This is a genomic window from Gordonia shandongensis DSM 45094 (genome assembly GCF_000423025.1).
GTDB lineage: Bacteria > Actinomycetota > Actinomycetes > Mycobacteriales > Mycobacteriaceae > Gordonia > Gordonia shandongensis.
This window is the reverse complement of sequence record NZ_AUHE01000010.1, coordinates 1-57,005: the sequence shown is the minus strand read 5'-3', so window position 1 is coordinate 57,005 and position 57,005 is coordinate 1. Positions and strand designations below refer to the sequence as shown.

The window sequence follows — 57,005 nt, the reverse complement described above, 5'->3', positions numbered from 1 at the left end:
GAGAATCGACCGGACACGTGATCGTCATCGACGGGAGACTCAGTGGGGCCGACAGGAGACGCAGACGGTTCGACGGACGCGGGACGGTCGGGTCGCGTGGTCGACGCCTACACCGCGCGTGCCCGCGACTACATCGACGCCGTCGGCTCGGTCGAGCACATCGCTGACGACGATCGGGATTTCGTCCTCGCGTGGGCCGGCTCGGTCGGCGGCCGGATCCTCGACGTCGGGAGCGGCCCCGGACAGTGGACCGATCTGCTCCGGAGGGAGGGGCACGACGTCGAGGGTGTCGAGCCGACCGGCGCCTTCCTCGACGACGCTCGGCGCCGCTACCCGCGGACGTCGTACCGATCCGGATACGCGGAGGACCTCGGCGTCCGCGACGGCTCCGTCGGCGGCATCCTCGCCTGGTTCTCCCTGATTCACACGCCGCCGGCAGACCTGCACGCCCCGCTGGCGGAGTTCGGGCGCTGCATCGTCTCCGGCGGGACCCTGGCGATGGGATTCTTCGCCGGACCGGCGGGCACACCGTTCCCTCACGCGATCACCACCGCCTACTACTGCAGTGTCGACCGACTGTCCGAACAACTCGCCGAGGCCGGTTTCTCCGTGACCGAATCGCGTGTCCGCACAGTGGACGGCCAACGTCCCCAGGGGCGGATCATCGCCCGCAGATGAGGGTGCCCCGTCCTCGGCGCCTCGTGTGGACGGCGCCCGTCAGCGCCAGCCGAGGGCGGGTGCGACGTGGGTGAGGATGTTCTCCAGGACGTGCGCGTTGTAGTCGACGCCGAGCTGGTTGGGCACGGTGAGCAACAGCGTGTCGGCCGCGGCGATCGCCTCGTCCTCGCGGAGCTGCTCGATCAACTCATCGGGTTCGGCGGCGTACGACCGGCCGAAACGCGCGGCGCCGCCCTCCAGGATGCCGACCTGGTCGCGACTGTCACCACCGCGGCCGCCGAAGTACACCCGATCCTCGTCGGTGGTCAGCGCGAAGATGCTGCGGCTCACCGAGACCCGCGGCCGACGCTCCCAACCCTGAGCCGCCCACTCGTCGCGGAACATCTGAATCTGCTCGGCCTGCAACTGATGGAAGGGCACGCCGGTGTCCTCGGTGAGCAGGGTCGAACTCATGAGGTTCATGCCCTGCCGCGCGGTCCACTCGGCTGTCGCCCGCGACCCGGCGCCCCACCAGATCCGCTCCCGGAGCCCCGGCGAATGCGGCTCCACACGCAGCAGCCCCGGCGGATTCGGGAACATCGGCTGCGGGTTCGGCTGTGCGAACCCCTCGCCCTCGATCACCTTCAGGAACACCTCGGTATGCGTCCGCGCCATGTCCGCGTCGGTCTTCCCGTCCTCCGGTTGGTAGCCGAAGTAGCGGAAGCCGTCGATCACCTGCTCGGGAGACCCCCGAGAGATCCCGAGCTGGAGCCGCCCCTCGGCGATCAGATCCGCGGCGCCGGCGTCCTCGGCCATGTAGAGGGGGTTCTCGTAGCGCATGTCGATCACACCGGTGCCGATCTCGATGCGCGAGGTCTTCGCCCCGGCGGCGGCGAGCAACGGGAACGGCGACGCGAGCTGCCGGGCGAAATGATGCACGCGGAAGTAGGCGCTGTCGGCGCCGAGCTCCTCCGCCGCGACCGTCAGGTCGATGGATTGGAGCAGGGCGTCCGACGCCGACCGCACCCGAGAGCCGGGGGCGTCGGACCAATGACCGAACGATAGAAAACCGATGTTCTTCACACCCGGGTCAGCACCGGCGACGGCGGCGATATTCCCCGACCCCTCGGGTCAGAAGGTCCCCTCGACGATCTGCTCGTCGGTGCCGAGCGGTCGGCTCACCGACCATCGTTCGACGAACCGGCAGACCGCCATCCGCCACTGACCGTCCTCGACGACATATTCGTCGTCATACTCCCCGACCGTCACCGTGTCGGTCCGCGCGACCGTGTTGATCTGCCGGAACTGCAGCGACCACCGGCCTCGGGCCCGACCGGGCCCGAGCACCGTGATCTCCGGATTGGCTCCGTGATGCATGTCGAGGACCGCGTAACGGCCGTCGACCCGGGCGAGCGCCACGCGCTCGAAGATCGCGGCCATCGGCTCCACATCGTCGAACGCCCCCAGTCGTCCGTAGTCGACGACCGCACCCCGCGTCACGAAGCACGAGCGGAATCCCGCCGGATCCTTTCCGTCGCACGCACGCCAGTATCGGTGCTTCAACGCCTTCACCGCTTCGATCGCTTCGAGCACGGCGAACCCGTCGGCCGGTTCTCCAGTCATGTCGGCATCGTCGCACCCGGATCGGCCGCGTGGCCCCGGACGGGGATAATCGGACTCATGACCGCTGATTCCGCCCCCGAGTACACCACTGCCATGCAGGTCGAGGACTTTCGCCGCAATCTCGCCGCGGTGCAGACGAAGATCGATGCGGCGGCCCGGCGAGCAGACCGTGATCCCGGCGAGGTCCGTCTGCTGCCCGTCAGCAAGACCGTTCCCGAGGACCGGATCGTCAACGCGATCGCCGCCGGCTGCCACCAGCTCGGCGAGAACAAGGTCCAGGAGGCCAAACGCAAACACGGAAACCTCGCGCACCTCGACGTCTCGTGGTCGGTGATCGGGCACCTGCAGACCAATAAGGCCAAGGATGTGGCCGCCTTCGCCGACGAGTTCCAGGCCGTCGACAGTCTGCGTGTCGCCGAGGCACTCGACCGGCGCCTGCAGATGGCCGGACGCGGCCTCGACGTGTACGTCCAGGTCAACACGTCGCAGGAGGAGAGCAAGTACGGCCTCGACCCGGACGAGGTCCCCGACGTGCTGCGGGCGATGCCGAACTACTCGTCGCTGCGGGTCCGCGGATTGATGACCCTCGCGGTCTTCTCCGACGACACCGAGCGGGTCCGCGAGTGTTTCGCACTCCTGCGCGGCCTGCGCGACCGGATCCGCGACGCCGACCCGGCGCTGATCGGCGACGGCGGCCTGTCGATGGGGATGTCCGGCGACTACGAACTGGCGATCGAAGAGGGGTCGACCTGCGTTCGCGTCGGCCAGGCCATCTTCGGTGCCCGAGCGACACCGGACAGCATGTACTGGCCGAGCTGACCTGGCCGGAGCGTCAGCGCTTCGTTCAGCCGCCCAGGCCGGCCCACGACTTCTTGTCGTACATCCTGATCGACGGCACCGTGCGCGTGCAGTCCGGCGTCAGCGTCCACGATGAACCCTGCCTGGTGTCGGACGACGCGATCTCGATCTGACCGGACAGACAGGGCCGCGACGCCGTCGACGTGCGCACCGAGTCGCTGATCGATCCGGCCGTCAGCGCGACGAACCACGTTGCCCGGTCGGTGCCGAGCGGGCTCATCCGCGCGAGGTCGGCGGCGGCCTTCACCGGATCAGAACCGACCAGTCCGGTGGTCGTCGGATCGAGATCGAACGCCAGCACCGTCGCGGTTCGCGCATCGGCGACCGGTGCGGCGACCCACGCCGCACCGCCCAGTACGGCGCCCGCGGCCACGACCGCCCCACACCGTCGAACCGCTGCTCGTCGCATGCCCGTCATCGGCATCCCCCTCGTTGATCGAGGCGGCCCCCTGCCGCCTGCTCGGGAGAGATTATGCCCGATCGGTCCGCCGCACCGCGCGCCGCGGTGTCACCGGGAGTGTTGGCGCGCGGCCTCGAACGGGAGGTGCCCGGCCACGCGGGCGTCGATCGCGTCGCGCGTGAAGTGCTTGGCCCGCTGCGCCGCATCGGTCACACTCGCTCCCTTGGCGAGTTCGGCGGTCACGGCGGCGGCAAGAGTGCAGCCGGCACCGGAGACGCGCTTGCCGCCGATCTTGGGGGCCCGCAGGACCGTGACGTCATCGCCGTCGAACAGGACGTCGACGGCGTCGTCGCCGGGCAACTCGACCCCACCCTTGGCCAGTACGTATCTCGGGCCGAGGTCGCCGATACGGCGGGCGGCGTCGATGAGGTCGTCGACCGTCTCGATCGACTCCCGTCCCGACAAGACGGTCGCCTCGAAGAGGTTCGGCGTCACGACGGTGGCGTGTGGAAGGATCTGCGATCGCAGTGCTCGGTCGGTGTCGAGCGCCGCGCCCGGCTCCTGCCCCTTGCAGATCAGCACCGGGTCGAGGACCACGTGCCGCCACGTCTGCCCCGACAGTGCGTCGGCGACGACGTCGATGGTCGCCGGTGTGCCGAGCATGCCGATCTTCACCACGTCGAGGTCGTACGCCGACGTCGCGGCCTGGATCTGATCGGCGATCACGTCCGGCGCGATCGGCACGAACCGATGCGCCCAGCCGTTGTCGGGATCGAACGAGACGATGCAGGTGACGGCCCCCAATCCGAAGGCACTCAGCTCTTGGAAGGTCTTGAGGTCGGTCTGGATTCCGGCGCCGCCCGTCGCCTCGGAGCCTGCGATCACATATGCGAAGTCCACCACGACTACGAAAGTACCGTCCGATCACCTCCCCTCCCCAATCCCGCCCCTCCCCGATCCCATCGTCTCCCGGCTGCCCTGAACCTCCGAATGTCCCCGACTCCTGACTGCCCCGACGCCCGGATCTCTTGACATCGGCCCGGCTGGTCGGGCTTAACTGAGGTGTGGCTGCCGGCGGAGTGACACAGCGGGCCGACGACGTCCCCCGTCGGGTCACCGCCGGTTTCGCGGCGGGCAGCCTCGGCACGGGCGGCTTCGGTGTCCTCCCCGGTCTGGTCATGGCCTACTACCTGACCGACACCCTGGCGGTCAGCGCACTGCTCGCCTCGGCGGTCGTCGTGATCCCCAAGCTCGTCGACGTCGTCGTGAATCCGCTCATCGGCGGCCGCAACGACGCCGCGTTCGCGCGGACCGGCTCGCGCACCCGGCTGATGTGGCTCGGCACCGTCGCCATCGTCCCGCTGTTCATCGCCACCTTCTGCGCGCCGACCGGCGCCCCGCCGCTCGTCGGCGCAGCGTGGGTCCTGCTGTTCTTCACCGCCGCCGCCGTCGCCTATGCGTGCTTCCAAGTCCCGTACATCGCGCTGCCGACCGACCTGACCGGCGACTACCACGCCCGCACGCGCCTGATCTCGGCGCGGATCGCGGTCCTGGCCTCGGCCATCCTGATCTTGGGCGCCGGGGCCACGGCGGTCCGCGATGCTCTCGGCGGCGGCGCGACCGGCTATGCGGTCATGGCGGCCGTCGCGGTGACCGTGATCGCCGCCGGCATGGCCGCGGCGACGGCCATCGCGGGAACCGCCGCCCGGCGCTCGCCGCAGGCGGTCGGCACGCCGCATCGCGACGACCACCGTGCGGCGTTCGTCGCCCTGCGCACACACCGCCACTACCGGATCCTGCTGTCGGTGTTCGTCATTCAGGCGCTGGCGAGCGCCGTGATGCTGGCCGGCGCCCAATACCTTGCCGCCTATGTCCTCGACGATCCCGGGGCGTTGACCGGTTTGTTCGCCGCCCTGGTGGGCCCGGCTCTACTGGTGATGCCACTGTGGGTTCGCGTGGGGCGGCGCATCGGCAAGAGACGCGGTCTGTACGCCGCGTCCGCGGTGTTCCTCGCCGCCGACATCGTGTTGACGGCCGCAGTCGTCGCCCCCGGCGCGTGGGTGTTCGCGGTGGTCGCGATGACGGGTATCGGGTACGCCGGTATGCAGACCTTTCCGCTCGCGATGCTGCCCGATGTGATCGACGAGCACACGCGTCGTACAGGTCACGACCGCGGCGGGGCGCTGTCGGGTCTGTGGACGGCCGGCGAAACTCTCGGCATGGCCGTCGGCCCCGGGGTCTATCTCCTCGTTCTCGCGGGCTCCGGCTTCGTCTCGTCATCGGCCGACGATGTGGTCGATCAGCCGAGTTCCGCGCTCATCGGCATCACCGCGGGCTTCTCGCTGCTGCCCGCCGTGCTGGTGGCGGCGAGCATGCTGCTGCTGCTGACCCGTTACGACCGGAAGGATTCGCCATGAACCGCCGCGCCACCGACGTCCTCGACGAGCTGCGACGGCGACGTGCCACCGATGCGCCGACGCACGGCGGCCGCATCCTGTCGTACGTGTACGATAGCGGGCGCGATGAGATCGACCGCCTGGCGGCCGCTGCCGCCGACGCGGTCCGACCGGTCAACGGCCTCGACCCGACGGTCTTCGGCTCCGTCGCCGCCATGGAGCGCGACCTGATCGCGTTCACCCGCTCCGCGTTCGGCGACGCGAACCGCCCGGCCGGCGGGTCCGCCGCTGTCGGCACCGTCACCTCCGGCGGCACCGAGAGCTGCCTGCTCGCCGTCCTCTCCGCCCGACGAACGGCCGGACTGCCGGTCGGTCGCGGGAACATCGTGATGCCGGCGACGGCCCATGCCGCGTTCACCAAGGCCGGGGAACTTCTCGGCCTGCAGGTGCGGCGGGTCCCGGTCGATCCGACGTCCACCCGCGTCGATCCGGCGCGGCTCGCCGACCACATCGACGCCGAGACGGTCCTGGTCGTCGCGTCGGCCCCGAACTATCCGACCGGGGCGATCGACCCGATCGTCTCGATCGGCGCGCTGGCCGCACAGCGGGGTGTGCCCCTCCACGTCGACGCCTGCCTCGGCGGCTTCGCGCTGGCCTGGTGGCCGGATGAGTTGCCGCACTGGGATCTGCGCGTTCCCGGTGTGGCCAGTCTGTCGGCCGACTTCCACAAGTACGGATATGCGCCGAAGGGGGCGTCGGTGGTGCTGTTCACCGACCGCGACCGGCATCGGGCCGCCTACTTCGCGACCGCGGACTGGCCGGGGTACCCGGTGGTGAATCCGACGCTCCTCGGGTCCCGTTCGGCCACCGGAACGGCCGCCGCATGGGCCATCACCGAGTATCTCGGTGCCGACGGCTTCACCGAATTGGTGCGTCCCGTCGCCACCGCCCGGGACGCCTTGGTGGAGGCGGTCGCGGACATCGACGGCCTCCGCGTGGTGGGCCGGCCGGAGGGCCCCGTGTTCGCCGTCGCCGCCGATACCGCATCGTCGACCCCGATCGACCCGCACCGGTGGTCGAGGGAGGTGCGCACGCGCGGCTTCACCCTCCAGGAGCAGCCGCGCTACGTCCAGGACGACGAGACCGAACTGCCTGCGAGCACCCACCTGACCGTCACGCCGGCCACCGGGAAGGTCGTCGACGAGCTCCGCGCGGCGATGACCGAGGCCGCCGACGCCGCGCGCGGGCAGCCTCCCGTTCAGGCTCCGGAAGCGCTCGGCGACCTGGGTGCGGCGTTCGCCTCCGGCACCGTGACGGTCGACGATGCGCTCTCGCTCGACTCCGCCGCCACCGAGGCGGTCCTGGTCGGCGCGGGCATCGACCCGCGCACCGACCCGTCGACGGCTTCCGATGCCATCGACATCGGTGCCGTGATCGCTGCGATCGACCTGCTCCCGAAGCCGGTGACGGCGGCGATGCTCATCGAGTTCCTCGCGGCGTACACCACCCCCTGACCGGCTCCGGACGCGGATCGATCACAACCCGTCACGTCGGTGATCACGCACGTCACAGGGAACGCGAGATGATCTCCTTCATGATCTCGTTGGTGCCGCCGTAGATCATCTGGACGCGGTTGTCGGCCCACATGCGCGCGATCGGGTACTCGTTCATGTAGCCGTAGCCGCCGAACAGCTGCAGGCAGGTGTCGGCGACGCCCATCGCGCGGTCGGTGGTCCACCACTTGGCCATCGCGACGGTCGGGATGTCGAGCTCGCCGCGCAGGTGCTTCTCCATGCAGTCGTCGAGGAAGACGCGCGCCACGTGAGCCTCGGTCGCGACCTCGGCGAGCTTGAACTTCGTGTTCTGGAAACCGAAGACGGGGCGGCCGAACGCGGTGCGCTCCTTGGTGTATTCGAGGGTCTTCTCCAGTGCGACCTCCATGCCGGCGACCGACGCGACGGCGATGATCAGCCGCTCCTGCGGCAGCTGCATCATCAGCTGGACGAAGCCCTGCCCTTCTTCGGTGCCGAGCAGGTTGGACTGCGGCACGCGCACGCCGTCGAAGTTCAGCTCGGCCGTGTCCTGACCCCGCATGCCGACCTTGTCGAGGATCCGGCCGCGGCTGAATCCCTCACGTTCGGTCTCGACGAGGATCAGCGAGATCCCCTTGGCGCCCTCGGAGGTGTCGGTCTTGGCGACGACGACCACCAGGTCGGCCTGGCCGCCGTTGGTGATGAAGGTCTTCGACCCGTCGATCACGTAGTCGTCGCCGTCCTTGGTCGCCTTGGTCTTCACGTTCTGCAGGTCCGACCCGGTGCCGGGCTCGGTCATGGCGATGGCGCCGACCACCTCGCCGGACGCCATCTTCGGCAGCCATTCCTTCTTCTGCTCCTCGGAGCCGTACGCGAGGATGTAGTGCGCGACGATGCCGTTGTGCAGGCTCTGACCCCACGACGAGTCGACGATGCGCGCCTGCTCCTCGATCAGCACGGCCTCGTGGGCGAAGGTGCCTCCGCCGCCGCCGTACTCCTCGGGAATCGACATGCAGAGCAGGCCGAGGTCGCCGGCCTTGTTCCACAGCTCACGGTCGACGTGATGCTGGTCGATGAACCGCTCGGTGTTCGGAGCGATCTCCTTCTCACAGAAGGCGCGCGTCATCTCGCGCAGCGCAGTGAGTTCCTCGGTCTCCCACGAAGGACGTGCCATGGATCGGTTACCTATCTCGTGTGTCTGGTCGACCGAACTCGCGCCGGTCGAAATTCCACCGCAGATACTAACATCGACCAATGGCACAGTGCCCGACGGCAAAAACGGTGGCGGACCGCAGGATGCTGCCGTCCACCACCGTCACCGGGCGATCAGAGATCGGACGGTCAGGCGTTGCCCTTCTTCCAGGTCGACCACGGGATGTTCCAGTCGCCGAGCCCGTCGGTGCCGGGGAGTTCCGGCCCGCTGGTGTTCTTGACCGTCACCGGGTCGCCGCGCAGCGTGTTGGTCTTGATCCACAGGGCGTCGTCCGGGCTGAGGTTGAGGCAACCGTGGCTCGTGTTCGTGTTGCCTTGCGCCCACATCGACCACGGTGCCGAGTGCAGGTAGATGCCGCTGTACGACATCTGCGTCGCATAGTCGACCGGTGTGCGGTATCCGTCGGCCGAGTTCGTCGGAACGCCGTAGGTGGACGAGTCCATGATGATGTGGTCGAGCCGGTCACCGATGATGTAGATGCCGTTGTCGGTCGGGGTGTCACCCTTGCCCATCGACGTCGGCATGCTCCGGATGACCCTTCCGTCACGCTTCACGGTCACCGTCTTGGTGTTGTCGTCGGCGACGAGTTCCATCTCGCGGCCGACCTTGAAGCTGGACTCCTGGTTCTCCTGGCCGAACAGTCCCTTGCCCAGATCGATGCCGAAGGTGTTGACCTTGACGTTCACCTTGGTGCCGGACTTCCAGAACTTCTCGGGACGCCAGCGAACCTCCTGGTCGCTGATCCAGTAGAACGCACCCTCGACCTTCGGGGTGGTCGTGATCTTGATCGCGTTCTGCGCAGCCTTGCGGTTCGGGATCGATTCGTCGAAACGGACGCCGACCGTCTGCGCCACGCCGACGGTCTCACCGTCGGGCGGACTGATGTAGGCCTGAGTGAGGTTGCTGGGCGCGCGGGTGACGAAGTTGGTCTTGCTGACCGTCTCGCCGCCGACGCCGATCGCACGGGCGGTGACCGTGTACTTGCGGTCGTACCCGAACGACTCCGTACTGGTCCACGTGGTGTGGTCGTCGCTGAAGGTCCCCTCGACCGGCTTCTTGCTGCGGGTCGGGATGGTCACCTCGGCGAGGCTTCCCTCGGTGGCCTTGACGACGATCGGACGTCCCGGAAGGACGCCGACCTCCCCCTTCGTCAGGGGCTTCGCATCACCCTCGACGCCCGAGGTGAACGAGATCGCGGGCTTGATCATGTCGCCGAACTCGCCGTTGGCGTGGACTTCGTTGTCGTAACTGCTGCACGACGCGACCAGTGCCACGGTCGACATCAGGACGAGTCCCACCGCCGCTCTGGATCCGAGTCGAGTCTCGCGGATTCGCCGAAAACGCATTGTGCTCCTGAACTGCTCATTTCGGGCCCCGGAAACGGACCCTGCTCCGGTTGACCATTGTACGAGGAAATGCTGACATCTCCCACCCGCACACGGAGTGGAAGATCACACGTCATTCATTCGATGGATCTGTAACACTTTCGCGAAGCCCCTGGTGGGTCGCCGAAACGCGGTGTCGAGCGACGCCCCGCCTGTAGCGTGGCCGCCGAAGGAGGTCCGCCCCCATGACCGACGCCGACCCGATCCGCGAGATCGAGGAGCTCAAGTACCGCTACCTGCGGGCCGTCGACACCCGTGACTGGACGGCGCTCGCCGACACCCTCACCGAGGACGTCGTCACCGACTACGGCACCTCGCTCGGCGGGCGGACGCTGTCGTTCACCGGCCGCGACGCCGTCATCGACTATCTGTCGACCGCGATGAGCGGAACGTTGATCATCGAACACCGCGTCGATCATCCGATCCTCCGCATCGACGGCGACTCCGCGACCGGCAGCTGGTATCTGCAGGATCGGGTCCTGGTCCCCGACCACGACGTGATGATCGTCGGCGCCGCCTTCTTCCGCGACGAGTACCGCCGCACCGACGGCGGCTGGCGGATCAGTGCTACCGGCTACGACCGCACCTTCGAGGCGATCGGCTCGCTCTCCGCCGGCGGCTGGCAGATCACGCCCGGTCCCGCCGTGCGCGACTGACCGCGCACAGGAGCGGAACACGCCTGCTTGCTTCGCCGATTCCCGTCCATGCCAGGCGGGTCGACGGCCGGCGGACCCGTCTGAACTCGTTTCACTTCAGAGCAATGGGATGAGGCCTGGCCACCGAGCCGGCACACCACCCGCGCACACTCCTGCAATCACGTCGTCCAGGGAGGCTCCGGGACGGTGGCGCTCACAAAAGCGCATACGAGCCTGCATCAAACCGCAGTCGGAGTGAGTGAGAATCGACATCGCGTCGCCCAAGCCCACGACAGTGTCGCTGTGGCGATGATGAGTACGGCAGACACAAACAGGTTAACGGGACGTAAGAATTTACGAAGATCACCGACTCGCCCCCGTCAAAAATTCCACAAGCGCGAGACTGAGCCGAGATCAGCGCATAATACCCTTGATTCAGCACGTACCCCCAGCGGCCCGACATCCGTCGACACCACCGCAATGAGGAGGTACCACTAGATGAAAGTCGGCGCAGTGAAAAAGAAGACGGACAGGAGACGCGCCATCATCGTGGCGTCGAGAATCGCTGCAGTGGTCTTGATCGCGGGATTGACATCCGCCTTAATTATTGCGAAAAAATTCACCCCAGGTGGGGTCGATATATGCAACGCCTATATCGACGAAGTTCCGGCCGTCGACTTTGATACCGATCTACGAGCACACACCGCTTCATCACAAGACATCGTCATCGCACGGATCGTAAAGGAGACCGACACAAAAAGGGATCTCTTTCCAGAGACGACGTATGCCGCGAACGTAGAAATCAACTTCCGAGGCGACCTTTCGGGGAGATTTGACGTAATTCAGAACGGAGTCGAGGGATGCAATCCACAAAACGAAAGCCTGTTCTCCGCCGGCGATGCGTACCTCATGTTTCTTTCAAGGGTTGACCGTGAAGTCACGACTGGGTACGTCCTCTGGGCCGGTACAGCAATCTCATCAGAACAGCTGGCGCAGATCAGGCGAGACCCCGAGTCGAGTTCCATCGCCGATGTAGTCGAACAGATTCGTCAGACCCCCTATTCCCCGGTAGGCGGAGGGTAAGTGAAATACTATAACCACAGACCGAAAGGACCCAAGAAACACCAGCGAGAATTTTTTGCGCCATTGGGTTGATTCCGATTTTTATGATATTGGAATGGGGAAGAAGACCACCGTCCTCCTACTTACCCATTCTCGCGCTTACACTACTTCTCGGCCGCGCTTGCAGAAACTTAACACACCTCAAACCTGGAGGGTTCGGCGCCTTCTACCGATCGAACTGTAACTGGTGGAACCTTTGGTAACAGCGTCCTCGTTCCTCTCCCGAACACCCCCGCTGGTGTTTCACTGACTCAGGCCTCGGCCCCACTGAATCCAATGCTGATCGCCTGGAATGAGAATCCGGTAGAACCCGATGCAATCACGTGAGGAGCATTCGAGTCGACTTAAAAGTCCTGCTGCCAGTCGGCAGAAACTTCGTTGCTGTCCAGTTGATCTGGCTCAACGATGAAGGAACGTCCGGCAGTCGGGCAGACATGGACCGATTCCTGGTGTTAAGCCTACGTCTTCCGGGATAGCGAAGGTCGTTCGACCACAGTGGACACCGCGACGCACCTGCGACGGGGCACTCATGGACGCAACACTCGATCCAGCATATGTCCCCAGCAAACCGACAGGCCTCGACACCACCACAGTGAGAAGGAGACACTAGATGAAAGTCGGCGCATTGAAAAAGAAGACGGACAGGAGACGCGCCATCATCGTGGCGTCGAGAATCGCTGCAGTGATCTTGATTGCGGCATCGACATCTGCCGTAATTATTGCGAAAAAATACATCTCAGGTGGGGTCGATATATGCAACGCCTATATAGACGAAGTTCCGGCTGTCGACTTTGATACCGATCTACGGGCACGCACCGCTTCATCGCAAGAAATCCTCATTGGCCAAATCACAAAGGAGGTCGACACGAAAAAACGCCCTTACCCGAGGACAACGTACGCGGCCGATGTCGAGGTCAACCTTCGAGGCAATCTCTCGGGAAGATTCGACGTACTTCAGGACGGGATGGAGGGCTGCACTCCCCTGGATGAGGAACTGTTCACCATAGGTGCCACATATCTGATGTTTCTCGCGAGAGTTGTAGATGGTGCTGACACTTGGTACGTCCAATGGGCCGGTACAGCAATCTCCTCAGAACAGCTGGCACAGATTAGACGAGACCCCGAGTCGAGTTCCATCGCCGATGTAGTCGAGCAGATTCGCCAGACCCCCTATTCCCCGGTAGGCGGAGGATGAATTGAGTCGGTAGACGCCCCGGCCTCATCCTGAGGGCGGGAGTCGCACGCCTGCGGCGATCACGTACTCGCCGGTCTCGGCGACCGTGAACGAGTCATCGTCGACGACGGTCGTGTCATCATCAGCCGGCGACCAGCGGGTCAGGTGGCCGCGCCAGCGAGGTCATCGCCTTCCAGAAGACGCAATTCGATGGGCTGGCGGCGATTCTCCGACGATGATCCGTATCACCGGCAAGGTCCCAGACCGGCACGGCATGTTCGTGCCGCACACGAAGTCCCAGGGCTCGATGCGGGGGCTCCCTATGCCGGACTTCGTGGCCCCGCTGTGAAACGGCAGACGGCGCGCGACCTCCCCACCGATGACCTCGGGCCGCCGTCTCCGTCACGCACCGGTGGCCCGCGGAACGAGAAAAGTCCCCTCCGGACTTCTCCGGAGAGGACTTGACCTGGTGTTTCGGTGCGCCATCAGGGACTCGAACCCCGAACCCACTGATTAAGAGTCAGTTGCTCTACCACTTGAGCTAATGGCGCTGGACTTGCTGCATCGCCGCGGCGGCTCGAACCGCTGCGACCTTGCGGGAGAAACAGTAACACCATGCCCGGCCCGATGAAAAATCGGCAGGTCAGTCCCGTTTTCGCACCGCAGCGCAGCAAAGAACGTCGGTCAGCTGACGATCTTGCGGACCACCAGGATCGCGAGCACCCCACCGACGCCCATGAGGGAGTATTTGACGGCCGGTCGGTTCACCAGTGCGAGGGCGTGGACCTTGGCGTCCCCCGCGAGGCGCTGCGGATTGGCGCGCTCGGCGAGCTGGTCGAGAGTTCCCGCCAGCTCCTCGCGAGCCTTGGCGATCTCCTGCTCGATGCGGTCGGTGTCGTCGGCCACTGTGCTTCTCCGTTCTGAGGCGATTCAGATCTCACGCATTACAACGGTTCGAGCCTACAGAGTCGAGCCCCGAGATGAATCCGATAGCCTGGCGGTATGTCTGCGCAAGGACGACTCACGGTCGGTGACAAAGCCCCTGACTTCACCCTCCCCGACGCGACCGGTGCACCGGTCGCGCTCCGGGACTACGCGGGACGCCAGGTCATCGTGTACTTCTACCCCGCGGCGATGACGCCGGGCTGCACCAAGCAGGCATGCGACTTCCGCGACAACCTCGCCGAACTGAACGGCCAGGGCATCGACGTCATCGGCATCTCGCCGGACAAGCCCGAGAAACTGGCGAAGTTCGTCGAGCGCGACGAGCTGACGTTCCCGCTGCTGTCGGACCCCGACAAGGAGGTGCTCACCGCGTGGGGCGCGTTCGGTGAGAAGAAGCTGTACGGGAAGGTCGTCACCGGGGTGATCCGGTCGACGTTCCTCGTCGAGGCCGACGGCACCATCGGCGCCGCGCAGTACAACGTCCGGGCCACCGGTCACGTCGCCAAGCTTCGCCGGGACCTGTCGATCTGACCGCAGATCGTCCCCCGATGTCCGAACACGGATCCTCCGAGCCGCTCGTCCCCCGCAAGCGGCCGACACAGGAACGCAGCCGACGCACGTTCGACGCCATCCTCACCGCAGCCCGCGACGTGCTGATCGACGTGGGTTTCGAATCGTTGACGTGCGAGCAGATCGCGGCGCGCGCCGATCTGCCCATCGGCACGATCTACCAGTACTTCGCGAACAAGTACGTGGTCGTGTGCGAACTCGACCGGCGCGACATCAGCGCCGTCCGCGACGAGTTGAACGCCTTCGCGTCAGTGGTGCCCTCATTGAAATGGCCCGAGCTGCTCGAACGGTTCCTCGACCACCTCGCAGAGCTGTGGCGCACCGACCCCTCGCGGCGGGCGGTGTGGCTGGCCGTGCAGTCGACGCCCGCCACCCGGGCCACCGCCGCGATCAACGAACGCATCCTCGCCGAGCAGGTCGCCCGGATCCTCGCACCGCTGACACCCGAGCAGCGTGAGCGCCGCGCGATGATGGCCGAAGTCCTCGTCCACACCGCCTACTCGGTGCTCAGCTTCTCGGTGCGCGACGGCCACGACCACGATCAGATCGTCCACGAGCTCAAACGGATGTTCGCCGGCTACCTGATGCTCGAAGAGGTCGCCGGCCAGAGCTGACCGACTCCGCCCGCGGCGAGGACGCTAGTCCTCGATCACGGCGACCGCGCCCGCAGTGTCGCCGTCATGCGTCAACGACACGTGGATGCGGCACCCGGCGAGCGCGTCGGCGATCTCGCCGTGCAGCCGGATCCGCGGCCGCCCGTGCGCATCGGAGAGCACCTCCACATCGTTCACCGCCGACTCCGGCAGCAGCGGCGGCAAACCGAAGCGGCTCGAAGACCACGCCTTGATCACGGCCTCCCTGGCCGCCCACCGTGCGGCGAGGTGCCGGGCGTCGTCGCCGGTCCGCTCCGCCGAGTCACGCCGCTCGCCCACCGTGAAGCGGGCGGGCAGCGTGGTCCCCGGCCTGCCGAGTTGGTCGGCGAACTCCGAGATTGTCACCAGGTCGATCCCGATGCCGACGATGCTCACCGGTACTCACCGCTCGCCGCGAGGCGCACGTCCGGATCGAGCAGCAAGCCGGCCTCCGCCGTGTGCTCATCGCCGTCGCCCAGTCGGCGCCCGGCCGGACGAGCGTAGGCGGCCTCACCGCCGTGCATGGCCTCCAGCAGACGCTGTCGACCGGCGCGGAGACGCTCCGCACTGCGGGCCCGGTAGTCGTCACGCTCGTCGCTCGGCAGCGAGGCCACGAAGGCCTCCGGGTGGACCACCGCGATGAGTCCGGACACGTGACCGAAGCCGAGCGACGTGAGCAGCCCCGCCTTGAGCGGGAACCGCTCCCCCATCCGCAGCGGCGTCCGCGGCCACACGAGATGCGGGTACTCCCGCATCGCCTCGTCGACGCAGTCGAGGCTCCGGTTCGGCGGGATGACACCGTCGCGGAGGACCTGGCACAGGCCGATGAGTTGGAAGGCGGCCGCCCCGCCCTTCGCGTGGCCGGTGAGGGTCTTCTGCGACACCACGAACAGCGGCGCACCGGTGGTGCGGCCGATCGCCTCGGCGAGCCGCTCATGCAGTTCGGACTCGTTGGGGTCGTTGGCCCGCGTCGAGGTGTCGTGCTTCGACACCACAGCCACGTCATCGGCGCTCACGCCGAGCGAGGCCAGCGAGGTCGCCAGCGGTGAGAGCTTCTCGCCGCGCGCCGCGCCGAGCGCGCCCAGCCCGGGCGCCGGGATCGACGTGTGGACGCCGTCGCCGAAGCTCTGCGCCCACGCCACCACGCCGAGGACCGGGAGGCCCATCTGTGCGGCGACGTCGCCGCGGGCCAGCAGCACGGTGCCGCCGCCCGCCGATTCGACGAAGCCTCCGCGACGCCGGTCGTTGGCGCGCGAGAAGCGGCGCTCGTCGATGCCCTTGGCGGCCATGGCCGCCGAGTCGGCGGTCGCCGACATGTCACCGAAGCCGACGATCCCCTCGATGCCGAGGTCGTCGAATCCGCCGGCGACCGCGAACAGCGCCTTGCCCAACCGGATCTTGTCGGCGCCCTCCTCGACGGAGACGGCCGCCGTGGCGCACGCCGCCACCGGGTGGATCATCGCGCCGTAGCTGCCGATGTACGACTGCACCACGTGGGCCGCGACGACGTTCGGGAGCGCCTCCTGCAGGATGTCGTTGGCCTTCGACTCGCCGAGGAGCGTGTCGACGTACAGCGACCGCATGGAGGTCATGCCTCCCATGCCGGTGCCCTGCGTGTTCGCGACGAGACCCGGGTGCACCCACCGCATCAGTTCCGCCGGAGAGAATCCCGCGGTGATGAACGCGTCGACGGTGGCGACGAGATTCCACAGTGCGACCCGGTCCACCGACTCGGCCATGTCGGGCGACACACCCCAGCGGACCGGATCGAATCCGGTGGGGATCTGTCCGCCGACGGTGCGCGACAGGCGCATCCGTCGAGGAACGCGGATCTCGGTCCCAGCGGCGCGCGTGACAGTCCAGTCGCCGGTGTCGGCGTTCGGGGTGATCCGGGTGCGCTCGGGGTCCGCGGACGCGAACTCCCGCGCCACGGCCTTGCTCGGGACGGTGAAAGTCAGATCCCGGTCGAGGAAGACCGACTCCAGCAACGGAGAGGTGTTGTCCTCCATCGCCCCGTCGTCGACGTAGCGGCGGATCCCGCACCGAGCGACGACCTCGTCGTGGTAGCGCTCGGCGATGTCGGCCTCGTCGACCGGGTCGCCGGTCTCCACGTCGTACCACCCGGCCTTGGGAGTCTCCTCCCAGGTCACCAGGCCCGTCGTCCACGCCAGTTCCAGAACGCCCGCGGCCGACAGTCGCTCGTCGACCTCCATCTCGAACCGGGTGCGGGCCGACCCGTACGGGCCCACCTCGCCGGCACCGACGATGACCACGAGCTCGTCCGGACGGGCATCGACCTGCGGCCAGTCGTGCCGCAGCGGCGTCTCGGCACGCGCCGGAGCCGGCAGCGCCGAGACGCTGACGGCCCGATCGGAGTCGGTCTCCCCGTCTGCAGTGCCACCGTCTGCAGTGCCACCGTCTGCGATGCCCCCGTCTGCAGTGCCCCCGTCTGCAGTGCCCCCGTCTCCGGCGACCGTGTCGTCAGCGGTCTCCGACGCCGCCGCGTCAGCAGCCAGTGCGCGCAGATCGATCGCTTCGGGATCGAGTCCCGCGGTCAGATCGGCACGCAGCGGCTCCTCGGCCGCCCGAGCCCGCGCCGACGCCGAACAGAGATCGACCAGCGCGTCCGCCATCTCGGCGGTGCTCCACGTGGTGACCCCCGCGGCCTCCACCGCGTCGACCAGGCCGTCGTTGTGGCCCATGAGTCCGGTTCCCCGCACCCAGCCGATGAGGGCGTGGGCGAGGGTCGTGCGTCGATTCCACGACTCCTCGGCACCCCAGCGTTTGACGAGGGCGTCGAGCGCCGCCTTCGCCTCGCCGTACGCGCCGTCGCCGCCGAACATGCCGCGGTTCGGCGACCCCGGAAGAACCACGTGCAGACGGCCGGCGATGTCGTGGTCGGCCCCGATGCCGCCCAGCCCCGCGATCAGGCGCTCCACCGACCAGAGGAGGACCTTCATCTCCAGTTCCGCGCGCGCTCCGGCGTCCACGAGGTCGCCGGCCACGCGCGGGGCGGCGAACGGGAAGAGCACCGTCGGCGCCATGACCGGTTTCACCACTGCGGTGCTGGCACCCAGATTCTCGGTCTGCTCACTGCCCAGCCAGTCGGTCAACGCGTCGACGTCTCGATACGAGGCGAGGTTCGCCGGCACCACCCACAGCGCCGCGTCGAAACGGGCATGGGTGCGGTACAGCTCACGGTAGAACGCGACACGGTCGTCGGTGAGCCGGGACGTCGTCGCGACGACGGTGGCACCACCCGCGAGCAGCCGGGCGACGACGGCGGCCGCGATCGAGTCCTTCGATGCACCGGTCACGACCGCGATGTCGTCGGCGAACTCGCCGGTGTCGGGCTTCTGCGCCGATTCGGCGATCGCGGCGAACAGCGCGGAGTGCTCCTGGTGGCCCAGGGCCAACGCCTTGCCCTGCCACCACGTGGCGTGCTCCGCCACCTGGTCGCCGGCGCCGGTCATCGACGCGACGATCTCGAGATGCCGATCGTGCACCTGACTCGCCGGCCGAAGCCACAGGCGAGCCAGATCCTCGCGGGCACTGGCCCACCGATCGTCGAACAGCACGGCCCGATCGGCGTCGAATGCCGGTGCCACGGTCCGTTGCCAGTCGCTGCCGAGTTCCTCGGAGACCAGGTCCGCCAGCGCGGCGTTCGGGTCGTCGAGCACCGCCGCGGCGTCGACCGACTCGGTCAGCCCCAACTCGTCGAGCACCGTGTACGCGGCCCGCGCCAACACGCCGTCGCGGCCGGTGATCCGGTCGGCGAACTCACCGAGCGCCGCGGCGTCGACCGTCGCGCCCGCGGACGTCGCCGCGGCCGGCAGCTCCACGCTGATCCCGCGCGCACGGCCGACACTTCGCACCGCGCGGTCGATCGCCGCATCGAGGTCCGCAGCCGAGGCGATCGCGCCCTCCAGCAGATCTCCGAGGTCGCCGCCGCGGACGCTGACTCCGTCCCGCGAACCGAGGGCGAGGGCGACCAGCGTGTGGGTGGCCCAGCCGTCGCCGAGGTCCCACGCACCGGTGACGCGCTCGGTGACGGTCGAGGCGCGTTTACCGACCGGTCCCGCGATCTTGCGGATCTGGTCGCCGACCGCATCGGAGAGCACGGCGCCCAACGGCCGGTAGCCGCGCGCCAGCGTGCCGACCGTCGCGGCGAGCTCGGCCATATCGGCTTCGGCGGCACCGTCGATGGCGCCGAGACCGAGTTCGGTGCCGACGTCGAGCAACAGCTGGTTCCGTCGCGACGAGACGCCGTCGCACAACGACTCGATGGTGTCGGCCGGACCGATCTGTTCGGGCGTCATCTTGGTCCACAGTGCGATCACGGCGCGGACCGCGTCGGCGGGACCGAACGCGATGTCGTCGGGGCGGGGTCCGGCAGCGGCCGCGGGCGCAGCCGCGGGAGCGGGAGCCGCCGCAGGTGCGTCGGCGGCGGTCGTCGACGCATCGGCGGTCGGTTCTCCCTCCACCGCCTCGTCTTCGGGCTCCGGTGCCGTGTCCTGCGCCAACAGGACCGCGGCGTCGGCCTCGACGTTGCACACCTGCGCGACCGCCTCGGCGTACTCCGGCAGCTTGAGGGTGTTGCGGGCCAGACCGCTGAGAGTCGGCGCGTTCTTGACGCCCACCTCGACGAACCGCTCCACTCCGGCGCCGCCCCGTTCGGTCGGCGTGAACAGCAGATCCTGGGTCTCGATCCAGCGGACCGGACTGGCGAACTGCCACGCGAGCAGCTCGATGAGGATCACCCGCGTGAGCGCCGACGGGCGCGCGGTCCACGACTCCCAGTCGGCGAGGACGGCGTCCAGCGGCTCGGACGGGACGAGATCGGCGATCTCGGCGACGAACGCGCGATCGAGCGAGAACATGCGCGGCACCAGGTTCGGCACGTAGCGGTCGACGAGGATCTCCGGATCGATGTCGGCGGGCAGCAACTCGTCGAGGCGGTCCCGGAACTCCGGAACACCCGAACGGAGCACGGACGAATGGAACGGGACGTCGATGCCCGGCACCAGGATGAAGGCGCGTTTGCCCCCGAACTCGGCGACCCGGCGTTCGATCTCCGTCTCGAGGGCCGCCAGTCCCTCCACCGTGCCCGCGATCGCGTACTGCGACCCCAGCAGGTTGAGGTTCACCACTTCGAGATATTCGTCGGCGTCCGCGCCCACCGAGGCCACGAAGGCCTCCACATCGGCGTCGGCGAGGCCGAACTGGCTCGGCCGGATCGCGGCCATCCGATAGCGGGAGCGGCCCCTCTCGTCACGCGGCACGAGGTGGTGCATGGCGCTGCCGCGCTGGAACACGACGTCCAGGACGGCCTCGAGCGGGAGCACGCCTGCGCACGCGGCCAGGGCGTTGTACTCGCCCACCGAGTGCCCGCACGTGATCGCGCCCTCGACGAATGCACCCGCCTCCCGCAGCTCCGCGATCTGCGCGACGCCGAGCGTCGCCATCGCCACCTGCGTGAACTGAGTGAGGAAGAGGACGCCGTCCGGGTGGTGATACGTCTCGCCGCGAGCGACGAGAGTGGTCGGATTGTCACGGACCACGGCGAGGATCGAGAAGCCCAGCGCGTCGCGGGTATGGCGGTCGGCGCGGTCCCAGACCTCGCGTGCGGCCGCCGACCGCGACCGCGCGTCCAGACCCATGCCGCGGTACTGGATCCCCTGACCCGGGAATGCGTACACGGTCCGCGGAGCGTCGAGCAGTGCGGACGCCGCCATCACCAGCTCACCGTCGACGCTGGCGGTCAGTTCCACGGTCTCGCGGCCGGCGTCGAGTCCGACGCGATCGACCCGGATGTCGACGGCGTCGCCGAGTCGGACCATGCCCAGGTAGCGCGCGGTCCACCCGAGGATCGCTCGCGGGGCGGGCACCGGCTCGTCGCGGTCGGCCGCGACGACGACCTGCTGTGCGGCCGCCGAGAGCCACATCCCGTGGACGATCGGCTCGCCGAGACCGGCCAGGCGTGCCGCGATGGCATCTGTGTGGATCGGATTGCGATCGCCGGAGACGCCGGCGAATCCGTTCATGCGCTGCGGGGCGGTGAGCGTCACCGACCGCAGATGACGCCGGGTGCCGGCGCGCTCGTCGCGCGGAGCCCCACCCGCCCGCACCGGGTCGGCGAGAGGCGCTGCGCCGGTGCGGCCGCGGATCGCGAACCGCTCCCGCAGCTCGGCCACGTCGGCGATGCCGACGCGCACCTCGACGACGCGGCCCACGGCCGTGTCCTGCACGTCGATGACCCGCGCGGTCACCGTGAGGTCGGTGTCGTCGACGGGGATCTCGCCGAGCACCTCCACGGCGTGGTCGAGATGGACGAGGTCGAGCAACCCCTCGACGACGGGCATACCGTCGGCGGTCCGTGCGGCGCCGAGCACGCTGAACACACTCGGCCAGCACGCCGCCACCAGGGTGTCGGGGACGGCGAAGCCGTTGGGCGACGTCGGCGTCGTCGGAGCCAGCGAACCGGGCAGTCCGGATGCGGTGACCCCGGAGTGGTCGGCGATCGAGTCGGCGTTCCACCGGACGGTCGCGGTGACCTCACCGGACGCGGCGTCCAGCAGGGATCCGCCCGCCGCGACAGCCAGCAGATCCGTCATCGCGCCGGCCGCGTGGTCGACGGACACGCGCGGACTGCCGCCGTCGACGACGCCCGCGTCGACGGTGAACGGGATCCGCAGGATGCTCCCCGCGACCGGCACCGCCAGATCCATCCGCACCCCGTCGACCGGTCCCTCGACGGCGTCGTCGGGAATCTGTGCGAGGAACGCGCCGGTCACCGCATGTTCGGCGTAGACACCGTCGAAGATCTGCCAACGGTCACGGTCGCCGAGCAGCGCGATCGGATTGCGGGCCTGCCGCCCGGCCCAGTGCACGTCGTCCGCCTCGATGAGCACCGCCAGGGCGTCGGCACGGTCCGCGAGCCCCGCGCTGCGGCGCGACCGCACCGGCCAGACGTGTTCGCCGGTCTCGGCGAGATCGGCGCCGACCCGCGCCTCGAAACGGTCGAGCAGCGCGCCGACGGGCTCGTCGGCCTCGGTGATGCCGGCGACGGACACGGTGCCCGGGATGATGCACACCTCGTCGGCGGAGTAGCGCGCATCGTGCGCCTGCCACAGCGAGTCGCTGCGGTACCAGCGGCGGACGTCCTTGTCGATGACGGGGACGAAGTTCACCGGCTTGCCCGGCGTGCGGCACAGCTCCAGGAAGAAGGCGACGTCGGCGGGATGCAGGACGTCCACGTCGACGGCGGGGTGCGTCCGCGCCAGCGCGGCGATCGCCGCATGCGGTTCGGCGATCCGGTCGCCGAATGCGGAGGGGAACCGCCCCGAGTCGAGGTCGGACATCCGGGCCTCGGTGCGCCGGAGCATGTCGACGAAGCGCCGCTCCCAGGTGATGTCGGCCCAGGGGTGGTCGCCGTCGACGCCGACGGCGAGGTCCGCGTACCGCGTCAGCCAGTCGCGGTAGGTCATGGTCGCGACGTCGCCGAAGTATGGTTTGGCCGTCGACGCGAGTGCCGCGATGATCTCGTCGCGGCGGTCGGCGACGGCTGCGGCGTCGCCGGCGACCTCGTCGAGCAGCCGTCCGCACCGCGACGCCGAGTTGTCGATCTCATGGATGTCGGCGCCGAGCTGACTGCGCCCCGACGCCATGCCCGCCTCCGAGCGGCCCGCACCGATCCACGTCTCACACCCCTGAGTCTCGACGAGGAGTCGCTTCACCTCGGGCGCCGTGGTCGCCTCACGCGTCGCCATCGCGGCCGTCCCCACGAGGACGCCGTCGAGCGGCATCGCCGGGTATCCGTGCGCGGTCGACCAGCGTCCCGTCAGGTAGTCGGCGGCCCGCTCGGGCGTCCCGATCCCGCCGCCGACGCACAGGACCACGTTGGGGCGGTCGCGGAGCTCCGCGTACGTGGCCAGCAGCAGATCGTCGAGGTCCTCCCATGAGTGGTGGCCGCCCGCGCGGCCCCCCTCCACCTGGACGATCAGCGGAACGTGCGGAACCTGGAGGGCGATGCGCACGACCTGTCGGATCTGGTCCACGGTGCCCGGTTTGAATGCCACGTGATGCAGGCCGGCCTCGACGAACTCGTCGACGAGTGCGACGGCCTCCTCGAGTTCGGGGATGCCCGCGGTGACGATGACCCCGTCGAAGGGGGCCCCGTTCGCCCGCGCCCGCTGCACCAGCTTCTTGCCGCCGAGCTGCAGCTTCCACAGGTAGGGGTCGAGGAACAGGGAGTTGAACTGCACCTGCCGACCGTCGTCGAGCAGATCGGTCAACCGCTCGACGGTCGCCTCGAAGATCTCCTCGGTGACCTGACCGCCGCCGGCGAGCTCGGCCCAGTGCCCGGCATTCGCAGCCGCCGCAACGATGGCGGGGTCGACGGTCGTCGGCGTCATGCCCGCCAGCAGGATCGGCGACCGTCCGGTGAGCCTGGTGAACGCGGTGTCGACCACCGTGCGGCCGTCGGGCAGACGGACCAGGCGCGGCGCGAACACCGACCACCGGCGCGACACTTCTGGCGCGCTGCCGGGAACGAAGAGATTGCGCTGTCCGCCGCGGGTGGCGGCCGCGACGACGCCGACCCCCTGACCGCGCAGCGTCGGAGCCGAGAGCCGTGACGCGAGATCGGACGGCCCGAAGTCGATGAGCCACCGCGCACCGGAGTCGACGACGTCGCCGACGAGTTCGACCCAGTCGACGGGGTCGACGAGGACGGCGGCGGCGATGCGGCGGGCGAACTCGGTGTCGAGCCCGCAGAGCTGTGCCCACTGCTCCACGAGGTCGACGGCGGGAGCCAGATCGGGGTGGTGGAACGGCACGGTGACGGCGAGGTCCTCGTACACCGGTGCGAACGGTGTGCCGCCGGTGATCTTCCGAGTACGTGCGTCGGCCTCGTCCGCGGCGCGCAGATCGCAGTGCGCCGCGAAGCCGGCCAGTTCCCGGGGCGACCCGGCGATCACCGCGGACCGTCGCGAGTTGACGATCGCGACGGTCGGCAGACCGACGGTGTCGGCGGGACGGCCGGAGACGTAGTCGTCGAGAGCCTCGCGGATCCGCTCCACTCGCGCCCCGGAGAACGCGGTCATCGGTGCCGCACCGCCTGCGGCGAGGATGCCGCGGCGGCGGCTCACCACGGTCGCGGCCGCGCCGATCAGCTGGGCGACCGCGAGGAGGTCGGCGTCGGGCACTTCGGGGAGCTGGCCGTCGGCCGTGACCGCCTCACCGGCCAGCAGTCCCTGCGAGTGGCCGATGACGGCGCTGGGCGGCAGCACCGCCGTGTCGAGCCCCTGCTTGCCGAGGTTCGCCACGGCCGCGATCTGGGTCAGCAGGATGCCCGGCAGCGAGAGGACGGCGTCGGTGAGCTCGCCCTCGGACGGCACCGGACGGTCGTCGGCGTGTGCGCGGACCCAGGTGAGGGGGTCGAATCGGTCGGCGCCCGCGGCGGCGAGCTGCTCCGTCACCGGTTCGAGGGTCTCCTGCGCGGTGGCGACGATTCCGGCGATCGTCTGCCCGAGGTCGGCGTCGGCGACGAGTTCGGTGAGCGTCGGCAGCCACGCCCCGCCCTGTCCGCCGAAGCAGATCGCGTAGCTCTCACCGGCGATCAGTCGGTCGAGAAGGCTGCCGGGATCGGTGCGGTCGGTGTGGGCTCCGGGGCGGTACTGGTCGAGGGTCACAGGCTCTCCTGTCGAGTGGGGTGCGGGACACGCTGGTCGGACGCTCTGGTCGTCGGAATGTCGCCATGGTGGCACACAAACATGAGGTTTCCCTCATGTTTGCTCCCGACCGGCGGGTATACCCGCTGGTAGACCCGCGGGTAACCGAATAGACCTGCACGGGAGGAAATCTTCGTGACAGTCGTCACATCGACACTCCGTGTTTCGCCACCTCATCCACGTGACCGACAAGACGCCGCCACCACCGACCCGTGCCTGTACTGTCCGTTTCCATACCGATGCGACGGTCCACCCGGACCCCGCCGACGCCGCCCGGCGCCGACGGCCACCGCGGTCGCTTCCACAGACACAGGAGGCACATCGCCGATGAAACGTTCGAAGAGATTCGCGGCCCTCGCCGCAGCACTCGCGGTCGCCGGGTCCGTCGCGCTCACCGGCTGCTCCGACAGCGACGCCGACGGCGACGCCCCCGCCTCGTCCGACCCCGGCGCAGCGTCGACCCTCAACGCGGCCGCCGACGCCACCGCCGCCCTCACCGGCGCCCACCTGCAGATCACGGTCGACGGCAAACTCCAGAGCCTCAACGCGTCCTCGGTCGAGGCCGACGTCCAGACCAAACCCGAGATCGTCGGCGAAGGCACCGCGACGCTCACCATGGGCCAGAAGTCGACGAAGGCGCCGTTCGTGTACGTGGACGGCCGCATGTACGCCGACATCGACGACCAGGGCTACATCGACTACGGCGACGGACGATCCATCTACGACGTCTCCAAGGTCCTCGACGACGAGAAGGGCGTGCCCGCGGTGCTGCGGAGCATCGACGGCGCCGCCGAGGACGGCACCGAGGCCGTCGACGGCACCGAGGCCACCAAGATCACCGGAACGGTCGCCGCAGCCGACCTGTCGGGGCTGACCGGCCTCTCCGAGAAGGCCAAGGGCATCGACGAGGAGATCCCGGTGACCGTCTGGGTCGCCAAGGACGGCAGCAACCACGTCCTGCGCGTCGAGGCCGCCCCGGCAAAGGACGCGTCGCTCACCGTCACGCTCTCCGATTTCGACAAGAAGGTCGAGGTCTCCAAGCCGAAGGACGTCAAGAGACCGAGCAAGAAGCCCACGTCGACCGATCCCAGCCAGCCCACCCGCGAACCGGCAGCCTGACGCAGCCGACCCCCACGAAGAGAGAACGTCATGAGAATTCGTCAACGTCTGGCCGCCGTCACGATGGTGGTCGCCGGAGTCGGCGCCGGACTGACCGTGTCCGCCACCGTCGACCCGGCACCGGCCGCCGCCGTGAACTACTACGGAGCCCTGTCCCTGTCACCGTCCACGGGCGCCACCGGGCGCGCCTGGGACTACCCCGACGCGGTCAGCGCCAACCGTGCCGCCAACGGCGCCTGCGGCTACACCGACTGCCGGGTGGTCACCCGGATGACCAACGGCTGCGGCGCCATCGCGAAGGGCACCAGCTACTGGGGTTACGGAGCGGCCGCCGACCTCTACACCGCCCAGGCGAACGCCATCTACTACTCCGAGGGCGGCTACGTCTACGACTGGCTGTGCACGTCGGGTCACTCCTGATCCGTCCCACACCGTCCGGCGGCCCGCGTCCGAGATCGGACGCGGGCCGCCGCATCCGCTCTCCCGATAGGCTCGACGCCATGAGCGAGTGCATCTTCTGCGCCATCGTCGCGGGGACGTCCCCCGCCCACGTGGTGTACGCCGACGACGATGTCGTCGCCTTCCTCGACCGCTCGCCGGTCACTCGGGGTCACACCCTCGTCGTCCCGCGACGTCACTCGTCGCGGCTGGCCGACCTCGACCCCGAGGTCGGCGGTCGCATGTTCGCGGCCGGAGCGCGGATCGCCGGCGCCATGTCGAGTCCCGGGTTCGGCGCGGACGGCGTCAACCTCGCGATGAACGACGGTCGCGCCGCGTTCCAAACCGTCTTCCACTCCCACCTGCATGTGGTTCCCCGACGCACCGGCGACCGGGTGAGCTTCGTCAAGGGCCTGCTGAGCCGCCGGTCCGGCGACCTCGATTCGGTCGCCGCGGAGTTGCGCGCAGCAGTGGAGGCACACCGGTGAGCGCCGACTCCGACACGATCGCCCGCGCGTCCGCCCTGATCGCCGACGCCCGTGACATCTGCGTGTTCTCCGGTGCCGGCATGTCGGCGGAGAGCGGGATCCCGACGTTCCGCGACGCGCTGACCGGACTGTGGGCCGAGCACAGTCCCGAGGATCTGGCGACGCCCGAGGGCTGGGCACGCGATCCCGACCTGGTCTGGGGGTGGTACCGCGACAGGGCCGACCGCCTGCGCACGGTGACGCCCAACGCCGGGCACCGGGCCCTCGCCGATCTCCACCGCAACCGGGCGGCCGTCGGCGGCGGCGTTCACATCGTCACCCAGAACGTCGACGATCTGCATGAACGCGCGGGCTCGACGATCGTCAGCCACCTGCACGGCGATCTGACGACACCGCGGTGTTCGGGATGCGGACGTCGGGGATCCCCGACCGACATGCTCACCGAGCCCAGGCCGTCCTGTCCGCTGTGCGGCGCGAGCCTGCGACCCGACGTGGTGTGGTTCGGCGAGATGCTGCCCGGCGATCAGTGGGCCGATGCCGAGCGCGCCGTCGACGCCTGCGACCTCATGATCGTCGTCGGCACGAGCGGCGTGGTGCACCCGGCGGCGATGCTCCCCGAGCGCGCCGCGCACGCCGGCACGCCGATCGTCGAGGTGAATCCCGACCCGTCCGCGGTCACCGCGATCGCCGACGTCCATGTCCCGGGCACGGCGGCCGCGGCGCTCCCCCGCATCACCTGACGGCCTCCTCGGGTGCGGGCTCGGTTCGCGCCCGCACCGCCATCAGCGCGTAGCCGACGACGAGCCACGCGACGAGCACGCCGAAGGCGACGCCGGCACCGGCGCCGACCAGACCCGACGGCGCGAAGAACGCTGCGCTGCGCAGCGCGGTTCCGGTGGCCCCCAGCGGGAGCGACTGACCGACCGTCGCCCAGAACGAGGGGAGGAACTCCGGGGGTGCGGCCGTGCCGGCGAGCGGCATACCGACGATCATCAGCACGAGCGCCACGACGCCGAGGCCGGGCATCCCCATCACCGAGACCACGCCGGCCACCACCGCACCGATCGCCCAGATGCCCACCGCCATCGCCAGCCACATCGGCCAGAATCCGCCGTCGAGGACCCCCATCACCATCACCAGACCGATCGCGGTGGCCCCGACCGCCGCCGCCCCGATCGGCAGCACCGCCGCCATCACCCGACGACGTCGACCGATCAGGACGGCCACGATCCCGAGACCCATTCCAGCCATGAACACGGGGATCACCAGTGAGTTGAATCCCGTGCTGCGCGGATCGTCGGGGGCGGGCGGCGCCACATCGGCGACCGGGCGCGGTTCGGCGGGCGCCGTCCCGATCGACTCACCGATCTGGGTCAGCATCGTCGCGACGATCGGGCTCGCGCCCGTCGCGATCACCGTCCGCGGTGACGGCCCGAACACGAACCCCCCGTACACCTCGCGGTCGCGCACGGCCTCCTCGAGGTGGTCGGCGGTGCGGAAACCGCGGACGTCGAAGGCGCCCGGCTGCCGCTCGCCGAGTTCGGCGGCGACGCGGTCGACGGCCTGCTGGGGTCCGGCGACCCCGATCGGCAGGTCGTGCGGCGCGCCACGCGACGCCGGACCGATGAACATCAGCAGGATCAGTGGGATCACCACGGCCAGACCGGCGACGGCACCGGCGAGCTTCTTCGTCGTCGACGACATGGGACTCCATTCTCAGCGCAGCTGCGGATTCAGTATTTCAACAATCGTTGAGCGCCAAGATATGCGCCACTTCCACAGATGTCAACGGTCGTTGAATTAGCTACGATCGACCCGTGAAGCAACAGCCAGAACCGCGACGGGGCCGACGCGGCGGGGACAGCACGGCCCGCGCCGACATCCTCGCCGCCGGACGCGCACTGTTCGGAGAACACGGCTTCAGTCGCACCACGATCCGCGCGGTGGCCGCCGAGGCCGGCGTCGACGTCGCCCTGATCCCCTACTACTTCGGCAGCAAACGCGGGCTGTTCACCGCGGTGATGGAGGTGCCGACCGACCCCGTCGCGCACGTCGCCGATGCCGCCCGCGGACCCCGAGACCGGCTCGGCGAACGCCTCGTCTCAGCATTCCTGGGCCTCTGGGAGACCGACTCCTCGGGTCCGGCCCTGCGAGCGATGCTGCGGTCGACCGCAGGCGACGAGGGGACCGCGACCGCCTTCGGCGACTTCACCTCTCACGAGATGCTCCCGCACATCGGCCGCATCACGGGCCTGTCCGCACCCACCGTGCGCGTGCTGACCAGCTGCCTCTTCGGCCTGGCCACCATGCGCTACGTGGTCCGGGCACCGGCCTTCGTCGACCTCGACGTCGAGCAGCTCGTCGCCGACTACGGGAGCCGCGTACAGGCGATCATCGACGCGGACGATCGAGCCTCGACTCCGTGAGGACTCGGCCGCGACGGTCAGCGCTGGTCGCGACCGCGACGGTCAGCGATGGTCGCGGCCGCGTCCCGCGACCCGCGCGGGCCGCTTGCCGAACTTGTCACCACGCTTGCCGTAACCGCCCTTACCGGGCCCGCCTCGAGCACCACCGCGCCCCCGCGGCGGCCCCATGTCCGGACGCAGGTCGATGGGGTTGCGGCCGATCTTGGTGTGCTTGAGCAGTGCCAGCGTCTCGGAGTCGAGGTCGTTGGGGAGCTCCACGAGACTGAAGTCGTCCCGGATGCTGATGTTGCCGAAATCGCCGCGCGTCAGACCACCCTCGTTCGCGATGGCTCCGACGATCGCTCCCGGCGACACCTTGTGCCGACGCCCCACCGCGATGCGGTACGTCGCGAAATGCCCGCCGCCGCGCGGCGCCCTGTCGTGCCGTTCAGCGCGGTCGCCGCGCTGCCCCTTCGGCGGATCGGGCGCCATCAGGAAGCCGCCGTCACGAGTCTCCAACGCCAGCGCCGCCGCGATGTCGGCCATCGTCACATCGTGCTCGCGGGCGTAGTTCTCCACCAGCCCGCGGAACAGATCCAGGTTGTCCGACGCGAGGTTCTCGGTGATCGAGTCCGCGAACTTCGCCACGCGCTGCGCGTTCACATCGTCGACGCTCGGAAGGTCGATCTCCTCGAGCTGCTGCCGTGTCGCCCGCTCGATCGAGCGGAGCAGGTGACGCTCACGGGGTGAGACGAACAGCAACGCCGTCCCGGACCGTCCGGCACGGCCGGTACGACCGATCCGGTGCACGTACGACTCCGTGTCGTGCGGAATGTCGTAGTTCACCACGTGCGAGATGCGATCGACGTCCAGACCGCGGGCCGCGACGTCGGTGGCGACGAGGATGTCGAGCGACCCGTCCTTGAGCTGGTTGATCGTCCGCTCACGCTGCGCCTGCACCATGTCGCCGTTGATCGCCATCGAGCTCAGTCCGCGGGCCCGCAGCTTCTCGGCCAACTCCTCGGTCGCCGATTTGGTGCGGACGAAGATGATCATCGCGTCGAACTGCTCCACCTCGAGCACCCGGGTGAGCGCGTCGAGCTTCCGCTGATGCGACACCTGCAGGTACTTCTGGGTGATGTTCTGGGCGGTGGCGGTCTTCGCCTTGACCGTCACCTCCTGGGGATTGTCCAGGTACTTGCGAGCCAGTCGTCCGATCGCCGCGGGCATGGTCGCCGAGAACAGGGCGACCTGCTTGCGGTCGGGGGTGTCGGCGAGAATCCGCTCGACGTCCTCCGCGAAGCCCATCGTCAGCATCTCGTCGGCCTCATCGAGCACCAGGTACTCGAGCTCAGACAGGTCGAGCGTGCCCTTGTCGAGGTGGTCGATCACGCGACCGGGGGTCCCGACGATCACCTGCGCGCCGCGACGCAGGCCCGACAGCTGGATGCCGTAGCTCTGGCCGCCGTAGATCGGGAGGATCTTCACCTCGGGCATGTGCGCCGAGTAGCTGCTGAACGCCTCCGAGACCTGGAGGGCGAGCTCGCGGGTCGGCGCCAGCACGAGCGCCTGAGGCTTGCGAGCCGAGGCGTCGAGCCGCGTGAGGATCGGGATGGCGAAGGCCGCCGTCTTGCCGGTTCCCGTCTGTGCGAGGCCGACCACGTCGCGGCCGTCCATCAACGGCGGGATGGTCGCCGCCTGAATCGGTGAGGGCGACTCGTAGCCGAGCCCGTCGATCGCCTTCAGTACGCGGTCATCTATTCCGAACCCGCCGAACGAGTCGGTGGAAGTGCTGTTGTCTGTATCGCTCATCGGCGGACATTCGTAGTCATCGGGTAGGTATTCTACCCCCCGAAGGCCCTGTGACGTGCCTCACCGAGCTGTGAGGTAGTGTTCGAATCGCGGGATTCGGGTAGACGAATCCCGGAATCCGTATCACAAGGGGACGTCACGAATGCAGGAGTTCACGACTCCATCCACCGTCACGGTGGATGAGCACGCCACGACCATCAGCGCCATCCAGCGGTACCGCAAGGAGCGCCCGACACTTCCACTGTTCAAGAAGCGAGCCGACTCCGGACAGTGGATCACGGTGACCGCCAGCGCATTCGCCACCGAGATCGACGACGTGGCCAAGGGGCTCATCGCTTCCGGGGTCAACCCCGGCGACCGCGTCGCCCTGCTCTCCTCCACCCGCTACGAGTGGACCGTCCTCGACTACGCCATCTGGCGTGCGGGAGCGACCACCGTCGCGATCTACGAGACCTCGTCGCCCGATCAGGTGGAGTGGATTCTCACAGACTCGGCGACCTCGCTCATCATCGTCGAGACCGCGGCCAACCGCGCCGCCCACCGGGACGTCATCGCCAAGGCCTCGGCCATCCGCGAGACCCTCGTCATCGATGACGGCGCCGTCAACGATCTGCGCAAGCGGGGCGCCGACGTCCCCGACTCGGCACTCGACGAACGCGAGGCCGGCGCCCGCTCGTCCGACGCCGCCACCTTGATCTACACGTCAGGCACCACCGGCCGCCCCAAAGGCGTGGTGCTCACGCACGAGAACTTCCTCGCGGAGACCGCCGCGACCGCCGAGGCCGTCGGCAACGGCCTCGAGGAGGGCAAGTCGACGCTCCTGTTCCTCCCGCTCGCGCACGTCTTCGCCCGCGTCGTCGCCGTCGGTTGCGTGGAGAACGGCGTCATCCTCGGCCACACCAACGACATCCCGAACCTCATCGCCGACCTGGACGTGTTCAAACCGAGCTACGTGCTGTCGGTGCCCCGCGTGTTCGAGAAGGTGTACAACACCGCCGAGCAGAAGGCGATCGACGGTGGCAAGGGGAAGATCTTCGCCAAGGCCGTCGACACCGCCATCGAGTACAGCCGCGCCGTCGAGAGCGGCGGCGCCGGGATCGCACTCAAGGCCAAGCACGCGGTCTTCGACCTGCTCGTCTACAAGAAGCTGCGCGCCGCGCTCGGCGGCCGATGCGAGGGAGCGATCTCCGGCGGCGCACCGCTCGGCGAGCGGCTCGGCCACTTCTTCCGCGGCGCGGGCGTCCCGGTGTACGAGGGCTACGGCCTGTCGGAGACCACCGCGGCCGTCACCGCGAACAACGAGGAGCACAGCCGAATCGGCTCGGTCGGTCGGCCCGTCCCCGGCGTCTCGGTGCGCATCGCCGAGGACGGCGAGATCCTGCTCCGCGGCCCGATGATCTTCACCGGATACTGGCAGAACGAGCAGGCCACCGCCGATTCGATCCGCGACGGATGGTTCCACACCGGTGACATCGGCCGCCTCGAGGACGGGTACCTGTTCATCACCGGCCGCAAGAAGGAACTCATCGTCACCGCGGGCGGAAAGAACGTCTCGCCGGCACAGCTCGAGGACACCATCCGCGCCCACCCGCTGGTCAGCCAGTGCCTGGTCGTCGGTGACAAGAAGCCCTTCATCGCCGCGCTCATCACCCTCGACCCCGAGGCGACGCCGGGCTGGCTGGAGCGCAAGGGCCTGCCCACCGACACCCCGATGTCGGAGATCATCGCGAACGCCGACCTCCGCAGCGAGATCGACGCGGCGATCGCCGACGCCAACAAGACCGTCTCGAAGGCCGAGGCCATCAAGAAGTACGAGATCCTCGACACCGACTTCACGATCGAGAGCGGTGAGCTCACGCCGACGCTGAAACTCAAGCGCAACGTGATCCACGAGACGTACCAGCAGGCCATCGCCGATCTCTACACCTGACGGGTGCGGGAGCGTAGGCATCCCCGATGACCTGACCCGCGACGCACCGGCCGCAGCGCCGGTGCGTCGCGCACGTTCCGGACCGGCGCTGCGTCCGGGACGCGATCTGGCGATCGACGCCACCCGCGGACTGGCGATCTGGAGCATGATCAGCCTGCATTTCGCGGGCGGCACGGTAGCGGCGGCACCGACCCACCTGTACCCGTACGTCGATGGGATGAGCGCCTTCGTCCTGCTGTCGGGCCTCGTCCTGGGCATCGTCTACCGACGGTGGATCGACCGTCACGGACTCCGCTACGCGATGGGCAGGCTGATGCGTCGCATCGCGGTGCTCTACGTCTGCCAGCTCACGATCTCCCTCATCGCGGTGGCCGTCGCCCAGACCGTGGCGCCGCGAAGGTTCCGCGCCTTGGCGGTCCTGCCCCCGGATGTCGATCTCGGTACACGGCTTCGCTGGTCGGCCACGATGTCGTACCTGCCGAGCGGCGGCAACATCCTGCTGCTCTACCTGCTCCTGATGGCGTCGGCGGTGCTGATCCTTCCGTTGTTGGCTCGCCGTCTGTGGCCGCTCGTCGTCGGCGCGTCGGTCGCCCTGTTCGGCGCCACCCTCCTGTGGCCTACCGGGACGCGCGGCACGAGTTGGATGACGCTCGAATCGTTTCCGGACGGTCCGCCGATCCAGAACTGGGCGGCATGGCAGATCCTCTTCGTCCCGGCCGTCGTCATCGGATGGCGGTGGGACGAGTGGCGCCTACCGGAGCGCATCGACCGGTGGCTGGTGGGCCTGCTGGTCGTCACGATGCTCGCGGGGTTGGCCGTCGGCGACATCCTGGCTCTCGACCTGTTCCGCGGTCATCGGGTGATGATGGTCGACAAGGTCGATCTCGGCGTCCTGCGGGCCGTCTTGTCGTTCCTTGTGGTGACCTGCGTGTACGGCGTGTTCCGATCCGTCCTACGCTGGATGCGTCGCGATGTCCTCCGGCCGTTGGTGATGACCGGCGCGCGGAGTCTCGACTCGTACGTCCTGCAGGCGGCGTTGCTTCTCGCGGTGCCGGTTCTGATCGTGGATCGCCCGTGGAGTCCCGGCGTCGCCGTCGCGGTCGCCGTGTCGGTGTTCATCGTGTGCTGGGTGTGGGCCGAGGCCCGCGCCCGGTTCGGCATCGACAAGCTGCACCGGCAGCCGCTGCGGCTGGCGACCGCGATCCGTCGACGGCCGATGATCATTCGAGAACGGAGGACTGGTGGAGATGGCACGACCGGACAAGCGTGATGCGGCGTCGATCGGTGATCGGACGCTGAGCGTCCACGGCGGCAATCACGCCGAGGGCGAGGGCAATGCGATCCGCGTGCCCATCATCATGGCGAACTCGTACCACCTGCCCGACGATCCGTCGACGATGGACTGGTCGAATCCCGAGCATCTGACCTACACCCGGAACACGGGCATCAATCAGATCGCGCTGCAGGACAAGCTTCGTCGGCTCGAGCACGCGGAGGATGCGGTGGCCTTGGCGTCGGGGGTCGCGGCGTTGCACGCCGTGTTCTTCGCCCATGTGTCGGTCGGCGATCACGTCGTGGTCTCCGACACGACCTACGAGGCGACCTACAAGCTGTGGACGTCGCTGCTGCCCCGCAAGTACGGGATCGAGGCGACGTTCGTCGATGTCGCCGATCACGACGCGGTGCGCGCCGCGATCCGGCCGAACACCGTGCTCATCGCGACGGAGGTGATCGCCAATCCGACGACGAAGGTCGCGGACATCGCGGCGCTCGCTCGGATCGCGGACGATCACGGGATCATCCTGATGGTCGACTCGACGTTCACCCCGCCGCCGCTGTATCGCCCGCTCGACGACGGTGCGGGGCTGGTGGTGCACTCGTTGACGAAGTACATCAACGGTCATGGGGACGCGATGGGCGGCGCCGTCGTCGGGCGTGCCGGTCTCGTGGCGCCCATCCGTTCGGAGGCGATGGTCGACGTCGGCGGCGTCATCTCGCCGTTCAATGCGTGGCTGATCATGCGCGGCTCGGTGACTCTGCCGCTGCGTCTCCGGCAGCACCAGGAGACGGCGCTCGAGTTGGCGCGGTTCCTGGAGGCCGACGACCGCATCGCCTACGTCGCCTATCCGGGGCTGGAGAGTCATCCGCAACACGAGTTGGCGCGCAGGCAGTTCGGCGACCCCGGTCGCGGTGTCGGCGGCTACGGCGGGATCATGGCGTTCGCCTTGAAGCCGCGCGACGGCGAGGACACCGCCGAGCTGCAGAACCGCTTCGTCAACGACCTGCGGGTCATCACCTCCGCGGTGTCCGTCGGCCACGACGAGTCGCTGATCGTCCACGTGGGCACCTCCGGTCCCCGCGTCGCCGCCTATCCGGAGGGCTTCCGAGCCTTCGGGCATCTGCGCTTCTCCGTCGGACTCGAGGACGTCGACGACCTCAAAGCGGACCTCGCCGCCGCCCTCGACTCCGCCACGGCGTAGGAACCACCGCTCATACCGAGAACCCCTCGGCCACCCTCCGGACCACCGATTCGTCGACGACGACACCGACGGCTTCCGGCGCACGGGTCGCCTCGAGTACACACAGCCCGTGAACTGCTGCCCAGCAGGCCATTGCCCGCTCGGCGCTCCCGACCGCCTCGGCGAGAGCGGAGAACCACGGCCCCGTCGTCGACCGCAGGTCACCGCCGGCGGAATCGAGGAGATCGTGCCGGAAGATCAGCTCGAACATTCCCGGCCGATCATGCGCGAACGCCCAGTAGGCGGCCGCGGCGTCGCCGACCGAATGACGCATTGCGGCCCAGAGGCTGCGGTCGAGGTCCGCGACACCGTCGGCGGCGATCGCGGCGAGCAGACTGGCCAACGTCGGAAAGTACCGTCGAGGGGCACCGTGGGAGACTCCCGCGCGCGCCGCGACCGCCCGCACCCCGACCGCGCTGAATCCGCGATCGTCCACGATCGCCACCCCGGCGGCCACCAGACGCCTTCGTGTGTCGGCGCCCTTCGCTCGGCTCCCGCTCGTCATGTTGACAGTGTCTAGAATGTCTGGTCAAAATGCCAGTAGACACTGTCTACATTAGGATCCCATGCTGTATCCACTGGCCAAGCACATCGCTATCGGTCCCGCACTGCGCCGCTACCTCGATATCCGTGTCGACGGAATCGAGAACATCCCCGACAGGGGCGCGCTCATCGTCGCGGCCAACCATCACGCCGAGGTCGATTCCCTGGTCCTCGCGCTTGCATCTCCCCGGCGACTCGCCTTCTTCGCGAAGGCCGAATACTTCCGCGCACCAGGACTTCGCGGCATCGCATCCCGGTCGTTCTTCTCCTGGACCGGACAGATCCCCGTAGACCGCGCGGGCGACCCCGACGCTCTCGACGCGGCCACCCGGCTCCTGCATCACGGAGGCGCCTGGGCGATCTACCCCGAGGGGACGCGCTCTCCCGACCACTCGGTCCACCGAGGACACACCGGCGCGCTGCGCGTCGCGGACCGCGTCCCCGACTGCTCCATCGTCCCGGTCCACATCGCCGGAACTCACGAGGTCAATCCACCGGGTCCACGTCGCCTGTTTCGCGGCCCTGTGACGGTGACGATCGGGCGGCCCGTCTCCGCTCGTGCATTACTGCGACGATCCGGGGACGTGCGCACCGCCACCGACCACCTCATGCACGGGATCGCCGATCTCGGCGCCGTGCCATACGTCGACGTATACGCCCAACCGCGCACCCGCTCCGCCACGGCGTAGGACCACCGCTGAGATCAGTACCGATACAGGTCACCGACCGCATATTGCCGTCGGACCACGTTCTACATCCTGATCTCAGCGACGCGGGGCCGGAACGACGCGCACTCGGCCCTACTCGGCGCGGTACAGGATCCCCCGGCCGACGGCTTCGCGGATCGCGGGCATCGCGACGGCGGCCAGGGCGTCGCCGTCGACACCGTGGAAGTCGGCGATCAACGACACCAGCGCACCCAGCGGGACCTCGCCGCGGCAGCCTGCGAGCAACGCCGTCATGACCTCGTCGACGGGCAGCACCGCCCCGGGTCCCCCCGGCCGAGTCACCGCGGCGCTCACCTGCTGCCAGCCGTCGTCCCCCGGCAGCGACTGCGACTCCAGGAACACCGGCGACGTGGAGAGGCGAGCCGCGAGGAGATCGTCATCGGAGTTCCGGCGGAGAAAGTCCCGACGGTTCCAGAACGCCTGGGCCTCGAAGCCCGTGACCTCCTGGCCGGCCGCCGTGATCTCCTCGATCACCACGTCGGGCGCACGCTCCGGTTCCGTCGCGCCGGGCTTGCGGAAGGTGATCGACCCCATGCCGACGGCGACGATCCCCTGCTCCTCGAACCAGTCCAGCCACAACGAACCGCGCTCGGCGGCGTCGACGACGGACTCACCGGCGTCGGACACCCACAACGACACATAGCTGATCGGGTCGGCGAGCTCCCGCTGGACCACCCAGGCGTCGAGTCCAGTGGCCTCGACCCATCCGCGGACCCGCTCGTCCCAGGCGTCGACGTCGCGGACCGCCCAGTTCGCGAGAATCTGCGCCACACCGCCCGGCGCCAGATGATCGGCGATCCCCGCGATGAGGGCTTCGCTGACACCGTCCCCGACCATCCCCGAATCGCGGTACACGTAGTCCTGCGCGCCCGTGCCGACGACGAACGGCGGATTCGAGACGATGAGATCGAACGTCTCGCCGGCGACGGGCTCGAAGAGGCTGCCCGACCGCAGATCCCACGACAGTCCGTTCAGCCGCGCGGTCGCCGCGGCAAGCGCGAGGGCCCGCTCGTTCGTATCGGTGGCGACGACCTCCGCGCAGTGCGACGCCAGGTGCAGCGCCTGAACGCCGCACCCCGTACCCAGATCGAGCGCCCGACCGACCGGGGTCCGGATGACGGCCCGAGCGAGCGACATCGACGCTCCGCCGATACCGAGCACATGATCGCGGCGGACCGCCCCCGGACGCATCGACGCATCCTGGTCCGCGACGACGAGGTGATCGGCCGAATCGCTGCCGTGCGGCCGGATGTCGAGAACGGCCCGCACTCCGCCGTCGGCCGTCTCGATCACCTGTTGGTCGAGAAGTGCCGCGACACCGACTGCCGGCAGAGCGGCGGCGACGGCGTCGACCGGCTCCGTCGCTCCCAGGAGGAACAACCGGATCAGAGTCGACAGCGCGGCATCGTCGGCTCGACGCGTCCGCCTCAGCGCCGGCCACCAGACGCCGTCGACGAGCGCCGCACTCGCCTCCTCGCCGAGCAGAGCGGCGATCCCCTCCGAGGTGTAGGCGACGGCGCGCAGTCCAGCGCCCAGAGCGTCGACGAGGTCCGGTGTGTCCAAGGGATGACGAGTCACCCGGTGAGCGTATCGGCATCGGCCGGATCGTCCACTTCATCGGCGCGAAGGGCGACGGCCCGCCCGATGATCCCCGGCCCGACGATCCCGTGCCGCAGTAGCATCGGAGCGCGTCGGCGGGCGCCGCCGTCGCCCGATACGGTGTCCCCGCTACAGTGACACTGCACGCGCGAGTGGCGGAATCGGCAGACGCGCTGGATTTAGGTTCCAGTGTCCTCGGACGTGGGGGTTCAAGTCCCCCCTCGCGCACCGTCACATTGCCGACCTCCGGCCGGAGTGCGCCCGCTGAATTCGAGTAACAAGCCGGAGGGCGCACCGATCTGCACCGCCGCCCGGCGAGACCGGCCGCCGTCCGTGGCGAACGGCACAGCCCCGGGCCCCGTCGCGGCTGCCGGTCACCGCACCCGACCAGGTACCTTCGACAGTGTGGATCAACCTCTCCCCTCTCCCGGTAAGCGGCGGCACCGGCCGGCGCTGATCGTTCTGGTGGCGGTCGCGGCCGTGGTGTGCCTCGGCATGGCGTGGTGGCAGTGGGACCGGTTCGAGTCCGCAACCGGTACGGGCCAGAACCTGGGGTACGCGCTGCAGTGGCCGGCGTTCGCCGTCGCCTTCGTCTACGCCTATCGCCGCTTCGTGGTGATGGAGGCCGACCCCGACATCGAGCGACGCACCCGCACCGAGCCGACCGAGATCCCCGCGGGAATCCTCCCGGAGCGTCCCCGCGCCGACGACCCCTCGGTCGCGGCGATCGCCGACGGAGCACCCGACGACGACCTGGTCGCGTACAACCGCTACCTCGCCGAACTCGACGAGAACCCGAAGACCGACCGCTGACACAGCGTCCGCTCCCCGCCCCTCCGCACAAAAGGAAGACTCAGCCGTGACCGACCCCGATCAGACAGCCTCCCCCGTCGCCTCCACCGAGCGGGTGCGCAGCGCACTGCTGCGCTACCGCGTCCTCGCGTGGGTGACCGGTGTGTGGCTGCTTCTCCTCGTGGCCGAGATGATCGCCAAATACGGCTTCGACGTCGACGGCTACGGCTGGGTCGGCATCGCGCACGGATGGATCTACTTCGTCTACCTGATCTGCACCGTCGACCTGTCGATCAAGGTCCGGTGGCCGCTCGGGAAGCTGCTGCTCACCGCGATCGCAGGCACCATCCCGTTCCTGTCGTTCTACTTCGAGCACATCCGGACCAGGGACGTCCAGGGACAGTTCGACCTCGCCTGACGGCGACCGCGATCAGGCGTCCGCCGAACCCAGCCGCCGCGCCGCCTCCTGGTACAGCTCCACCACCTGACGACGGATCGATGCGCGGTCGGTGAGCTCTTCGAACCACGGGATCTCGACGGTCCGCTCGGCTCCGTCGACGGTGACCGACCACGTCCCGGACGTCGAGTCGAGGCCCACCATGGTCGCGGCGGTGGCGTCCGGCACGCCGAACGCCCGCACGATGGTGAGGTTGTCGTCGGTGTGATCGTCGTTCATGTGTCCGGTGACGGCGGCGATCACCGTGTCGTCGAACGTGGTCATCTCGGGGTTCCTTCCACCAGGTCGCGGAGCGCGGGCACCAGTTGGGCCAGCGCCTTCCCGCGGTGACTCAGCGAGTCCTTCTCAGTCGCCGACAGGTCGGCGGACGTGCGCCCGCCCGCCGCGTCGTCATCGGGGACGAACAGCGGATCGTAGCCGAATCCGGCGGTGCCGCGACGGTCACGCACGAGCCGTCCTCGCCACTCTCCGCGGACGACGATCGGCGGGCCGTCCGGGGTCACCAGCGCACACACCGAGACGAAGGCGGCGCCGCGACGGGTGTCCGGCACATCGGCGAGCTGGGCCAGCAACAGGTCGTTGTTGGCGTCATCGCCCTTGCCGCCGCTCCATCGCGCCGACAGCACACCGGGCATGCCGTTCAATGCGTCGACGGCGAGACCGGAGTCGTCGGCGAGCGACGGCAGTCCGGTCGCCGCGATCGCGGCACGCGCCTTGATCAGCGCATTGTCCTCGAAGGAGGCGCCGTCCTCGATCGGCTCCGCGTACGGCGCGACGTCACCGAGTCCGAGGATCTCGAGTCCGTCGATGCCCGCGGCCGCGACGACGCGGCGCAGTTCGTCGAGCTTCTTGGCGTTGTTGCTGGCCAGCAGAACGGTGGCGGTCACGCAGTCCCGCCCGGGAGTTCGCCCGGGTACGGCCCGGCGAGCACCTCGCGTTGCGCCGCGACGACATCCGCGATCCCGGTCTCGGCCACGTCGAGCAGTTTGTCGAGGGTCGCACGGGGGAAGGTGGCGCCCTCGCCCGTCCCCTGCACCTCCACGAGGGTGCCGGCATCGGTGGCGACGATGTTCATGTCGACCTCGGCGCGCGAATCCTCCTCGTACGGCAGATCGAGTCGCACGCGACCGTCGACGACACCGACGCTGACCGCGGCGATGACGCACGACAGCGGCTGCGGGTCGGCGAGCTTACCGGCCGCGCGCAGGTAGGTGACGGCGTCCGCGAGTGCGACGTAGGCACCGCTGATCGCCGCCGTGCGGGTGCCGCCGTCGGCCTGCAGGACGTCGCAGTCGATGGCGATCGTGTTCTCGCCGAGGGCGGCGAGGTCGATGCACACGCGCAGCGAGCGGCCGATCAGCCGGCTGATCTCGTGGGTGCGCCCGCCGATCTTTCCGCGGACCGACTCGCGCTTCGACCGCTCATGGGTCGCCGCCGGGAGCATCGAGTACTCGGCGGTGAGCCAGCCCAGTCCCGATCCCCTGCGCCAGGAGGGCACCCCCTCGGTGACGCTGGCGGTGCACATGACGCGGGTGTTCCCGAACTCGACCAGCACCGATCCTGCCGGGTGGGAGGTGAAGCCGCGGGTGAACTCGATGGGCCGGAGTTCGTCGTCGGCCCTGCCGTCTGCTCGTGAAGTCACGGGTCCAACCCTACTGGACCCGTGGGGACCGCCGCCCGCCGCTCCGCGAGCGAGCCGCCGTTCTACAGCGGCGGCCGGACCTCGATGATCTGCCCCTGGTGGACGAGTTGCAGCGGGCCGGGGTAGACGCCGGACGCCTCGCCGAGGATCGCGTCGGCGTCGCTCCACGGGACGATGTGGGTGAGCGCCAACGATCGGGCGCCGGCCTTCAACGCCACCTCACCCGCCTCGACGCCCGACAGATGCAGCGCCTCCGGACGCTGCCCGGGGGCGTGGGTCCACGACGCCTCGCAGAGGAAGATGTCGGCGTCGCGCGCCAACTCGACGACCTCGTCGCACACGCCGGTGTCGCCGCTGTAGGCGAAGACCTCCCCGTCGGGGCCCGTGACGCGCAGACCGAAGGTGCTCGGCGGATGGTTCACGCGGAACGGTTCGATCTGGAGTCCGTGAACGGTGACGGTCTCACGGTGGGCCCACTCGCGGACGTCGAAGGTGTCGGTGATGTCGTCGACCTCGCCCGGGTACTCGGAGGATCCCGCGCCGATCCGGACGGCCGTCCCCTCCGGTCCGTAGAGGAGGCTGCGGGCGGCCGCCGGTGTCGGGGCCCACCGGCGCCACACGAGCATGGCGGGCAGGTCCATGCAGTGATCGGCGTGCAGGTGGCTGAGCAGGACGGCGATCTCGTTGGGGTCGGCGTGCTGCTGCAACTCGCCGAACACTCCGTGTCCGCAGTCGATGAGGACGGGCGGGTGGCCGTCGGCCTGGAGCAGGTATCCGGAGCAGGGCGCACCGGGACCGTTGACGCTCCCCGAACACCCCAACACTGTCAGCCGCATGTGCCCCACTCTGCCACGTCGCGACCGGCCCCAGGAATCGAACCGTCGGCATGTGACCACGGCGAATGGGCATCGAGATCTATGGTCCGTGCCACTGCGGGTGGCTCATGCGTGCTCGACATGCCCCACCGACGGCCCGAGGAATCGTGTCGACAGTTTTCGGAAGGATTCGGGATCGCCTGTGGCGGAGAACAATCGGCGCGCCTGGCGTCCCGAGTGCGGATGCAGGGTGTCGCGTTCCGTCAGAACCCGGAACGTGTCCTTCGCCGTCTCCTCCGCACTCGACACCAGGGTCACCTCATCGCCCATCACCAGCTGGATGACGCCCGAGAGCAACGGGTAGTGCGTGCACCCGAGCACCACCGTGTCGACGTCGGCCTCCTGCAGCGGTTCGAGGTACCCCTGCGCCAATCCCAGGATCTGCCGACCGCTGGTGACGCCCCGCTCGACGAAGTCGACGAACCGGGGACACGCCACGGCGGTGATCTCGACGTCGCGGGCGGCCGCGAACGAGTCCTGGTAGGCGCGGGACGCGATGGTCGCCTCGGTGCCGATGACCCCGATCCGTCCGGTCTTCGTCGCGACCACGGCGCGGCGCACCGCGGGCAGGATCACCTCGATCACCGGGATCGGCGCATAGCGTTCGCGGGCGTCCCGCAGGCACGCCGCCGACGCGGTGTTGCAGGCGATGACGATCGCCTTGACGCCGCGGCGCACCAGTTCGTCGCCGATCGACAACGCGTGCCGCCGGATCTCCGGGATCGTCAGCGGCCCGTACGGTCCGTTGGCGGTGTCGCCGATGTAGATGATGTCCTCATCGGGCAGCTGGTCGATGATCGCGCGCGCCACCGTGAGGCCGCCGACACCGGAGTCGAAGATCCCGACGGGACCCGTGCCCACGCCGACCGAGTCCGGCGTCTCGGCTCCCTGCACGCTCATCCTCACCTCTCGCCCGCGGGCACCTCACCGCGCCGGTCGCCTTCGCCGCGCCGATCACTGAGCATCCATGCCGCCAACACGCCGCCGACGGCGCCGAACAGGTGTCCCTGCCAGGATGCTCCACCGCCTTGCGGCAGTACGCCCCACAGCACACCACCGTAGACGGCGAGGATCGCGAGACCACCGAGCCCCTGCCACGGGTCGCGGTTGAAGACGCCGCGAACGAGCAGGTATGCGAGCCATCCGAAGACCACGCCCGATGCGCCGACGGTCACGGTGCCGGACGGCCCGGTGAGCCAGACTCCGAGTCCGCTGACGAGCCAGACGATCGTCGTGACGGCCCCGAATCGCCGCGCGAGCAGCAGGAAGAACCCGAGGACGGCCCCGGGGACGACGTTGGCGGCCAGATGGGAGAAGTCCGCGTGCAGCAGGGGCGCCCACAGGATGCCGTCGACGCCGGACAGTCTCCGGGGGACGATTCCGTTCTGGTCGAGGCGACCGTTCATCGCCAGGTCGATGATCTCGATGACGACGAGCCCGGCGATGACCAGCGCCATCGTGATCACCGCGCGCTGCCACGCCGGGCGGCGTGCCTCCGTCGCCGCGGTCATCGCGTACCGGTGTTCACCGGGGACCGAACGCCGAGACGAGCAGATCGCGGTACGCGGGGATGCCGGCGACGCTGGTCGCGGTGACCACCGCGGAGACGATCGCCCGCTGGACGACCGTCGCGGACACCTCGCACAACGCGGTCACGATCGCCGTGTCGGGGTCCATGCCGGGCGGGACGTCGACGGCGTCGTCGGGCGCGACGGTCCGCTCGCCCGTGGCCACGCCGAAGAGGGTGTCGCCGTCGAGCGGTGAATGCGCCGGCCGGACGGCCCGGGCGAGCCCGTCGTGCCCCGCCATCGCGAGCCGTTTGGTTCCGGCCACCGACAGGGTCGCGTCCGTCGCCACGACCCCGATCGTCGTGTTGAGCACGGTGCCCTTGGCGGTGAGCTCGGCGAGCCGTTTCACCTCGAGCTGCGTCGGTGTGCGGAGACGGTGCACGTCGAGGTCGTCCGAGCCCCACGGCAGCCCGGTCGTCGGGTCGATGACCCCGCCGACGGGGTTCGCGACGACGAGGGCGCCGACGGTCAGTCCCCGCGCGGGGCCCTCGCGGACGGTCACCGATGCGGTGCCGACTCCGCCTTTGAGCGCGCCTGCCCGGGCGCCGACTCCGGCGCCCACCGATCCGACGTCGAACTCGATCGTCGCGGCGTCGAGTGCTCGGCGCCCGAACTCCGCGGTCGGCCGGTTCTCCCACCGTCCGACCGGCAGGTCGAAGATGACGGCTGCCGGAACGATCGGGACCACGTGGCCCTGCCCGTCCATCGGGAGACCCGTCCCGGACTCCTCGAGGCCGAGCATCACGCCGTCGGCGGCCGCGAGACCGAAGGCGCTGCCGCCGGTCAGGACGATCGCATCGGCGCCCCGCACGGTGTTCACCGGGTCGAGCAGGTCGGTCTCGCGTGTTCCGGGGCCGCCGCCCCGGACGTCGACCGCCGTCGCGCTCCCGGCGGGGAGCCGGATCACCGTGGTTCCGGTCGCCCAGCCCTCGCCGGGGTCGTCGATGGTGGCGAGCACCACGTCGTCGTCGAGCCGGTGGTAGTGCCCGACGGCGATGCCGGGGACGTCGGTGAGCCGGTTTCCCTCACGCGATTCGATCCGGGAGTCGCCGGTCACCACGGCCCCTCGTCCTCGGTCGGGTCCTCGGGTTGCGTCCACTCGGCCGACATCAGCGCCTCCACCAGCAGCCCCTGCACCACCGACAGCCAGTCGTAGACGTCCTGGTGTGCCGCATGCGGGTGGTCGGGCGGAAGCTTCGAGGGTTCGTCGGTGAGGCCGAGCATCGCGCCGAGCGCGAGCCGGATGTCGGTCAGCGCCGCCAGCCAGCGGTCGGCTTCCGCCTCGGTGAGCCGTACGTCTCCGCCGTCGTCGGGCAGTGTGGCGAGCACGACGCGCGCCGCTTCGAGTTTGGAGTCGATGATGGCGGGTTCGTTGACGCTCCGCAGTCCCCCGTTCAGGTCGGCGACGAGCGGGCCGGCCGCCAACTGTTCGTCCTGGTCGGGTCGGTGGAAGTCGGGCAGCAGTCGCCCGAGCGTCACATCGTCGGGCGCCGAGGTGTGCCCGGTGACGATGCCGGTGAGAGACGACAGTTCGTCGTGCGGAGCGGACTCCGCGCGTTCGGTGAGCAGTTCGGTGATCGACTCGACCATCGATGCGAGCAGTTGGCATTCGTAGCTCTCGAGGTTCGAGCAGATCCGGACGTCGTCTCCGGATCCGGTCCGCCGCCACGTGCGCATCAGACCTCCGTCCGCATCACGGATCGTGTCGCCGTCATGAGTCGTGCTGCCGTCATGAGTCGTGCTGCCCTCATGAGTCGTGCTGCCCTCATGAGTCGTGCTGCATGGTCGCCCACAGGCCCGCCGCATGCAGTTTGCGGACGTCGCCCTCGACCTTCGCGCGGTCTCCGCTGGAGACGACGGCCTTCCCCTCGGTGTGCACCTGCATCATGAGTTGCTTCGCGTGGTCTTCGGAGTAGCCGAAGACCTTCTGGAAGACGTAGGCGACGTAGTTCATGAGATTCACCGGGTCGTCCCACACGAGCGTCACCCACGGACGGTCGTGTGACACCTCGGGTTCTGCCACCGCGGTACCGGCACCGGTACCGGGTGTCGCCTCATCGGTAGCCATGAGTAATAGGGTAGCGAAGGTGACCAGTACCGCGCTGCTGACCGATCAATACGAGCTGACCATGCTGTCGGCCGCCCTCAAGGCGGGAACAGCCCAGCGCAACTGTGTTTTCGAGGTGTTCGCGCGCCGCCTTCCCGACGGCCGCCGATTCGGCGTCGTCGCAGGCACCGGACGTGTTCTGGACGCCCTCGACGCGTTTCGATTCGGCGATGCCGAGCTGGCCGCCCTCCGCGGGATCGTCGACGACGACACTCTCGGCTGGCTGGCCGACTACCGGTTCGGCGGCGACGTCGACGGCTATCGCGAGGGTGAGCTCTACTTCCCGGGGTCGCCGGTGCTGACGGTGCGCGGCGGGTTCGGCGAAGCCGTCCTGCTCGAGACGCTGATCCTCTCGATCCTCAATCACGACAGCGCCGTCGCCTCGGCCGCGGCCCGGATGGTCAGTGCGGCCGCCGGACGCCCGATCATCGAGATGGGTGGACGCCGCACGCACGAGCACGCCGCTGTCGCCGCCTCGCGGGCCGCGTATCTGGCGGGTGTGGATGCGACGAGCAATCTGGAGGCGGCGCGCACCTACGGTGTCCCTAGCGCCGGAACCGCCGCACACGCCTTCACCCTGTCGTTCGCCCGTCCCGGCGGCTCCGATGAGCGTGCCGCGTTCGAGGCGCAGGTGGCGGCGTTCGGTCCGTCGACCACGCTGCTGGTCGACACCTACGACATCACCGCAGGCGTCCGGAACGCCATCGAGGTCGCCGGAACCGAGCTCGGGGCGGTCCGGATCGATTCGGGGGATCTAGGGGTCCTCGCCCGGCAGGTCCGCGCTCAACTCGACGAGCTCGGTGCGACCGAGACCAAGATCGTCGTCTCGGGCGATCTCGACGAGTACGCGATCGCCTCCCTGCGCGCCGAGCCGGTCGACACCTACGGTGTGGGCACGTCGGTCGTCACCGGCAGCGGATCGCCGACCGCGGGAATGGTCTACAAGCTCGTCGAGGTCGACGGCGTGCCCGTCGCGAAACGCTCCAGCCACAAGGAGAGTCACGGCGGCGCCAAACGCGCGTTCCGCGCCGCGCGCCCCACCGGAACGATCGTCGAGGAGGTCGTGGTCCGCGAGGATCCGGTCGACCGCACCGACCCGCCTCACGCCGCGGACCTGGACGTCCGGCCCCTGCAGATCCCCCTCGTGCGGGGCGGCGAGCGCGCCGCGGACATCCCTACACTGGAGGCATCGCGCGAGCATGTGGCCCGCGGCCTCGTCTCGCTGCCGTGGGAGGGGCTGGGTCTGAGCCACGGCGACCCGGCAGTCCCCACCCGCTACGTGAACGATCCGGAGAGTCGATGATCCCCGAGAACCGAAACCCCGAGAGGCGAAGTCCCGACGAGTCCACCCGAGCATTGGTGATCGTCGACGTCCAGAACGACTTCTGCGAGGGCGGCGCACTCGGCGTCGAGGGCGGCGCAGCGGTCGCCCGCTCGGTGAACACGCTGGCCGTCGGCTACGACCTGGTGGTCGCCACCCGTGACCACCACGTCGATCCCGGCGATCACTTCTCCGACGACCCCGACTTCGTCGACTCCTGGCCGCCCCACTGTCGTGCGGGCACGCCCGGTGCCGAGTTCCACCCGGACTTCGACCTGCGGCCCGTCCGGGCCGTCTTCTCCAAGGGCGAGTACGAGGCCGCGTACTCCGGCTTCGAGGGGGCCGACGAGAACGGCGTGACGCTGGCGGCCTGGCTGTCGGAGCACGGGGTGACCGACGTCGACGTCGTCGGCATCGCCACCGATCACTGCGTGCGTGCCACCGCCCTCGACGCGATCGCCGCAGGTTTCGGTACGCGCGTGCTGGCGGCCCACACCGCGGGCGTCGCCGAGGCCACGACGCGGCGCGCTCTGGACGAGCTCCGCGACGCCGGCGTGGACCTGCTCGGGTGAGTGTCCCCGACGTCCCGGACCTCCTGAACACCGCTGTCGAGGCCGTGGGCGGTGCGCCGCGCGAGGGTCAGCTCGCGATGGCCGAGGCCGTCGCGGACGCCATCGACGACGACCACCACCTCGCGGTGCAGGCCGGCACCGGCACCGGCAAGTCGTTGGCCTACCTGGTTCCGTCGATCCGTCACGCGGTGGCGCAGGAGGAGACGGTCGTCGTCTCGACGGCGACCATCGCACTGCAGAGACAGCTCACCGAACGCGATCTGCCGCGTCTGACGTCGGCGTTGACGGGGCCGCTGGGCCGGGAACCGACCTTCGCCATCCTGAAGGGTCGCGCCAACTATCTGTGTCTCAACAAGATCCACTCCGGCGTCGCCGAGGATCCGGCGAGCGAACTGTTCGACGCCTTCGAGATGTCGCGGATGGGGCGCGAGGTGACCCGACTGCGCGAATGGACCTCCGATACGGACACCGGTGACCGCGACGATCTGGCGCCCGGTGTGAGCGACCAGGCGTGGCGCCAGGTGAGCGTGACGTCGAAGGAGTGTCTCGGCGCCGCGAACTGCGCGTACGGCGCCGACTGCTTCGCCGAGTCGGCCCGCAGACGGGCGGGTGCGTCCGATGTGATCGTCACCAATCACGCCATGCTGGCGATCGACGCGATGAGTCCGGCGACGATCCTCCCGGAACATCGGGTCGTCGTGATCGACGAGGCTCACGAGTTGGTCGACCGGATCACCTCCGTCACCACCGAGGAGATCTCCGCGACGGCCGTCACCCAGGTGTCCCGTCGTCTGGGTCGCCTCATCGACGATGCGACGGCCGACGCTCTCGTCGGTGCGGGCGAGCAGCTCGAAACGCTGCTGGACGATTCTCGCGAAGGCGAATGGACGCGACTGCCCGCCGGTGCGCCCGAGATCCTCGCCGCCCTGCGCGACCGACTGTGGAATGCGCGCAGCGCGATCGGGCCGGCGCCGTCGTCGGGGTCGGACCCCGACGCAGCGGCGGCGCGGCAGATGGCGATCAGCGCCGTCGACTCGCTGCACGACGCCGTGGTCCGGGTGCTGACGGTCTTCGCCGAACCCGACATCACGCGTCGTCACGACGTCATCTGGCTGGCCACCGATCGTTTCCGCACCACCGAACGCCGCGTTCTGCGCATCGCGCCGCTGTCGGTGGCCGGTCTGCTGCGGACCTCCCTGTTCACCGAATCCACCGTGGTGCTGACGTCGGCGACCCTGACGATCGGCGGCGACTTCGACGCCCTGGCGCGCACGTGGGGCCTGCCGGCGCACGGACGGCAGGACGCCTCGGCGGCGACGCCACCGGACACGGCATCACCGCAGCCAACATCACCGGAGGCGGGACCGGAGCCCGGCTGGGTCGGTCTCGACGTCGGCAGCCCCTTCGACTATCCCCGGTCGGCGATCCTCTACGTGGGCCGGCATCTTCCGCCGCCCGGCCGCGACCCGATGGCGCCCCAGACACTCGATGAGATGGTCGAGCTGATGACGGCGGCGGGCGGGCGGACGCTCGGGCTCTTCTCGTCGATGCGCGCGGCCAGACATGCAGCCGAGACACTCCGCGACCGCGTCGCGTTCCCGCTGCTGTGCCAGGGCGACGACACGACCTCCGCTTTGATCGAACGGTTCGCCGCCGACGAGCCGACGTGCCTGTTCGGCACGCTCTCCCTGTGGCAGGGAGTCGACGTCCCCGGCCGGTCGCTGAGCCTGGTGATGATCGACCGCATCCCCTTCCCACGACCCGACGACCCGCTGCTGTCGGCACGCCAGCGCGACGTCGACGCCCGCGGCGGGAACGGCTTCCTCACCGTGTCGGCCAATCACGCCGCACTGCTCCTGGCCCAGGGGGTCGGGCGGCTCCTGCGCTCGAGTGACGACCGCGGCGTCGTCGCCGTCCTCGACCCGCGGCTGGTCACCGCACGCTACGCCGGCTACCTGCTGGCGGGTCTGCCGCCGTTCTGGCGGACGACCGACGCCGACGCCGTCCGCGGGGCGCTGCGCCGCCTCGGTACGACGTGACCGGCGCCGACGACGCGCCCCTGTGGCGGCGACTCGGCGCCCGCCCCGGCGACGGGGGCACGAGGTTCTCCGTGTGGGCGCCCAACGCGCGTTCGGTGACGGTGATCGGCGACTTCAACGCGTGGGAGCCCGCCGCCCATCCGCTCGGGCGCGGCCCGGACGGCGTCTGGAGCACCGTCATCGCCGCCGCGGTGCCCGGCATGGCCTACAAGTATCGGATCGTCGGCGCCGACGGTCTGGCCCGAGACAAGGCCGACCCGCTCGCCCGCGCAGCCGAACTCCCCCCGGCGAGCGCCTCGGTGATCGGCCGGGAGTCCACCCACGAATGGACCGACGCCGACTGGTGCGCGCAGCGCGCCGACCGCAACGCCCGTACCCGGCCGATGTCGATCTACGAGGTCCACCTCGGTTCGTGGCGCACCGGGCTCGGCTACCGCGACATCGCCCACCGGTTGGCCGACTACGCGGTGGCGCAGCGCTTCACCCACATCCAACTGATGCCGATCACCGAGCACCCGTACGGCGGCTCGTGGGGATACCAGGTCGGCGGATACTTCGCGTGCACGGCACGCTACGGCGATGCCGACGACTTCCGCTACCTCGTCGACCACCTGCACTCCCGCGGCATCGCCGTCCTCCTCGACTGGGTGCCCGCCCACTTCCCCAAGGACGAACACCTGCTGGGCGAGTTCGACGGGACACCGCTGTACGAGCACGCCGATCCGTTGCGCCGCGAGCAACCGGACTGGGGCACCTATGCGTTCAACCTCGGCCGCGCCGAGGTTCGCGAGTTCCTCATCGCCAGCGCCGTCTACTGGTGCTCCGAGTTCCACCTCGACGGCCTCCGCGTCGACGCCGTCGCCTCGATGCTGTACCTCGACTACTCGCGGGCCCCGGGAACGTGGCGGCCGAATGCGCGCGGCACCAACGAGAACGATGAAGCCGTCGCATTCCTGCGGGACCTCAACGACGCGGTGCACCGCAGTTGTCCCGGAGCGGTGATGATCGCGGAGGAGTCCACCGCGTGGCCCGACATCACGACGCCGACCGCTCGCGGCGGTCTCGGCTTCGACTTCACGTGGAATCTCGGATGGATGCACGATCTCCTCGCATTCGCCGGTCGCCCGCCGGCCGAGCGGGCGGACCTGCAACATCGGGTGGCGTTCTCCCTCACCCACGCCACCGCCGAGCACTACGTGCTCCCGATCAGCCACGACGAGGTCGTACACGGCAAGGGCACGCTGTTCACGCGGATACCGGAGTCCGCCGACGCCGCGGCCCACGTCCGGCTGATCCTGGCGTTCCAGTGGGCGCACCCCGGGAAGAAGCTGCTGTTCATGGGACAGGAGTTCGGGCAGATCCGGGAGTGGGCCGACGACCGCGAACTGGACTGGCAGCTCTGCGACGACGAACGCCACCGCGGCATCGCACTGGCCGCGCACGATCTCGCGGCCCTGCACGCCGACACGCCGGCACTCCACGCGCTCGACGGCGACGCCCGCGGGTTCGACTGGCTCGACGCGCGCGACACCCGCAACACGGTGATCGCGTTCCTGCGACTCGGGCCCGACGCCGAGTCGCGGCCGATCGCCTGCCTCTTCAACTTCTCCGACCGCGACCTGTTCGGCTACCGACTCGGCCTGCCGGCATCGGGGCCGTGGCGGGAGATCCTCAACACCGCTGCCCGCGAGTACGGCGGTCACGGGACGGGGAACCTGGGACGGGTGATCGCCGACGACGAGGCGTCGCACGGGCGCCCCCACAGCGCTGTGCTGACCCTCCCCGCATCCGCCGCGGTGTTCCTGACCCCGGAGTGACGTCAGGGGCGTGGGCGATCGTTCGATGCAGCCCGTGTGCGGTCGCGATCAGTACAGGGCGGTCGCGATCAGTACAGGGCGGTCGCGATCAGTACAGGGCGGTCGCGAGCTTGCGCCGCGCCGCCTTCACGAACGGTTCGGACGGATCGAACAGCTCGAACAGCTCGAGGAGCCGCGCGCGAGCACGGTCGCGATCGTCCGCTGCGGTCACCTTGACCAGTTCGATGATGCGGTCGAACGCCTCATCGGGACGCTGACCGAGCAGCAGCACGTCGGCGGCGGCCAGTTGCGCATCCACGTCGCCGGGCTGCGCCGTCGACACGACCGACGGGTCGTGCGCCTGGGCCCGCATCGCGAACTCGAGGTTGCGGATCGCCGCGGCGGCCTCCGTGTTGTCGGGCTCCACACCGAGGATCGCGCGATACGCGATCAGCGCCTCGTCGAAGTCACCCGCGTCGAGCAGTTCCGCGGCGGCCACCATCCGGGGATCGTCCGGTTCGTCGGCCGGCGCCCCACCGTCTCGCCCGGAGTCGGGCAGCACGCCGCCGACCTGCGCGAAGATGTCGTCCAACCACGCCTGGATCTGCTGTTCGGGCTGCACGCCGTTGAACGCGGACACCGGGCGCCCGGCCACGAGCGCCACCACCGTCGGCAACGACTGCACGCCGAAGGCCTGTGCGATGCCGGGGTTCGCGTCCACGTCGACCTTCGCCAGCACCCACCGCCCGCCGGATGCGGCGGCCATCTTCTCCAGGACCGGCGACAGCTGCTTGCACGGCTCGCACCAGGAGGCCCACAGGTCGACCACCACGACCTGGGTGCTCGATCGGGCGATGACGTCCGATTCGAAGGTCGCATCGGTCACGTCGATCACGGCGTCCGGCGACGGGCTCCCACCGTCCTCCGGAGACGCCGAAGGAGCGGGACGCGACGCAGCAGCCTGCTGCGCCAATGCCCGCTCCTTCAGTCCCGCGAGGTCGACGGCGCCGGACATGGCGATCGCGGCGCTCGCTTGCTCTTGACGTCGAGAAGGTGTTGTCACACCTTCAGTGTGTCACGATCCCCGTCGTCGTCGGCAACCGAGTCGGACAGTTCGCCGAGATGCCCGTTGCGCTTGGCCCACTGCTCGAACCACACCGTGAAGAACGGCGGCAGCGAGGCCACGAGCGCCAGGATCGTCACCTTCGGCGTCCACGAGAGACGGACCGCGGCGTGCAGGGCAGCGGCGAGGTAGATCAGGAATGCGGCGCCGTGCAGCGCCCCCGGCACCATGGTCGCCGCGTCGACACCCGCGCCGTACTTGACGGCCATCCCGACCAGCAGGAGGGCCCAGGTGATCGCCTCGACGACGGCGATGAATCGGAACCGCCTGGCGGGCGTGCTCAGGTCGAAGAAGTCAGTCATCGTCACTCACCCCTTCGCCACGCGAACGATCAGGGCGTCGCCCTGTCCACCCGCACCGCACAGCGCCGCGGCCCCCACGCCGCCACCGCGACGCGCCAGTTCGAGCGCGAGGTGGAGCGTGATGCGCGCACCCGAGGTTCCGATGGGGTGACCGAGAGCGATGCCGCCGCCGTTGACGTTCACGATCTCCGGATCGATGCCCAAGGCACGCGTGGACGCCAGGCCCACCGCCGCGAAGGCCTCGTTGATCTCCACCAGGTCGAGATCGGCGGGGGCGATGCCCTCACGCTCACACGCCTTGACGATGGCGTTAGCCGGCTGCTGCTGCAACGACGAATCCGGTCCGGCGACGACGCCGTGCGCACCGATCTCCGCCAGCCACGTCAGGCCGAGCTCCTCGGCGCGCGCACGGCTCATCACGACGACAGCCGCCGCACCGTCTGAGATCTGCGACGAATTGCCCGCGGTGAGGGTGCCGCCCTTGCGGAACGCCGGACGCAGGCCGGCCAGCGACTCGGCGGTGGTGTCGGCGCGAACGCCCTCGTCGACGGTGAACTCGACCGGGTCGCCCTTCCGCTGTGGAACGGCGACCGGCACGATCTCGTCGTCGAAGACGCCCTTCGCGATCGCCTCGGCCGCCAACCGGTGGCTCCGGGCGGCGAACGCGTCCTGTTCCTCGCGGGTGAAGCCGTCGGTGTCGTTACCGTCCTCGGTGAGCGCACCCATCGCCTGATCGGTGAACACGTCGTGCAGCCCGTCGTAGGCCATGTGGTCCACGAGCGCGGTGTCGCCGTACTTGAAGCCGCCGCGACTTCCCGGCAGCAGGTGCGGCGCCTGAGTCATCGACTCCTGGCCCCCGGCCACCACGCAGTCGAACTCACCGGCACGGATGAGCTGGTCGGCCAGCGCGATCGAGTCGATGCCCGAGAGGCACATCTTGTTGATCGACAGCGCGGGCACGTCCCAGCCGATGCCTGCCTTCACGGCGGTCTGCCGCGCGGGCATCTGGCCGGCGCCCGCGGTCAGGACCTGCCCCATGATCACGTACTGCACCTGTGCGGGGTCCACCCCTCCCCGCTCCAGCGCTCCCTTCACGGCCGTGGCCCCGAGGTCGACGGCGGAGAATCCCTTGAGTGATCCCATCAGGCGGCCCTGTGCGGTGCGGGCGCCCGAAACGATCACGGTCGTGTTGTCGGACATCTATCAGCTCCTCATTGCGATGCAGCGGGACGAGTCGAGGTGCTCGTCGCCGCTGCGGAGTGGACCGTGGGGCGCCCGGACGTCGCCCCGGTCTCGCCTCAACGCTACCGTTATGTCATGAGCAACTCCTCATCCGATGACGTGACAAGTACCACCAACGCAGCCGCGCTGCAGCCGATCGGTGACCTGGTCACCGCCGTCGACCACGTCGGCATCGCCGTCCCGGACCTCGACGAGGCCGCGGCCTGGTGGCTGACGAACCTCGGATTCGCCAACCTCCACGAGGAGATCAACGACGAGCAGGGCGTCCGCGAGGCGATGATCGGCCCCGCGGGCGCCGACACGCAGATCCAACTGCTCGCACCGCTGAACGACGAGTCGACGATCGCGAAGTTCATCGGCCGATCCGGTCCCGGACTCCAGCAGCTCGCCGTTCGGGTCACCGATCTCGACGAGGTGATGCGCCGTCTCACCGACAACGGCGTGCGTCTCCTGTACCCCGCCCCCAAACGGGGCACCGCGGACTCGCGTATCAACTTCGTGCATCCCAAGGATGCCGGTGGGGTCCTTCTGGAACTGGTCGAACCCGCCGCCGGACACTGATCGTCGGCACTGCCGGCCGACGCCGACGGCCGGTTCCGACTCGGCACCCCGCGACGACCCTGCGACACCCCGCGTCGTTCCCCGTGCGCGGCCTCCACCCGCCGTACACTGGGGATATGTCAGCTCCCGGAAACCGCCAGAGTCCGTTCCCCATCGTGATGCGCGGTTACGACCGCGATCAGGTGACAGACCATATCCGTCGCCTCGACGCCGAGATGCGCATGATGCAGGCCGATCGGGACGCCGCGCACGCCAACGCCGACGAACTGCAGGCGCACCTCGACGACACGCGCAGACGCGTCCGGGAACTCCAGAACGAGGTGAACACGCTGTCCGTGCCGCCGACCACGGTCGCCGGCATGAGCGAACGGGTGTCCCGGATGCTGCAACTGGCCACCGACGAGGCCAGCGAGGTCCGCGCGTCCGCTCGCGAGGAGGCCGACGAGCTGCTCTCCGTGAGTCGGCAGGAGGCCGACGACATCGTGCACCGTGCGGCCGCCGAGGCAACCCGGACCAAGGAACTCGCCCAGGACCACGCGGACGCCCTCATCACCGACGCCGAGAAGCGTGTCGCCGAGCAGGAACGCGCTGTGGACGCCGCACGCGCGCGCGCCGAACGGATCATCGAGGACGCCGAGAACGACGCCGCCCGGATCCGCGGTGACGCCCACGGCATCGGACTCGCACGCCTGGGCCGGTCCCGCGAGCTGGCGCAGGCCGCCGCCGACGCCCACCGCCAGGTGCTCGACCACCTGGCCGCCCTCCGCGAACACCTCTCCGCCCTGCCCGAGGCGTTGGCGCTGTCCGACGACGAGCGGGCTCTCGTCGACACCACCGAGGACGACGACATCGATCTCCTCAACCGGACACTGGTCGGCCGGAACCGGTACGACGATCACGCCGCCACCGATGTCCTCGACGCCGTCACGACCTCCGATGCGCACGACGCGGGCGGGAACGACGACACCGCCGGAATCGACCCAGAAGGAGTCGACGCGGACGGAATCGACGCGGACGGAATCGACGCAGACGGAATCGACGCAGACGGAGTCAACGCCGAATCGGCGTGACTCCGGCGTCAGAACAGCCGGAACTCAGTGCTCTCGGTACCGCGTAGTTCCTCGTAGTCGAGCGTCACACAGCGGATCCCGCGGTCGGTCGCGAGGGTCTTGGCCTGCGGCTTGATCGCCTGGGCGGCGAAGATCCCGCTGACCGGCGCGATCGTCGCGTCGCGGTTGAGTAGATCCAGGTACCGGGTGAGCTGCTCCACGCCGTCGATCTCACCGCGCCGCTTGATCTCCACCGCGACGGTCTGTCCCTCGGCGTCGCGACACAGGATGTCTACCGGGCCGATCGCCGTCATGTACTCCCGCCGGATGAGGGTGAACCCGTCGCCCAGGGTCTCGATGTGTTCGGCGAGCAGCTCCTGAAGGTGCGATTCGACGCCGTCCTTGACGAGTCCCGGGTCCAGGCCGAGTTCATGGGATGAGTCGTGCTCGATCCCCCGGATGCTGATCCGCAGTTGTTCTCCGGACTTGTTCTCGACCACCCAGACCGCTTCGAGGTCGCCGGCCTCGTCGCCCGGCTCGTGCTCGGTCAGCCAGCACGGCGGGCTCATCCAGTTCAGGGGCTTGAACGCCCGGTCGTCGGCGTGGATGCTCACCGACCCGTCGGACTTGATGAGGATCAGCCGGCTCGCCATCGGGAGGTGGGCGGTCAACCGACCGACGTAGTCGACCTGGCACTCGGCAATCACTAAACGCACGTCCGCGAGTGTAGTGGACGTCCTGCCGGGCTTGATACGGGTGTGGAATGCAGGAGAGCCCCGGGCCGGTGTTACCCGGTCCGGGGCTCTGCTGAACAATGGTGTTCGGCGGTGTCCTACTCTCCCACACCCATTACAGTGCAGTACCATCGGCGCAGGTGGGCTTAGCTTCCGGGTTCGGAATGGGACCGGGCGTTTCCCCACCGCTATAGCCGCCGTAACTCTATGAAACTGTCCCGCACACCCCCCGCGGCTTGCCGGCAGGGGTGCTGGTGTTGTTTCAGAAGTACATAGTGGATGCCATCACACACGCGTGTCACGCACACATGGCGCGTCACAGGCGTGTGGTGTGTGTTTCGTTCACCAGTCGACCACAGTCGACCGGTCTG

At 69.1% G+C, this 57,005-nt stretch carries 52 protein-coding genes, 2 tRNA genes and 1 rRNA gene; 27 read left to right on the top strand and 28 right to left on the bottom strand.

Annotation, left to right across the window (positions count from 1 at the left end; translation table 11 throughout):
- Nucleotides 1-42: 42 nt before the first annotated feature.
- Nucleotides 43-678 (top strand): class I SAM-dependent methyltransferase, encoded by a 636-nt coding sequence (locus G528_RS0110040; protein ID WP_051198640.1) that lies wholly within the window; start codon nt 43-45, stop codon nt 676-678.
- Between the two features lie 39 nt (nt 679-717).
- Here the strand turns inward: G528_RS0110040 and G528_RS0110035 are convergent, their stop codons facing one another.
- Nucleotides 718-1,740: an LLM class flavin-dependent oxidoreductase gene (locus G528_RS0110035; protein ID WP_026918849.1), complete on the bottom strand. Its 1,023-nt coding sequence runs from the start codon at nt 1,738-1,740 to the stop codon at nt 718-720.
- A 48-nt stretch (nt 1,741-1,788) separates the two neighbouring features.
- The gene (locus G528_RS0110030) at nt 1,789-2,280 is read right to left on the bottom strand and encodes a nuclear transport factor 2 family protein (protein ID WP_026918848.1); all 492 of its coding nucleotides are present in this window, start codon (nt 2,278-2,280) and stop codon (nt 1,789-1,791) included.
- Between the two features lie 57 nt (nt 2,281-2,337).
- Here G528_RS0110030 and G528_RS0110025 point away from each other — a divergent pair, with 57 nt between their 5' ends.
- The gene (locus G528_RS0110025; RefSeq protein WP_026918847.1) at nt 2,338-3,099 is read left to right on the top strand and encodes a YggS family pyridoxal phosphate-dependent enzyme; all 762 of its coding nucleotides are present in this window, start codon (nt 2,338-2,340) and stop codon (nt 3,097-3,099) included.
- Between the two features lie 25 nt (nt 3,100-3,124).
- Here the strand turns inward: G528_RS0110025 and G528_RS0110020 are convergent, their stop codons facing one another.
- Together G528_RS0110020 and thiD are read right to left on the bottom strand one after the other, a co-directional pair.
- Nucleotides 3,125-3,511 carry a hypothetical protein gene (locus G528_RS0110020; protein WP_026918846.1) on the bottom strand — a complete coding sequence of 129 codons (387 nt, stop codon included), beginning with the start codon at nt 3,509-3,511 and terminating at the stop codon, nt 3,125-3,127.
- Nucleotides 3,512-3,646: 135 nt separating this feature from the next.
- Complete coding sequence (gene thiD / locus G528_RS0110015; protein ID WP_026918845.1) at nt 3,647-4,441, bottom strand: bifunctional hydroxymethylpyrimidine kinase/phosphomethylpyrimidine kinase; 795 nt, start codon at nt 4,439-4,441, stop codon at nt 3,647-3,649.
- Nucleotides 4,442-4,602: 161 nt separating this feature from the next.
- Between thiD and G528_RS0110010 the strand changes: the two genes are divergently transcribed.
- Nucleotides 4,603-5,955 (top strand): MFS transporter, encoded by a 1,353-nt coding sequence (locus G528_RS0110010; protein WP_245569739.1) that lies wholly within the window; start codon nt 4,603-4,605, stop codon nt 5,953-5,955.
- Nucleotides 5,952-7,448, top strand: coding sequence for a pyridoxal phosphate-dependent decarboxylase family protein (locus tag G528_RS0110005; protein WP_026918843.1), 1,497 nt, complete (start codon nt 5,952-5,954; stop codon nt 7,446-7,448). Before G528_RS0110010 ends, G528_RS0110005 begins: the two co-directional genes overlap by 4 nt.
- A gap of 52 nt (nt 7,449-7,500) precedes the next feature.
- On the opposite strand, the gene G528_RS0110000 is transcribed toward G528_RS0110005, so the two are convergent.
- Nucleotides 7,501-8,640, bottom strand: a complete 1,140-nt coding sequence (locus G528_RS0110000) for an acyl-CoA dehydrogenase family protein (RefSeq protein WP_026918842.1) — start codon at nt 8,638-8,640, stop codon at nt 7,501-7,503.
- A gap of 167 nt (nt 8,641-8,807) precedes the next feature.
- Complete coding sequence (locus G528_RS0109995) at nt 8,808-10,025, bottom strand: L,D-transpeptidase (protein ID WP_035719648.1); 1,218 nt, start codon at nt 10,023-10,025, stop codon at nt 8,808-8,810.
- Between the two features lie 224 nt (nt 10,026-10,249).
- On the opposite strand from G528_RS0109995, the gene G528_RS0109990 reads away from it, so the two are divergent.
- From G528_RS0109990 to G528_RS18440, 3 genes are all read left to right on the top strand, one after another.
- Nucleotides 10,250-10,720 (top strand): nuclear transport factor 2 family protein, encoded by a 471-nt coding sequence (locus G528_RS0109990; RefSeq protein ID WP_026918840.1) that lies wholly within the window; start codon nt 10,250-10,252, stop codon nt 10,718-10,720.
- A gap of 477 nt (nt 10,721-11,197) precedes the next feature.
- Nucleotides 11,198-11,782, top strand: coding sequence for a hypothetical protein (locus G528_RS18445; protein WP_156890415.1), 585 nt, complete (start codon nt 11,198-11,200; stop codon nt 11,780-11,782).
- A gap of 649 nt (nt 11,783-12,431) precedes the next feature.
- Nucleotides 12,432-13,016 carry a hypothetical protein gene (locus G528_RS18440; protein ID WP_156890414.1) on the top strand — a complete coding sequence of 195 codons (585 nt, stop codon included), beginning with the start codon at nt 12,432-12,434 and terminating at the stop codon, nt 13,014-13,016.
- Between the two features lie 457 nt (nt 13,017-13,473).
- Here the strand turns inward: G528_RS18440 and G528_RS0109970 are convergent.
- Together G528_RS0109970 and G528_RS0109965 are read right to left on the bottom strand one after the other, a co-directional pair.
- Nucleotides 13,474-13,546: transfer RNA gene (locus tag G528_RS0109970), tRNA-Lys, on the bottom strand.
- 133 nt (nt 13,547-13,679) lie between these two features.
- The gene (locus tag G528_RS0109965) at nt 13,680-13,901 is read right to left on the bottom strand and encodes a DUF3618 domain-containing protein (protein WP_026918839.1); all 222 of its coding nucleotides are present in this window, start codon (nt 13,899-13,901) and stop codon (nt 13,680-13,682) included.
- 96 nt (nt 13,902-13,997) lie between these two features.
- On the opposite strand from G528_RS0109965, the gene bcp reads away from it, so the two are divergent.
- Nucleotides 13,998-14,471, top strand: a complete 474-nt coding sequence (bcp, locus tag G528_RS0109960; RefSeq protein WP_026918838.1) for a thioredoxin-dependent thiol peroxidase — start codon at nt 13,998-14,000, stop codon at nt 14,469-14,471.
- Between the two features lie 17 nt (nt 14,472-14,488).
- On the top strand, nt 14,489-15,124 hold the full coding sequence (locus G528_RS0109955; RefSeq protein ID WP_026918837.1) for a TetR/AcrR family transcriptional regulator: 636 nt from the start codon (nt 14,489-14,491) through the stop codon (nt 15,122-15,124).
- Between the two features lie 24 nt (nt 15,125-15,148).
- Here G528_RS0109955 and acpS read toward each other — a convergent pair whose 3' ends face one another.
- Nucleotides 15,149-15,538: a holo-ACP synthase AcpS gene (acpS, locus tag G528_RS0109950; RefSeq protein ID WP_026918836.1), complete on the bottom strand. Its 390-nt coding sequence runs from the start codon at nt 15,536-15,538 to the stop codon at nt 15,149-15,151.
- Nucleotides 15,535-24,834: a type I polyketide synthase gene (locus G528_RS0109945; RefSeq protein WP_026918835.1), complete on the bottom strand. Its 9,300-nt coding sequence runs from the start codon at nt 24,832-24,834 to the stop codon at nt 15,535-15,537. Before G528_RS0109945 ends, acpS begins: the two co-directional genes overlap by 4 nt.
- A 366-nt stretch (nt 24,835-25,200) precedes the next feature.
- Here G528_RS0109945 and G528_RS0109940 point away from each other — a divergent pair, with 366 nt between their 5' ends.
- From G528_RS0109940 to G528_RS0109925, 4 genes are all read left to right on the top strand, one after another.
- Complete coding sequence (locus tag G528_RS0109940; protein WP_026918834.1) at nt 25,201-25,992, top strand: LppX_LprAFG lipoprotein; 792 nt, start codon at nt 25,201-25,203, stop codon at nt 25,990-25,992.
- A gap of 30 nt (nt 25,993-26,022) precedes the next feature.
- Nucleotides 26,023-26,412 (top strand): DUF4189 domain-containing protein, encoded by a 390-nt coding sequence (locus tag G528_RS0109935; protein ID WP_026918833.1) that lies wholly within the window; start codon nt 26,023-26,025, stop codon nt 26,410-26,412.
- Between the two features lie 80 nt (nt 26,413-26,492).
- Complete coding sequence (locus G528_RS0109930) at nt 26,493-26,918, top strand: HIT family protein (RefSeq protein WP_026918832.1); 426 nt, start codon at nt 26,493-26,495, stop codon at nt 26,916-26,918.
- Complete coding sequence (locus tag G528_RS0109925; RefSeq protein ID WP_051198639.1) at nt 26,915-27,658, top strand: NAD-dependent deacylase; 744 nt, start codon at nt 26,915-26,917, stop codon at nt 27,656-27,658. The genes G528_RS0109930 and G528_RS0109925 overlap by 4 nt, the downstream gene beginning before the upstream one ends.
- Here G528_RS0109925 and G528_RS0109920 read toward each other — a convergent pair.
- Nucleotides 27,651-28,622: an ABC-2 transporter permease gene (locus G528_RS0109920; protein WP_026918830.1), complete on the bottom strand. Its 972-nt coding sequence runs from the start codon at nt 28,620-28,622 to the stop codon at nt 27,651-27,653. The genes G528_RS0109925 and G528_RS0109920 overlap by 8 nt on opposite strands.
- 113 nt (nt 28,623-28,735) lie before the next feature.
- On the opposite strand from G528_RS0109920, the gene G528_RS0109915 reads away from it, so the two are divergent.
- Nucleotides 28,736-29,344, top strand: a complete 609-nt coding sequence (locus tag G528_RS0109915; RefSeq protein ID WP_026918829.1) for a TetR/AcrR family transcriptional regulator — start codon at nt 28,736-28,738, stop codon at nt 29,342-29,344.
- A gap of 42 nt (nt 29,345-29,386) precedes the next feature.
- On the opposite strand, the gene G528_RS0109910 is transcribed toward G528_RS0109915, so the two are convergent.
- Nucleotides 29,387-31,135 (bottom strand): DEAD/DEAH box helicase, encoded by a 1,749-nt coding sequence (locus G528_RS0109910; protein ID WP_026918828.1) that lies wholly within the window; start codon nt 31,133-31,135, stop codon nt 29,387-29,389.
- Between the two features lie 142 nt (nt 31,136-31,277).
- Between G528_RS0109910 and G528_RS0109905 the strand changes: the two genes are divergently transcribed.
- The 3 genes from G528_RS0109905 to G528_RS0109895 all read left to right on the top strand — a co-directional run bounded on the left by G528_RS0109905 (nt 31,278) and on the right by G528_RS0109895 (nt 35,545).
- A complete protein-coding gene (locus G528_RS0109905) occupies nt 31,278-33,065 on the top strand; it encodes an AMP-dependent synthetase/ligase (RefSeq protein ID WP_026918827.1) in 1,788 nt (595 codons plus the stop codon).
- A gap of 61 nt (nt 33,066-33,126) precedes the next feature.
- The gene (gene opgC / locus G528_RS17125) at nt 33,127-34,335 is read left to right on the top strand and encodes an OpgC domain-containing protein (protein ID WP_245569738.1); all 1,209 of its coding nucleotides are present in this window, start codon (nt 33,127-33,129) and stop codon (nt 34,333-34,335) included.
- Nucleotides 34,313-35,545: a trans-sulfuration enzyme family protein gene (locus G528_RS0109895; RefSeq protein ID WP_035719671.1), complete on the top strand. Its 1,233-nt coding sequence runs from the start codon at nt 34,313-34,315 to the stop codon at nt 35,543-35,545. Before opgC ends, G528_RS0109895 begins: the two co-directional genes overlap by 23 nt.
- A 10-nt stretch (nt 35,546-35,555) precedes the next feature.
- Here the strand turns inward: G528_RS0109895 and G528_RS0109890 are convergent, their stop codons facing one another.
- Nucleotides 35,556-36,089, bottom strand: coding sequence for a TetR/AcrR family transcriptional regulator (locus tag G528_RS0109890; protein WP_051198638.1), 534 nt, complete (start codon nt 36,087-36,089; stop codon nt 35,556-35,558).
- A gap of 61 nt (nt 36,090-36,150) precedes the next feature.
- On the opposite strand from G528_RS0109890, the gene G528_RS0109885 reads away from it, so the two are divergent.
- Complete coding sequence (locus tag G528_RS0109885) at nt 36,151-36,816, top strand: lysophospholipid acyltransferase family protein (protein ID WP_026918824.1); 666 nt, start codon at nt 36,151-36,153, stop codon at nt 36,814-36,816.
- 111 nt (nt 36,817-36,927) lie between these two features.
- On the opposite strand, the gene G528_RS0109880 is transcribed toward G528_RS0109885, so the two are convergent.
- Nucleotides 36,928-38,433 carry a DUF7782 domain-containing protein gene (locus G528_RS0109880; RefSeq protein ID WP_026918823.1) on the bottom strand — a complete coding sequence of 502 codons (1,506 nt, stop codon included), beginning with the start codon at nt 38,431-38,433 and terminating at the stop codon, nt 36,928-36,930.
- 167 nt (nt 38,434-38,600) lie between these two features.
- Here G528_RS0109880 and G528_RS0109870 point away from each other — a divergent pair.
- The 3 genes from G528_RS0109870 (at nt 38,601) to G528_RS0109860 (ending at nt 39,664) form a co-directional block, all read left to right on the top strand.
- Nucleotides 38,601-38,682: transfer RNA gene (locus tag G528_RS0109870), tRNA-Leu, on the top strand.
- Nucleotides 38,683-38,859: 177 nt separating this feature from the next.
- Nucleotides 38,860-39,267 (top strand): hypothetical protein, encoded by a 408-nt coding sequence (locus G528_RS0109865; RefSeq protein ID WP_026918822.1) that lies wholly within the window; start codon nt 38,860-38,862, stop codon nt 39,265-39,267.
- A 46-nt stretch (nt 39,268-39,313) separates the two neighbouring features.
- Nucleotides 39,314-39,664, top strand: a complete 351-nt coding sequence (locus G528_RS0109860; protein WP_026918821.1) for a DUF3817 domain-containing protein — start codon at nt 39,314-39,316, stop codon at nt 39,662-39,664.
- 12 nt (nt 39,665-39,676) lie between these two features.
- Here G528_RS0109860 and G528_RS0109855 read toward each other — a convergent pair whose 3' ends face one another.
- The 9 genes from G528_RS0109855 to clpS all read right to left on the bottom strand — a co-directional run bounded on the left by G528_RS0109855 (nt 39,677) and on the right by clpS (nt 45,856).
- Nucleotides 39,677-39,967, bottom strand: coding sequence for a DUF2470 domain-containing protein (locus G528_RS0109855; protein WP_026918820.1), 291 nt, complete (start codon nt 39,965-39,967; stop codon nt 39,677-39,679).
- Entirely contained in the window at nt 39,964-40,590 is a 627-nt protein-coding gene (gene rdgB, locus G528_RS0109850) for an RdgB/HAM1 family non-canonical purine NTP pyrophosphatase (protein WP_026918819.1), read from the bottom strand. The genes G528_RS0109855 and rdgB overlap by 4 nt, the downstream gene beginning before the upstream one ends.
- Nucleotides 40,587-41,345 carry a ribonuclease PH gene (rph, locus tag G528_RS0109845; protein WP_026918818.1) on the bottom strand — a complete coding sequence of 253 codons (759 nt, stop codon included), beginning with the start codon at nt 41,343-41,345 and terminating at the stop codon, nt 40,587-40,589. The genes rdgB and rph overlap by 4 nt, the downstream gene beginning before the upstream one ends.
- 62 nt (nt 41,346-41,407) lie before the next feature.
- On the bottom strand, nt 41,408-42,181 hold the full coding sequence (locus G528_RS0109840; RefSeq protein ID WP_026918817.1) for a cyclic nucleotide-degrading phosphodiesterase: 774 nt from the start codon (nt 42,179-42,181) through the stop codon (nt 41,408-41,410).
- A gap of 105 nt (nt 42,182-42,286) precedes the next feature.
- On the bottom strand, nt 42,287-43,120 hold the full coding sequence (gene murI / locus G528_RS0109835) for a glutamate racemase (protein ID WP_084638142.1): 834 nt from the start codon (nt 43,118-43,120) through the stop codon (nt 42,287-42,289).
- A gap of 2 nt (nt 43,121-43,122) precedes the next feature.
- On the bottom strand, nt 43,123-43,731 hold the full coding sequence (locus G528_RS0109830; RefSeq protein ID WP_026918815.1) for a rhomboid family intramembrane serine protease: 609 nt from the start codon (nt 43,729-43,731) through the stop codon (nt 43,123-43,125).
- Nucleotides 43,732-43,744: 13 nt separating this feature from the next.
- On the bottom strand, nt 43,745-44,845 hold the full coding sequence (locus G528_RS0109825) for a P1 family peptidase (protein ID WP_425402226.1): 1,101 nt from the start codon (nt 44,843-44,845) through the stop codon (nt 43,745-43,747).
- Nucleotides 44,842-45,465 (bottom strand): oxidative stress transcriptional regulator AosR, encoded by a 624-nt coding sequence (aosR, locus tag G528_RS17120; protein WP_035719646.1) that lies wholly within the window; start codon nt 45,463-45,465, stop codon nt 44,842-44,844. Before aosR ends, G528_RS0109825 begins: the two co-directional genes overlap by 4 nt.
- Nucleotides 45,466-45,553: 88 nt before the next feature.
- Nucleotides 45,554-45,856 (bottom strand): ATP-dependent Clp protease adapter ClpS, encoded by a 303-nt coding sequence (gene clpS / locus G528_RS0109815; protein WP_026918813.1) that lies wholly within the window; start codon nt 45,854-45,856, stop codon nt 45,554-45,556.
- Here clpS and G528_RS0109810 point away from each other — a divergent pair.
- The 4 genes from G528_RS0109810 to glgB are packed head-to-tail and all read left to right on the top strand — an operon-like array spanning nt 45,855 to nt 51,644.
- On the top strand, nt 45,855-47,198 hold the full coding sequence (locus G528_RS0109810) for a nicotinate phosphoribosyltransferase (RefSeq protein WP_211220622.1): 1,344 nt from the start codon (nt 45,855-45,857) through the stop codon (nt 47,196-47,198). The genes clpS and G528_RS0109810 overlap by 2 nt on opposite strands.
- Nucleotides 47,195-47,788: an isochorismatase family protein gene (locus G528_RS0109805; protein ID WP_051198636.1), complete on the top strand. Its 594-nt coding sequence runs from the start codon at nt 47,195-47,197 to the stop codon at nt 47,786-47,788. The genes G528_RS0109810 and G528_RS0109805 overlap by 4 nt, the downstream gene beginning before the upstream one ends.
- Nucleotides 47,785-49,827 (top strand): ATP-dependent DNA helicase, encoded by a 2,043-nt coding sequence (locus G528_RS0109800; RefSeq protein ID WP_026918810.1) that lies wholly within the window; start codon nt 47,785-47,787, stop codon nt 49,825-49,827. Before G528_RS0109805 ends, G528_RS0109800 begins: the two co-directional genes overlap by 4 nt.
- The gene (glgB, locus tag G528_RS0109795) at nt 49,824-51,644 is read left to right on the top strand and encodes a 1,4-alpha-glucan branching protein GlgB (protein WP_026918809.1); all 1,821 of its coding nucleotides are present in this window, start codon (nt 49,824-49,826) and stop codon (nt 51,642-51,644) included. Before G528_RS0109800 ends, glgB begins: the two co-directional genes overlap by 4 nt.
- Before the next feature lie 88 nt (nt 51,645-51,732).
- Here glgB and G528_RS0109790 read toward each other — a convergent pair whose 3' ends face one another.
- From G528_RS0109790 to G528_RS0109780, 3 genes are read right to left on the bottom strand one after another with little or no spacing between them, the layout of a single operon-like run.
- Nucleotides 51,733-52,638: a tetratricopeptide repeat protein gene (locus G528_RS0109790; protein ID WP_026918808.1), complete on the bottom strand. Its 906-nt coding sequence runs from the start codon at nt 52,636-52,638 to the stop codon at nt 51,733-51,735.
- Nucleotides 52,639-52,682: 44 nt separating this feature from the next.
- On the bottom strand, nt 52,683-53,048 hold the full coding sequence (locus G528_RS0109785; RefSeq protein ID WP_026918807.1) for a DUF3817 domain-containing protein: 366 nt from the start codon (nt 53,046-53,048) through the stop codon (nt 52,683-52,685).
- 6 nt (nt 53,049-53,054) lie between these two features.
- Nucleotides 53,055-54,248, bottom strand: a complete 1,194-nt coding sequence (locus G528_RS0109780; protein ID WP_026918806.1) for an acetyl-CoA C-acetyltransferase — start codon at nt 54,246-54,248, stop codon at nt 53,055-53,057.
- A 117-nt stretch (nt 54,249-54,365) separates the two neighbouring features.
- Here G528_RS0109780 and mce point away from each other — a divergent pair, with 117 nt between their 5' ends.
- Nucleotides 54,366-54,851 carry a methylmalonyl-CoA epimerase gene (mce, locus tag G528_RS0109775; RefSeq protein ID WP_026918805.1) on the top strand — a complete coding sequence of 162 codons (486 nt, stop codon included), beginning with the start codon at nt 54,366-54,368 and terminating at the stop codon, nt 54,849-54,851.
- A 116-nt stretch (nt 54,852-54,967) separates the two neighbouring features.
- Entirely contained in the window at nt 54,968-55,921 is a 954-nt protein-coding gene (locus G528_RS17115; RefSeq protein ID WP_245569737.1) for a DivIVA domain-containing protein, read from the top strand.
- Nucleotides 55,922-55,929: 8 nt separating this feature from the next.
- Here G528_RS17115 and nucS read toward each other — a convergent pair whose 3' ends face one another.
- Nucleotides 55,930-56,616 (bottom strand): endonuclease NucS, encoded by a 687-nt coding sequence (nucS, locus tag G528_RS0109765; protein ID WP_026918804.1) that lies wholly within the window; start codon nt 56,614-56,616, stop codon nt 55,930-55,932.
- Nucleotides 56,617-56,719: 103 nt separating this feature from the next.
- A 5S ribosomal RNA gene (rrf, locus tag G528_RS0109760) occupies nt 56,720-56,836 on the bottom strand.
- Between the last annotated feature and the right edge of the window lie 169 nt (nt 56,837-57,005).

Coding starts and splice junctions, on each gene's coding strand:
- G528_RS0110030 (WP_026918848.1), bottom strand. CDS start 2,280: ATGACTGGAGAACCGGCCGACGGGTTCGCCGTGCTCGAAGCGATCGAA.
- G528_RS0110025 (WP_026918847.1), top strand. CDS start 2,338: ATGACCGCTGATTCCGCCCCCGAGTACACCACTGCCATGCAGGTCGAG.
- G528_RS0110005 (WP_026918843.1), top strand. CDS start 5,952: ATGAACCGCCGCGCCACCGACGTCCTCGACGAGCTGCGACGGCGACGT.
- G528_RS0110000 (WP_026918842.1), bottom strand. CDS start 8,640: ATGGCACGTCCTTCGTGGGAGACCGAGGAACTCACTGCGCTGCGCGAG.
- G528_RS0109995 (WP_035719648.1), bottom strand. CDS start 10,025: ATGCGTTTTCGGCGAATCCGCGAGACTCGACTCGGATCCAGAGCGGCG.
- G528_RS0109990 (WP_026918840.1), top strand. CDS start 10,250: ATGACCGACGCCGACCCGATCCGCGAGATCGAGGAGCTCAAGTACCGC.
- G528_RS18445 (WP_156890415.1), top strand. CDS start 11,198: ATGAAAGTCGGCGCAGTGAAAAAGAAGACGGACAGGAGACGCGCCATC.
- G528_RS18440 (WP_156890414.1), top strand. CDS start 12,432: ATGAAAGTCGGCGCATTGAAAAAGAAGACGGACAGGAGACGCGCCATC.
- bcp (WP_026918838.1), top strand. CDS start 13,998: ATGTCTGCGCAAGGACGACTCACGGTCGGTGACAAAGCCCCTGACTTC.
- G528_RS0109955 (WP_026918837.1), top strand. CDS start 14,489: ATGTCCGAACACGGATCCTCCGAGCCGCTCGTCCCCCGCAAGCGGCCG.
- G528_RS0109940 (WP_026918834.1), top strand. CDS start 25,201: ATGAAACGTTCGAAGAGATTCGCGGCCCTCGCCGCAGCACTCGCGGTC.
- G528_RS0109935 (WP_026918833.1), top strand. CDS start 26,023: ATGAGAATTCGTCAACGTCTGGCCGCCGTCACGATGGTGGTCGCCGGA.
- G528_RS0109930 (WP_026918832.1), top strand. CDS start 26,493: ATGAGCGAGTGCATCTTCTGCGCCATCGTCGCGGGGACGTCCCCCGCC.
- G528_RS0109920 (WP_026918830.1), bottom strand. CDS start 28,622: ATGTCGTCGACGACGAAGAAGCTCGCCGGTGCCGTCGCCGGTCTGGCC.
- G528_RS0109910 (WP_026918828.1), bottom strand. CDS start 31,135: ATGAGCGATACAGACAACAGCACTTCCACCGACTCGTTCGGCGGGTTC.
- G528_RS0109905 (WP_026918827.1), top strand. CDS start 31,278: ATGCAGGAGTTCACGACTCCATCCACCGTCACGGTGGATGAGCACGCC.
- G528_RS0109895 (WP_035719671.1), top strand. CDS start 34,313: ATGGCACGACCGGACAAGCGTGATGCGGCGTCGATCGGTGATCGGACG.
- G528_RS0109890 (WP_051198638.1), bottom strand. CDS start 36,089: ATGACGAGCGGGAGCCGAGCGAAGGGCGCCGACACACGAAGGCGTCTG.
- G528_RS0109885 (WP_026918824.1), top strand. CDS start 36,151: ATGCTGTATCCACTGGCCAAGCACATCGCTATCGGTCCCGCACTGCGC.
- G528_RS0109855 (WP_026918820.1), bottom strand. CDS start 39,967: ATGACCACGTTCGACGACACGGTGATCGCCGCCGTCACCGGACACATG.
- G528_RS0109840 (WP_026918817.1), bottom strand. CDS start 42,181: ATGCGGCTGACAGTGTTGGGGTGTTCGGGGAGCGTCAACGGTCCCGGT.
- murI (WP_084638142.1), bottom strand. CDS start 43,120: ATGAGCGTGCAGGGAGCCGAGACGCCGGACTCGGTCGGCGTGGGCACG.
- G528_RS0109830 (WP_026918815.1), bottom strand. CDS start 43,731: ATGACCGCGGCGACGGAGGCACGCCGCCCGGCGTGGCAGCGCGCGGTG.
- aosR (WP_035719646.1), bottom strand. CDS start 45,465: ATGCGCACGTGGCGGCGGACCGGATCCGGAGACGACGTCCGGATCTGC.
- G528_RS0109810 (WP_211220622.1), top strand. CDS start 45,855: ATGAGTAATAGGGTAGCGAAGGTGACCAGTACCGCGCTGCTGACCGAT.
- clpS (WP_026918813.1), bottom strand. CDS start 45,856: ATGGCTACCGATGAGGCGACACCCGGTACCGGTGCCGGTACCGCGGTG.
- G528_RS0109805 (WP_051198636.1), top strand. CDS start 47,195: ATGATCCCCGAGAACCGAAACCCCGAGAGGCGAAGTCCCGACGAGTCC.
- G528_RS0109790 (WP_026918808.1), bottom strand. CDS start 52,638: ATGTCCGGCGCCGTCGACCTCGCGGGACTGAAGGAGCGGGCATTGGCG.
- G528_RS0109785 (WP_026918807.1), bottom strand. CDS start 53,048: ATGACTGACTTCTTCGACCTGAGCACGCCCGCCAGGCGGTTCCGATTC.
- G528_RS0109780 (WP_026918806.1), bottom strand. CDS start 54,248: ATGTCCGACAACACGACCGTGATCGTTTCGGGCGCCCGCACCGCACAG.
- mce (WP_026918805.1), top strand. CDS start 54,366: ATGAGCAACTCCTCATCCGATGACGTGACAAGTACCACCAACGCAGCC.
- G528_RS17115 (WP_245569737.1), top strand. CDS start 54,968: ATGTCAGCTCCCGGAAACCGCCAGAGTCCGTTCCCCATCGTGATGCGC.